The organism is Microbacterium sp. MF43 (assembly GCF_012847295.1).
In the GTDB taxonomy this organism is placed as follows: domain Bacteria; phylum Actinomycetota; class Actinomycetes; order Actinomycetales; family Microbacteriaceae; genus Microbacterium.
Genome location: NZ_JABBDY010000003.1, coordinates 682,170 through 739,840, shown reverse-complemented (window position 1 = coordinate 739,840; position 57,671 = coordinate 682,170). Strand labels below are relative to the sequence as shown.

General features: G+C 70.6%; 24 protein-coding genes (2 of these 24 cut by a window edge). 15 read left to right on the top strand and 9 right to left on the bottom strand.

The window, feature by feature from the left end; genetic code table 11:
- Window positions 1-32,767, top strand: partial view of a hypothetical protein gene (locus HF323_RS11810; protein WP_169582750.1) — the 3' portion only. Its footprint begins 4,685 nt before the window's first position; 32,767 of the gene's 37,452 nt are visible here — the last part of the coding sequence; the start codon falls outside the window, past its left edge; the stop codon is at window positions 32,765-32,767.
- 18 nt (window positions 32,768-32,785) lie between these two features.
- On the opposite strand, the gene HF323_RS11805 is transcribed toward HF323_RS11810, so the two are convergent.
- Both HF323_RS11805 and glgP read right to left on the bottom strand, forming a co-directional pair.
- Window positions 32,786-33,517, bottom strand: coding sequence for a glutamine amidotransferase (locus HF323_RS11805; RefSeq protein WP_169582749.1), 732 nt, complete (start codon window positions 33,515-33,517; stop codon window positions 32,786-32,788).
- A gap of 177 nt (window positions 33,518-33,694) precedes the next feature.
- Window positions 33,695-36,247 (bottom strand): alpha-glucan family phosphorylase, encoded by a 2,553-nt coding sequence (glgP, locus tag HF323_RS11800; protein ID WP_169582748.1) that lies wholly within the window; start codon window positions 36,245-36,247, stop codon window positions 33,695-33,697.
- Window positions 36,248-36,402: 155 nt separating this feature from the next.
- On the opposite strand from glgP, the gene HF323_RS11795 reads away from it, so the two are divergent.
- The 3 genes from HF323_RS11795 to HF323_RS11785 all read left to right on the top strand — a co-directional run bounded on the left by HF323_RS11795 (window position 36,403) and on the right by HF323_RS11785 (window position 37,854).
- Window positions 36,403-36,636 (top strand): response regulator, encoded by a 234-nt coding sequence (locus tag HF323_RS11795; RefSeq protein WP_169582747.1) that lies wholly within the window; start codon window positions 36,403-36,405, stop codon window positions 36,634-36,636.
- Complete coding sequence (locus HF323_RS11790) at window positions 36,623-37,270, top strand: CYTH domain-containing protein (RefSeq protein WP_169582746.1); 648 nt, start codon at window positions 36,623-36,625, stop codon at window positions 37,268-37,270. The genes HF323_RS11795 and HF323_RS11790 overlap by 14 nt, the downstream gene beginning before the upstream one ends.
- An 86-nt stretch (window positions 37,271-37,356) precedes the next feature.
- Window positions 37,357-37,854, top strand: a complete 498-nt coding sequence (locus HF323_RS11785) for a PaaI family thioesterase (RefSeq protein ID WP_169582745.1) — start codon at window positions 37,357-37,359, stop codon at window positions 37,852-37,854.
- A 63-nt stretch (window positions 37,855-37,917) separates the two neighbouring features.
- On the opposite strand, the gene lpdA is transcribed toward HF323_RS11785, so the two are convergent.
- Complete coding sequence (gene lpdA / locus HF323_RS11780; protein ID WP_169582744.1) at window positions 37,918-39,315, bottom strand: dihydrolipoyl dehydrogenase; 1,398 nt, start codon at window positions 39,313-39,315, stop codon at window positions 37,918-37,920.
- A 9-nt stretch (window positions 39,316-39,324) separates the two neighbouring features.
- A complete protein-coding gene (locus HF323_RS11775; protein WP_169582857.1) occupies window positions 39,325-39,963 on the bottom strand; it encodes a copper resistance CopC family protein in 639 nt (212 codons plus the stop codon).
- 105 nt (window positions 39,964-40,068) lie between these two features.
- Between HF323_RS11775 and HF323_RS11770 the strand changes: the two genes are divergently transcribed.
- Window positions 40,069-40,470: a hypothetical protein gene (locus HF323_RS11770; protein ID WP_169582743.1), complete on the top strand. Its 402-nt coding sequence runs from the start codon at window positions 40,069-40,071 to the stop codon at window positions 40,468-40,470.
- Between the two features lie 35 nt (window positions 40,471-40,505).
- Here HF323_RS11770 and HF323_RS11765 read toward each other — a convergent pair whose 3' ends face one another.
- Entirely contained in the window at window positions 40,506-40,856 is a 351-nt protein-coding gene (locus tag HF323_RS11765; RefSeq protein WP_169582742.1) for a hypothetical protein, read from the bottom strand.
- A 170-nt stretch (window positions 40,857-41,026) separates the two neighbouring features.
- Between HF323_RS11765 and HF323_RS11760 the strand changes: the two genes are divergently transcribed.
- The 3 genes from HF323_RS11760 to HF323_RS11750 all read left to right on the top strand — a co-directional run bounded on the left by HF323_RS11760 (window position 41,027) and on the right by HF323_RS11750 (window position 42,879).
- A complete protein-coding gene (locus HF323_RS11760; protein WP_169582741.1) occupies window positions 41,027-41,536 on the top strand; it encodes an FHA domain-containing protein in 510 nt (169 codons plus the stop codon).
- Window positions 41,536-42,228, top strand: coding sequence for a MerR family transcriptional regulator (locus tag HF323_RS11755; RefSeq protein ID WP_169582740.1), 693 nt, complete (start codon window positions 41,536-41,538; stop codon window positions 42,226-42,228). Before HF323_RS11760 ends, HF323_RS11755 begins: the two co-directional genes overlap by 1 nt.
- Window positions 42,229-42,333: 105 nt before the next feature.
- Complete coding sequence (locus HF323_RS11750) at window positions 42,334-42,879, top strand: MerR family transcriptional regulator (protein WP_169582739.1); 546 nt, start codon at window positions 42,334-42,336, stop codon at window positions 42,877-42,879.
- 22 nt (window positions 42,880-42,901) lie between these two features.
- Here the strand turns inward: HF323_RS11750 and HF323_RS11745 are convergent, their stop codons facing one another.
- Complete coding sequence (locus HF323_RS11745) at window positions 42,902-44,116, bottom strand: PLP-dependent aspartate aminotransferase family protein (protein WP_169582738.1); 1,215 nt, start codon at window positions 44,114-44,116, stop codon at window positions 42,902-42,904.
- Window positions 44,117-44,218: 102 nt separating this feature from the next.
- On the opposite strand from HF323_RS11745, the gene HF323_RS11740 reads away from it, so the two are divergent.
- A complete protein-coding gene (locus tag HF323_RS11740) occupies window positions 44,219-44,716 on the top strand; it encodes an Lrp/AsnC family transcriptional regulator (RefSeq protein ID WP_169582737.1) in 498 nt (165 codons plus the stop codon).
- 4 nt (window positions 44,717-44,720) lie between these two features.
- Here HF323_RS11740 and HF323_RS11735 read toward each other — a convergent pair whose 3' ends face one another.
- On the bottom strand, window positions 44,721-45,530 hold the full coding sequence (locus HF323_RS11735; protein ID WP_056119365.1) for a ParA family protein: 810 nt from the start codon (window positions 45,528-45,530) through the stop codon (window positions 44,721-44,723).
- 73 nt (window positions 45,531-45,603) lie between these two features.
- Here HF323_RS11735 and HF323_RS11730 point away from each other — a divergent pair, with 73 nt between their 5' ends.
- The 3 genes from HF323_RS11730 to HF323_RS11720 are packed head-to-tail and all read left to right on the top strand — an operon-like array spanning window position 45,604 to window position 51,134.
- Window positions 45,604-49,011, top strand: coding sequence for a pyruvate carboxylase (locus HF323_RS11730; RefSeq protein ID WP_169582736.1), 3,408 nt, complete (start codon window positions 45,604-45,606; stop codon window positions 49,009-49,011).
- Window positions 49,012-49,067: 56 nt separating this feature from the next.
- On the top strand, window positions 49,068-50,639 hold the full coding sequence (locus HF323_RS11725; protein WP_169582735.1) for a MinD/ParA family protein: 1,572 nt from the start codon (window positions 49,068-49,070) through the stop codon (window positions 50,637-50,639).
- 6 nt (window positions 50,640-50,645) lie between these two features.
- Window positions 50,646-51,134, top strand: a complete 489-nt coding sequence (locus HF323_RS11720) for a peptide deformylase (protein WP_169582734.1) — start codon at window positions 50,646-50,648, stop codon at window positions 51,132-51,134.
- Window positions 51,135-51,355: 221 nt separating this feature from the next.
- Here HF323_RS11720 and HF323_RS11715 read toward each other — a convergent pair whose 3' ends face one another.
- The gene (locus HF323_RS11715; protein ID WP_169582733.1) at window positions 51,356-53,182 is read right to left on the bottom strand and encodes an AMP-dependent synthetase/ligase; all 1,827 of its coding nucleotides are present in this window, start codon (window positions 53,180-53,182) and stop codon (window positions 51,356-51,358) included.
- A gap of 152 nt (window positions 53,183-53,334) precedes the next feature.
- On the opposite strand from HF323_RS11715, the gene HF323_RS11710 reads away from it, so the two are divergent.
- From HF323_RS11710 to HF323_RS11700, 3 genes are read left to right on the top strand one after another with little or no spacing between them, the layout of a single operon-like run.
- Window positions 53,335-54,270 carry an ROK family glucokinase gene (locus tag HF323_RS11710; RefSeq protein WP_169582732.1) on the top strand — a complete coding sequence of 312 codons (936 nt, stop codon included), beginning with the start codon at window positions 53,335-53,337 and terminating at the stop codon, window positions 54,268-54,270.
- A gap of 3 nt (window positions 54,271-54,273) precedes the next feature.
- On the top strand, window positions 54,274-54,960 hold the full coding sequence (locus HF323_RS11705) for a lysophospholipid acyltransferase family protein (protein ID WP_169582731.1): 687 nt from the start codon (window positions 54,274-54,276) through the stop codon (window positions 54,958-54,960).
- 50 nt (window positions 54,961-55,010) lie between these two features.
- On the top strand, window positions 55,011-56,348 hold the full coding sequence (locus tag HF323_RS11700) for a 3-deoxy-7-phosphoheptulonate synthase class II (protein WP_169582730.1): 1,338 nt from the start codon (window positions 55,011-55,013) through the stop codon (window positions 56,346-56,348).
- Between the two features lie 17 nt (window positions 56,349-56,365).
- Here the strand turns inward: HF323_RS11700 and pknB are convergent, their stop codons facing one another.
- On the bottom strand, window positions 56,366-57,671 hold the 3' portion of the coding sequence (gene pknB / locus HF323_RS11695) for a Stk1 family PASTA domain-containing Ser/Thr kinase (RefSeq protein WP_169582729.1). It continues 635 nt past the right edge of the window; 1,306 of the gene's 1,941 nt are visible here — the last part of the coding sequence; its start codon lies beyond the right edge, outside the window; the stop codon is at window positions 56,366-56,368.

Below are 57,671 nucleotides of genomic sequence, written 5' to 3'. Positions count from 1 at the left end.
GGGCGGCACGCTGCGCGTCCGCGTCAACGGCTTCACCGGCCCCGTCGACGAGACCGTCGCGCTGGCGGACGGCTCGGGGGACGTCGTCATCGCCTTCGCGGCGGGCGAGGAAGGCTCATTCGAAGGCACCGGCCTGACCCTCGTCATCCTGGGCCAGTCGATGACGGCCGACCTCGTCTTCACCAGCACGTCGACCGGCTACACGGTGGAGGTGTCGAACCTCGACCTCGCCTTCGGTGACGGCACCGCGACGGTTGCCCGCTTCACGGGCGGCGGCGACCTGACGATGGACGCCGGCGAGCTCACCGCAGAGCTCGACGGCACCCTGCGCATCACGGTGCCCGGACTCGGCTTCACCGGCGCCCTGACGCTCGACCTGAGCACCGTGGCGGGCGACGAGCACGTCACCGTGACCGGGTCCACCGTCAGCCTCACCCTCGCCGGCCAGACCATCGTGTTCACCTCCTTCGAGGTCGCGCGCACCACCACCGGCGGTGTGAGCCGCACGGTGATCACGGTCGATGGCGGATCGTTCAGCATCACATCGGGGGCGACATCCCTCCTCGCGGTCAGCGCCCTCACCGGCTCGCTCACGATCACCTCCGCAGGCCTCGCGGGCCGCCTGAGCGCAGGGCTCTCGACCGCCGTGCCGGGCTTCACCTTCGCCACGACCGTCGGGCTGGCGGTCAACACCGGCAGCGCGGCCGTCGGCGACCTGCCCGCCGGCCCCTATCTGCGGGTCGAGGCGGTCGGCACGACCATCACCGTCGGAGGCCAGGCGCTCACCGGCGACGTCGTCTTCGAGCGCGGCGTCGACGCCGACGGCGCGACGATCCTCCGCGCCGGCATCGCCCAGGGCTCCCTCGTGTTCGCCGCGGGAACGACCACGGTGTTCTCGGTGAGCGGCGCGACCGGAGCGCTGGTGGTGACGTCCACCGGCATCGCGGCCTCGCTCGCCGGCACCATCACCGTCGCCCTGCCGCAGATCTCCTTCACCGGCGCGCTGGCGGTGCGCCTGAACACGACCGGGGAGTCGGTCGACAGCACCGTGCGCGTCGGCACCGCCGACATCGCACTGGTGCTGCCGACCGGCGACGGGAGCTACCTGCAGCTGACCGGGACCGACGTCGTGCTCACCGTCGCGGGCCAGCGCCTCACCGGCACGTTCACCATCGAGAAGAATGCCGGCACGGTGACGATCGCGATCGCGGGCGGCTCGCTGCGCTTCGGCGACGGCGTCGTCACGGTCACGGGCATCACTGCCTCGCTCACCGTCGGGGCGACCGGCGTCTGGGGCAGCTTCAGCGGCGCGCCGACGCTCGCGATCCCCGGAGTGACGCTGACCGCCGCGTCACTCACGGTCGAGATCAACACGGATGCCTCGGCCCACGACTCCCTCGCCGCCCACAGCTTCCGCATCGGCGCCACGAGCCTCACCGTCGCCGTCGCGGGCGTCGCGATCAGCGGCACCATCTGGTTCGCCCGCACGGTCGTATCGGGCGTCGCGAGCTACCGCCTCGACGTCTCGGCCGGTCGCGTGACCTTCGGCCCCGTCGCGACGCCGTACGTCGACGTCACCGGCGTCACCGGCTCGTTCCTCCTCGGTCCGACCGGGGTCGCGGGCAGCGTCACTGCGAGCGCCGCCCTCGCCGTTCCCGATCTCGTGTCGATCACCACCGACGTCGCGCTCCTCATCAACACGACGCCCAGCGCCGTCACGGTGAACGCCACCGCGCTGCCGGCCGGTCCGTACCTGCGGGTGCAGGTCGACGACCTCACGGCGCAGATCGCCGGCGGCCGACTCGAGGGCTCGTTCGCCTTCACTCGCTCGGTCGATGCGACCGGCGCGGCCGAGATCGTCGTCGCGATGACCGGTGTCGACGTCTACCTGAGCACCTCCGATGCCGACCCGTCGCTCTTCGACGGCGAGGGCGCGTTCCTCATCCGCTCGACCGGCGTGGCGGGCTTCCTCTCGGGCTCGGCGTCGCTGGGCGGCGGCACCGTCTCGGCCGAGGGCAGCGTGCTCCTCGAGGTCAACACGACGCCCGCCGCGATCGACACGTCAGTGCTCGTCGGAGGCAAGAGCCTCGTCTTCAAGCTCAGCGCCCCGGCGCCCGGCGGCACGATCTTCCGCCTGTCGGTGTCGAACCTCACCCTCACGATCGGCGACTTCGTCACGATCGAAGGCAACCTGACCTTCAGCGACACCGTCATCGACGGGCGCGTCGTGCGGGTCGTCGCCGCCACCGGGCTCACGATCTTCCTCGGGCGGGGCCCGGCGTTCCTCGAGTCGGGCGCGCTCAACCCGCTCGCGATGGGCGTGCTGCTGTCCGACGCCACGATCGGACTCATCGAGACCGAGGCGGGTCACGCCCTCGTCGCGACCGGCGCCGTGAGCCTCGTCGGGGTTCCGGGCGTCACCATCAGCGGCACGACGAGCGTGCGGGTCAACGACACGAGCCTCGCGTGGTCGACGACGATCGAGATCCCGGGGAGCACCGAGCCCGGTGTCGTGGTGGACTTCGCCGACGGGGGCCCGGTCACGCAGTTCACCGTGACGGACGCGACGCTCGCCTTCGGGGGCCAGTCGCTCAGCGGCACCTTCGGGTTCGACCGCAGCGGCGGCGACCTCACGCTGTCGGTCGACGACGGCGAGCTCGCCTTCGGCGACGCCGTCCAGTTCGGCGAGATCACGGGCGACCTGGTGGTCCGCGCCGACGGCGTCGCCGGCGCGCTGAGCGCCACCGTCACGATCGCGGCGCTCGGCGTCGACGAGGTGCTGGCCGCCGTCGAGATCAACACGGCGCCCGCCGCCGTGACGGTCGATGCGACGACGCTCCCCGCCGGGCCGTACCTGCGCGCTTCGCTCTCCGGTCTCGACCTCGACGTGCTCGGCCAGAGCATCCGCGCCGACATCGCCGTCGAGCGGCTCACGTCGGGCGGCGCGACGACCACGATCGTCGGCCTCGCGGACGTCGCGTTCTTCTTCGGCGACGACGGCGGCACCGAAGGCGACCTGACCGACGACCTCGGCGTGCGGCTCACCGGCGGCTCGGGCATCCTGGTCGTCACGGCGACCGGTCTCGCCGGCCGCATCACGGGCAACGTCACGGTACGCCTGGGTGCCGATGCGCAGCTGAACGGCGCGCTCGCGCTGACCCTCAACACCACGGCGACGCGAGTGCAGGCATCCGTCACCGTCGGCACCACCGCGCAGACGCTCGATGTCGCGGCCGGGCCGTACCTGCGCTTCGAGGGCACCGGGCTCGAGCTCGTCGTGCTCGAGCAGACCCTGCGCGCGAACGTCGCGATCGAGCGGGTCACCCCGCTCACCGAGGCGGGGATTCCGGATGCCTCGAAGACCGTCCTGCGCATCGCGGCGACCGACGTCGAGCTGAGCCTCGGCGGGGGAGCGCTCGCGCTCACCGGCGGCACCGCACTCATCCTGCTCACCTCGGCCGCCGGCGGTTCGGCGTTCGCCGGGCGCATCAGCGGCACGCTCGCCCTCGACGTGCCGGGCGTGGTCTTCTCGGGCGGGCTCGCCGTGGAGTTCTCCACCGCCGTGGGGGCCGTCGACGAGGAGTTCCAGGTCGACGGCGAAACGGTGACCCTGCAGCTGCCGCCGGGCGGCGTGAACGGCTACTTCCGCCTCGCCGGCACCGGGATCGTCCTGACGATCGGCGGCCAGTCGCTCACCACCGACCTCGACGTGACCGACAGCGCCGGCGCGCTCACCCTCGTCCTGCGCAACACGCGGCTCGTCCTCGGCGGCTCGACGCCGCTCGTGACGCTCGAGCAGCCTGCGAGCGGCACCGGATCGACCGCGACGATCGTCCTGGCGCCCACCGGCACCTTCGGCGCCATCACCGTCGGCGTGACCTTCGAGGTGTCCGACATCTCGGTGAGCGGCACCGTGACCATCGCCTTCAACACCACGGGCGCCGCGCAGACCGTCGCAGGATGGACCGACCCGCTCCCGGCCGGGCTCGTGCGCGTCGGCGGCGAGAACCTCGTCATCACCGTGTTCGGCCAGAGCCTGACCGGCGACGCGACCTTCGAGCAGGTCACCACGGCCGCCGGGGCCACCGTCACGCGCGTCGGTCTCTCCGACGTCGCGCTGACCCTCGGTCCGCTCACGGCGTCGCACGGCACGGGCCTCCTCGTCATCACCGAGGCCGGAGTGGCGGGATCGCTCGCGGTGCAGATCGCCGTCGCCGGCGGATCGGCCTTCTCGCTCAGCGGGGCGTTCGAACTCGAGGTCAACACGACCGGAGACCGCGTGACCGAGACGCTCGCGGTGGGCGGCGGGACGGTCTCGCTCGACGTCGCCGCCGGGCCGTTCGTCCGGGTCGCCGGGACCGGCATCGTGCTCACCGTGCTCAGCCAGCAGATCCGCGCCGACGTCGCGTTCGAGCGGGCCACCTCGTACGGCGCCGACGGCGTCGCGGGCGGCTCCGATGACTCGACGCTCACCCGCATCGCGCTGGCGAACGTGGAGGTCGCGATCGCAGCCGGAACCGCGCGGCTGTCGCTCACCGGCGGCGAGGCCGTCTTCGTGCTGCCGAGCACCGGCGGGCTGGCGGGCCGCATCTCGGGCACCGTCGCACTCTCGGGCGTGCCCGGCGTCACTCTCGGCGGCACGCTCGTGCTCGAGGTGAACACGACCGCCGCCCGCGTGAACGAGACCGTCCGCGTCGGCACCGGCACGGTGACGGTCGATGTGCCGGCAGGCGGAAGCGGCGGCTACCTCCGCATCGCCGGAACCGGGGTGCAGATCGGCGTGGCGGGACAGACCATCGCGGGCGACGTGGTCATCGTCAAGAGCACCTCCGAGCTGACGCTCACGATCGCGAACGGCGTCATCCGCTTCGGCACGCCCACCTCGCCGCTCGTCAGCGTGACCGCCATCACCGGCTCGTTCCGGCTCACGCCCACCGGCATGGCCGGTTCGGTGTCGGCCGCACTCGCCGTGACCGTGCCTGGGCTCGCCATCACCGGCGACGTCGCGGTGCAGGTCAACTCGGGCACGGCGACCGTCGTGCTCGACGAGGGCGAGACCACGGAGGTGTCGCTCGCACCGGGACTCAAGGTCGAGGTCACCGGAGCACAGCTCACCGTGGCAGGCCAGTCGCTCGGCGCCGCGCGCGTGCTCATCAGCCGCACGCCGGCCGGCGAGGTCGCGATCGCGGTCACCGACCTCACGCTCCAGCTCGGCACGTTCGTGAACGTCACGGCGACCCACCACTGGGCCGGCGCGCTGCTGGTCACCAGCGCCGGCATCGCGGCGAGCTTCTCGGGCAGCACGACCGGCGTCTTCACCCTGCCGGGACTCACCCTCGGCGGCGACGTCGAACTGGCGATCAACACCACGACCGCGGCGGTGCGCCGCACCGACCTCGGCATCGACGTGCCGGCCGGTCCGTTCCTGCATGTGGCGATCACCGGCGGCGTGCTCGGCGTGACGGGCGGCCCCTCCTTCTCGGGCAACTTCCTGCTCAGCCGCGTCGTCGCCAGCGGTGTGACCACGATCGCCTTCAGCGACGTCACCGTCTCACTCACCCCGGAGGGCGAGAGCTCGGCGGTCGGCATCACCGACGGGGTCGGCGCGTTCCTGCTCACCGCGAACGGCATCGTGGGCACGTTCTCCGGCGCGGTCGCGGTGGCCGGCGGCGGCCTCGACGCCGACGCCACCGTCGCGGTCCGCTACAACGGGACTCCCGACGCCATCGACCAGACCATCGTCGTGGGCGGCATCAGCGTCCCGCTGACCTTCGCCGCCGACGAGGTCGCGGGAAGCAGCCCGTTCATCGCGCTCACCGTGTCGGGCTCGATCAAGCTCGGGGACTTCGTCGAGATCATCGGCTCCCTCGAATTCAGCGGCGCCGAGATCTCGGTCTCCGGTCTCACGGTCTTCGTCGGCCAGGGACCCGGCTTCGTCGACGGCGACGCCCGGAACCCGTTCGCGGTCGGCCTGTTCCTCACGAACGTCACCGGCTTCGCAAAGGGCACGGCGGGAAGCCGCGTCGTGGCGATCTCCGGCACGGTCGAGCTCGTCGGCATCCCGGGCGTCACGCTCGGCGGCACGGCATGGATCTCCTACAACGAGACCACCACCGAGCAGGTGCTGGGCGCAGGTGACGACGCCGTCACCGTCGCCGAAGGCGCCGCCGGAGCGCCGCACATCCTGGTGATCGGCGACCTGGCGCTCGGCGTCGCCGGACAGGAGCTGACCGGAACGCTCGCGATCGAGACCCTCGCCGGGGGCGGCCTTCGCATCAAGTTCGGCTCTGCCGCGCGCGACGGCGGCGCACCGCTGACGCTCGACCTCGGCAACGGCGTGTCCGTCGCCACCATCGCGACCGGTGAGCTCGAACTCACGGCCGCCGGTCTCGCGGCGGTGCTCACCGCCACCCTGACACTCAACGCCGGCACCGCCTTCGATCTCGACGGCACCGTCGTGCTGCAGCTCAACACCGCGACCACCGCCCGCACCGTTCAGGGCGTCGTCCTTCCGCCGAGCTCGGTGCGCGTGCAGGTCGGATCCCTCGCAACCCCTGCGCAACTGAAGATCGGCGAGCAGACGCTCAACGGCGTGTTCGTCTTCTCGCAGGTGCGCGGGCCCGTCGCGCCGGGCGCCCCCGCGGGCACCCCGGCGCCGTCGACCACCGTGATCCTCGCCTCCGCGCTGACCCTGTCGCTCGGAACCGCCACCGCGGGAGTGCGTCTCACGGACGGTTCGGCCGTCTTCGTCATGACCGCCGACGGCATCGCCGGCCGCGTCGGCGGAACAGTGCGGTTCGTCGTTCCCGGCGACGTGGTGCAGTTCAGCGGCACCTTCACCGTCGCGGTCAACTCCGGACCGGACATCGACGAGACCCTCGAGCTCGACGGCACCACCATCGTGCTCGATCTGCCCGCCGGGCCGTACCTGCGGGTCGAGGGCACCGCGGTCGCCATCGTCGTGGCGGGCCAGCGGCTGTCGGGCGACTTCACATTCACGCAGTCGGGCGCCGGCACGACCGCCACCACCGAGATCACCGTGACGAGCGCCCGCGCCGCGTTCGGAGACGGCACGACGGAATTCGTCGCGCTCACCGGCGGCACGGGATCGTTCACGCTGAGCGGGACCGGCGTCGAGGGCACGATCGCCGGCACCGTCACGCTGACACTGCCGGGCGTGCTCGTCGACGGGGACTTCTCCGTCACCCTCGACACCACCGACCCCGCGAACTCCTCGCTCGCGGTCACCGGCGAGAACATCACGATCACCATCGGCGGCTTCGAGCTGACCGACGGCGAGGTCGCCTTCTCGCAGCGCAGCGTCGGCGGGGTCCGCATCGTCGAGGTCGCCGTGGCTGCGACCGCGGACTTCGGCGGCCCGATCGGCGAGATCGGACTCTCGGGCGCTCTGCAGATCGGACCCGCCGGGCTGGCCGGCGTCCTGTCGATCGACGGCGCGACGCTCTCCCTCGGCGGCGGCGTGACGGTCGCGGCGACCGCACTGCGCTTCGAGCTCAACCGCTCGACGCAGGCGGTCGTGCTCGCCGACGGCACCACCCGGCTCGAAGCCGGTCCCTACTTGCGGCTCGCCGGCGAGGGCATCGCGATCGTCATCGGCGACGTGACCCTCACCGCCTCGCTCCTGTTCCAGCAGGCGACGACATCGACGGGCGCGACCCGCACGGTCGTCGCCGTCTCGGGCGGCGCGGTGAAACTCGGCGACGACGACCCCATCCTCACCGGCGTGGACGGCCTCATCGTGCTGACCTCCGCCGGGATGGCGATGCAGATCGCCGGCACCCTCGATCTCGGCGCACTCCTCCCCGACGGAGTGACGATCGCCGGCTCGTTCGCCGTGTCGATGAACCAGTCGGCGAGCCGCATCACCGAGTCCGTCAGCGTCGGCGGACGGAGCGTCTCCCTCGACCTGGAGGGCAGCCTCGGCATCCGTGTCTCGGGCACCGGCGTGACGCTCGCGATCGCCGGGCAGTCGCTCTCGGGCGACTTCGCGTTCCAGCGTTCGGGGGCGACGACCAAGATCCTGCTCGCGAACGTGTCGCTGCGGATCGGCGACGGCGGCTCCGACATCCTGACGCTCACGGGCGGATCCGGCGAGTTCACCCTGGCCGCCGCGGGGATGTCAGGAACGGTCTCGGGCACGGTGTCGCTCACCGTCCCGGGCGTCACCGCCTCGGCGGCGATGGTGCTCACCGTCAACACCGCGACGTCGACCTTCTCGCTCGGCGTCACGGGGCTGGTCCTCGACATCGCCGGTCAGCAGCTGCGCGGTGACTTCACCTTCGCCCAGGCGGGTGCGGGAACGGCGCGGGTCATCTCGGTGTCGGCGGAGAACGTGCGCCTGTTCCTCGGCGACCCGAAGGGCGCGGGCGATGCCGACGACGTGGGACTGCGCCTCACCAACGGCCACGGTGCCTTCCTGCTCACCTCGGCGGGCATGGCCGTCGACATCACCGCCAGCGTCAGCCTCGTGGGCCTCGGAGCCGTCCCCTTCACGCTCGGGCCCGACCTGGCCATCCAGCTGCAGATCAACACGGCACCCACGGCGGTCAAGACCACGGTCGGGTCGATCGCGCTGGATCTGCCGGCCGGACGCTTCGTGCGCGTCGAGATCACCGGAGAGATCTCGGTCTTCGCCCAGACGATCTCGGGCACCTTCGCCTTCGAACAGGTGCAGGGCGCCGGCCCCGACCGCCGCGCCGGCACCGCCGACGACGTCAAGGTGCTGCGGATCGCGGCGACGAACGTCGCCCTCTTCGTCGGCGACGACGGCGGCACGCCCGGGGCTGCCGCCGCCGACGTCGCCGATGACACGGGCATCCGCCTCTCCGGCGGCACCGCGCTGCTGCTCCTCACCAGCGAGGGCTTCGGCGGGTCGATCTCCGCTCTCGCGTCCATCCGCCTCGGCGCAGCCATCCAGGCGAGCGCCACCGTGCGCGTCGACATCAGCAACATGCGGCGCACCGTCGGCGGCAAGGTCGTGCCGGTCGCGGTGGACGAGGAGTTCATCGTCGGCGGCGAGACCCTGCGGCTCACGCTTCCGGCCGGGCCCTACCTGAAGGTCGGGGTGACCGGGCTCTCCCTCGTCATCGCCGGTCAGCAGCTGACGGCGGACGTGTCGTACGAGAAGGTCACGTCGGTCGGCGCGGACGGCGCCTTCGGCGGGTCGGGCGCCGACCTCGACGTCACCACGCAGAAGATCCGGTTCGCGAACGTCGGCCTGCGTCTGGGCAGCCCTGACCGCGATGTCGTGATCGTGCGCGACGGCTCGGGTGCCTTCGACATCGTGGCCAAGACGAGCACGGCCGCCGGCGGCATCGCGGGACGCATCCAGGCGACCGTCGAGCTTCTGATCCCTGGCGTCTCGTTCTCTGGCACGCTCGAGGTGCAGGTCAACACGCTCGCCGCGGCGTACGACCTCGACGGCACGATCATCCAGACTGGCATCGCCGTCGCGGGCCTCGACGTCTCGCTCGAGGTCATGGGGCAGCGCCTCACCGGCGACTTCGCCTTCGCCAAGAACAGCTCGACCGGCGCGATCACGCTGGGACTCAAGGACGTCGAGCTGGCGCTCGGGGACGGCTCGCAGACCTACGTCACCGTGACGATCTCGTCGGGCGCGCTGCTGGTGACCCGCAGCGGGATCGCCGGCGCCATCGCCGCATCCCTCGTGCTCAACCCCGCCGTGCTGCCGGGCGTCACGATCGATGCCGACGTCATCGTCAAGATCAACAACACGACGGCCGACGTGAGCACGACCGTGCAGGTCGGACCGTCGCTCGTCCCGCTCGTGGTCGCCAAGAACACGCTCGTCGTCCAGGTCGGACGCACCGGCGACGCCGCCGAGGTCACGATCCTCGGCCAGACGCTGCGGGGCGTGGCGCTGTTCGAGCAGAAGAAGACGGCGACCGGCACGAAGATCGTGCGCATCGCGTTCACCGAGGTCGAGCTCTTCATCGGCGACGACCGCGGCGACGGCGTCGATGCGGCCGACGACGCGACGCCCAACGACGTCGGGCTGCGGCTCGTCAACGGCGGCGGCGCCTTCCTCATCACGCCCAACGGCATGGCCGGCGAGATCTTCGGCGCCGTGAGCCTGCGCGGACTGCCGCTCACGATCACCGCCGAGCTGTCGCTCCAGCTCAACTCGATCGTCGTCGGCGGTCAGGGCGTCATCGTCAACGAGGTGTTCCAGTTCGCCGGTGTCAACGTGCTCACCACCACCGACGGCACGGCGTCTCGCGCCGAGGTGCAGCGGATCATCGTCGACGCACCCAGTGGCACCTTCACCCTTGCGATCGACGCCGACCTCGACGGCTCGATCGAACTCGCCGAGATCAGCGCCTCGATCGCCGTGGGCGCCGATGCGACGACTGTGCAGACGGCCGTGGACGCACTGCTCGGCGCCGGCGTCGCCACGGTGAGCGAGAACGCCGACGGCTACACCGTCACCTGGGCAGCCGACGGCAACCGGCCGGTCTTCCAGGCGAACGTCCGCGTGCTGTCGCTGCCCAAGGGACCCTTCATCCGCGTCGCCGCGAAGAACATCCAGATCGGCATCGGCGGGTCCGGCGGCATCTCGATCCGCGCGGACTTCGCCTTCGAGCGGATCGGGACCGCACCCAACCAGGTCACCAAGATCGCGCTCGCCAACGTCTCGCTCGACTCCAGCCAGAGCATCGGCGGCACCAACCCCGGAATCGTCGGCGGGTCCGGCTTCCTGGTGGTCTTCTCTCCCGGCGCCACCACGTCGACCAGCCCTTCGGCCACCACCACCACGGGTGGAGTCGCCGGAATCATCACGGGCCGCGCGCAGACGGCATCCGGATCCTTCGCGCTCAACGCCTCGGTCGGGTTCACCATCAACACCACCGGCGCCGACGTCACCCAGTCGATCATCGTGGGCGACGAGACGCTCACGATCGACCTCGAAGAGGCGCCGCGCTTCCAGTTCATCGTCCAGGACCTCAGCTTCAACTTCGGCGGCGTCCTCGCCATCAAGGCCGGGCAGTTCGCGATCAGCTCCGACGCGTTCACCGGCACGGGCCTGGAGATCTTCATCGGCTCGGGCGTGAACGACGACGGCACGATCCGCTCCGATGCGATGGGCGTGCTCATCAAGAACGCGTCCGTCGCGTTCAAGAAGGGCGCGACCGCAGCCGACGGCTGGGCGATGCGCGTGACCGGAACCATCGCGCTGCTGGGCCTCGACGGGCTCGGGATCAGCGGCACGGTGTCGTTCCAGGTGAACACCTCCAGCACGCTCTCGTTCACGCTCGCCGACATGGGCACCATGACCGGAGCGGTGGCACCGGGGGCCTTCAGCTTCCTCGCGTCGAACGTCGTCATCACCGCGGGCGACGTCGTCACCCTCGGCGGCTCGCTCCGCCTCGGCCGCTCGCCCGACGGCACGCTCGACCTCTCGCTGTGGAACGCCACCGCGCTCGTCAAGAGCGGCGGCACCAACATCGTGAGCCTGGCGGGCTTCGCGACCTTCACCATCTCGCCGCTCACCGGCTTCCAGCTCGGCAGCTTCCGCGTCTCGAGCTTCGCGCTCTTCCCGACCGCACCGCCCACGCCGCCGACGCCCGAAGACCTGCCGGTCATCGTCTCGGCCGACCTGGCCACGCCCGTGCGCAACTCCGTCTACTCCGGTACGAGCCTCACGACCCTCGAAGTCACGTTCCGCACCACCGACGGCGCCATCAACGCGGGCACCGTCACCGACATCGGCCACGAGATCGAGGTCACCGTCGCCGGGGCATCCGGAACCTGGACCGTCAACCCGGTCCCGACCGCCGTCGCGGGCAAGGCCAACACGTGGCTGTACACGATCAGCGGCCCGGCACTGCCGAGCACGGCCATCGTCACCGTGAAGTTCCTGGCGGGCAGCGTGACGGCGACATACGACGGAAGCCTCATCGCCCCGCTCGTCGGGGAGCAGGAGACGTTCTACGTCTTCGTTCCGGCGGCCCCCGGGCAGAAGCCCGGGCCCGTCGCCTCGCTCGCCGTCGCCTCGGTCAGCCAGACCCAGCTCAACGCCCAGGGTTACATCGACGTGACGTACACGTCGCTTCCGGCGACAGCGGGCGGAACCGCCGATCCGATCATCAAGTCGATCATCGAGTCGAACCCGCTCGCGCCGTTCACGATCTCCGGTCTCGTCGGCGACCTCGCCCTCAACGGCAGCACGCCGATCCTGGTCGGTGCGCCGCTGCTGATCGCGGGAGCCGCCGCGAACGCCACGAGCGTGACCTACCGCTACTTCCTGCGCGACAAGAACCCCGGCAACACGCTCGGCCTCTTCACCGGATCGGGCAACATCACGATCACGATGACGGCCGGCCGCATCGCCAGCGGCTCGAGCAGCGCGCCCGTGTACAACACGTCGCAGTCCCTCACGCTCGCCGTGACGGCGGGCACCGTGGGGGAGAGGGCCGAGAACGCGCCCATCGCGCTCGGACCGCTCACGCTTCAGGGCCCCACCGTCGGGCTCGGCGGCTTCGGCTTCGCCGACGGCAAGGTGCTCGTCTCGGTGATCCTCGGCGTGCAGCGCGCCTCGCTCGCCTTCGGCGGCAACCCGACGACCGGCGCGCCGTCCACCGCGCAGACGCAGTCGGGCGTCACCGTCGACCTGATCGGCGTCATGGGCTCGTTCGAGCTCGCGGTCGACGTGTTCGGACTGCTCGGCGGAGACGTCGACATCCGCCTCACCGGAAAGTGGGGACTCCAGGTCTCGGCCCTCGACGCGCAGATCCCGAACGTCGCCCGCCTGCAGGCGACCGGCGTGAAGGTCAACTACGACCCCAAGGGCGCCGCCGACCAGGAGATCGTGCGGATCAACACGGCGACGATCACCTTCCCGACGTTCGGCATCACCGGCTCGCTGCGCCCGTACAACCCGGCGACGCGGTCGAACATCGACACGCCGCCTGCCGGGGTCGACGTCATCCCCGGCCTCATCGTCTACGGCGACGGCTTCAAGCTCGGCACCGCCGAGCTGGCCTACGGCCTGCCGCCGACCACCGGCACGCCCGACCCCGGCAACGCGCTCACGCCGACCGCGGCCGACCGCAAGATCACCTTCGGCGGCATCCTCGAGCTCGACGACATCCGCGTCGGCGTCTCGGGTCTCGAGGTGCGCTTCCCCGCGAACGGCGTGAGCGGCAGCGCCGGCTTCACCGGAGTCATCTACATCGCGACCGGCGGCGCCAAACTCTTCCCGGGCCGTCCGTTCGGAGCGACGCTCACCGACCGGCTCACCGCCGACGACAGACGTTCGGACGGCACCCCCGACGATGAGGCGTTCCGCATCGCGCTCACCTTCACCGACGGCGAGGTCGACGCGTTCCAGCTCACCGTCGACACCCTCGAGATCCGCCTCGGCACGTACGTGACCCTCACGGCGCGCGACTTCCGGCTCAACACCGGCGCGACCGGCAGCGAGACCATGGCGTCGTTCGGCGCGGTCGGCGCGAAGGTCAAGATCGGGTCGTTCGAGGTCGGCGGCGAGGGCCGCAACTTCGCGATCCTCGGCGACGGCTCGTTCAAGGCGCTCACCGGCTTCGGGGTGTTCCTGTCGGTCGGCTCGGCGACCGGTGACTCGTTCAAGTGGCCGAGCTTCCTGCCGGTGCGCATCGACGCCATCGGCATCCAGTGGGCCGACGTCGAGAACGCGCCCGGCGACTTCGTCCTGATCCTCTCGGCGAGCGTCACGGGCATCCAGGGACTCTCCGGCCTCCAGATCAGCGGCGCCATCCAGGGCATCCGGATCCAGCCCTCCCTGCTGATCGAGGGCAAGTTCCCGATCATCGGCATCGACTCGATCGGCGTCACCGTAAAGGGCAAGATGTTCGGCGGCGACGTGTCGGCCGGGCTCGTGGGCGGCATCCTGAAGCTCGACTCGAACTACTCGATCATCGGCGTCTTCGACACCACCACGCCCGTGCACCAGCGCGTGTTCTACCTGGGGCTCGAGGGCACGATCTCGATCGCGGGCCTGGCAGGGTTCGGCATCCGTCTCGGACTCTCCGAACTCGGCCCGCTGCAGGTCTACCTGAGCGTCAACGTGCCCGGCGGCATCCTGCTCGAGCCGACCTCCGGACTCACGATCAACGACTTCGCGGGCGGGGTGGAGTTCTTCAAGACCCTCCCGTCGATCGAAGATCCGCTCGCACTGCGGTCGTCGGCGTTCCAGTTGCCCACCGTGCTGAACGCGGACGAATGGATGGCGTCGCTGCAGCAGCAGGTCGCCGCCCAGGCGAAGCGGCTGTCGACGACGCCGGGCGAGAGCGGGTTCCTCGCCGCCTTCACATCGCCGATGGTGATCACCGGCTCGGCGAAGATCTTCTCGATCTACACGTCGCAGGCGGTCTTCAACGGCCAGGTGATCATCAAGATCTCCACCGACGGCAAGATCCTCATCGTCGGCAAGCTGAACTTCGCGCAGGACAACATCTCGATCAGCGGGCGCCTGTACGCCGACCTCTCGAAGGTGTCGACGGGCAACGTCGTGATCCTGTTCCTCGCCGACTTCCCCGACCAGATCCGCCTGCTGACCCTCTACGGCAAGCTCAAGATGGGCTTCCGCAACTCGTCCGGCCAGGAGGTCACGTTCACCGTTCCCACCGGGCTCGACCCGATCGGCACCGGCACGGCGCCGACGGTCGGCCTCGGCTCGCCGACCGGCAACGGCGGCAGCGTCGACGTCGGCGTGGTCAACGGTGCGAGCGGCTCGGTCAAGTACATCGACGTGACCTACACGCCGCCGGCCGGTGCGACCCTCGACCTGTCGGGCATCCTCGACGACGGGCAGGAGTTCACGCTCTGGTACGGCACGACGCAGCGCTCCACCGTCACCGGCAAGCCGGTGCCCATCGTCGCCGTGACGACGGCGAGCGGCATCGTGTTCGTCGAGCTCCTCACCGACGCCACCGGCGCGTACTACATCCTCAACGGCGCGCGGGTCGACGTCGTCAAGGTCGCCGACCTCGAGCCCGGCACGAACCTGCTGGAGGCCGCCGTCCGCATCACCGGCACGACGCGCTTCCGCTACGCGATCGGCACGGCCGCCCTGGGAATGGGCCGCTGGGAGCTGAGGTTCGCCGCCGGCGCGATCGAGAACGCCGATCTCACGACGTCGGCCGGCACGACGCAGGGCGCGGGCAGCGCGGCCACGACGCTCGCCTTCACGGTCGTCGGCGCCACGGCGACCGTGACGAACCCGATGCCCGGCGCGAAGGTCGACATCAACGTCGTCAACGGGCGCGCGTGGATCGAGGTGACCTTCACCAACCCGGCGCTGTTCCGGATCGACCCCGCGTCGATCACCGACCTGGGCGCGGAGTTCCAGCTGACCGGCGCCGGCCTCGGCACCGTCGCCATCGACGGCACGCAGGCCCCGCAGCTCGTCACGACGACCGCGACGACCGCGACGTACCGGTACTGGCTCACCGGACGCTTCGCCACCACGGGCGCGGTCAACCTCACCTTCCTCACCGGGAGCTGGTCGTACCTCCTCACGCTGAGCGGCCCGGTGACGCTGACCGACCTGCCGCAGCGACCGACCGCCTCCAACGGGCAGCCCGCCCCGCTTCCGGTCCGCACCACCATCGGGGTGCGCTTCCCGCTCGCGGGGGAGCTCGGAGTCCCCGCCGGCTTCGAGGTCGACCCCGACTCGATCATCACGCGCCTCAACGGCCTCGCGTTCACCGGGGTGGGCTGGCAGGTCGCCGTCGATCCGACCGTCGCCGTCACCGCCACCGGTGCGCCGGGCGAGTTCCGCATCCCCGTCATCGTCACGACGTTCGGCACGGCGGGCGACCTGAGCGCCGCGCTGACCGGTGCCACCGTCGGCTACCGAGGCACCGTCACGGGCGGCTCGCAGCCCGGCCAGACGCTCACGATCTCGCCGACCGCGTTCATCGACATCGACTTCGACGCCGTGGTGAACGGCCGCACCCTCGACCTCGCCTCGATCCTCGACCTCGCCGCAGAGTTCGACCTCTACGGCGAGGGACTCGGAACGATCGTGCTCGACGCTGCCCGCGCGCCGGTGCAGGTCGCGACCGTGACGCCCGGCACGATCCGCATCCGCTACTGGCTCACGGGGGAGTACGACGCCGGACACGGCATCACCCTCACCCGAATCGCCGGCGCATGGTCGTACGCCGCCGCCGTCACACCCACCGCGGCCACCGTGACACGCGGCGGCGCCGACCTGGTGTGGACCACCGATCTCGTCGTGACCTTCCCGACGGCGGATGTCGCCGGGCTCCCCGTCGACTACGCGCTGGACGCGGCATCCGTCCTCGCCCGCCTCGGCGCCATCAGCTTCACGGCCGCCGCGGGATGGACCATCGACCGCGACCCGAGCCGCACGGTGCGCCAGGGCGCGACGGCGCTGCAGTTCCTCATCCCCGTGATCATCGAGCGGGCCGACGCGTCGGTGACGTCGTCGGCGGTCACCGTGTCGGCGACGTCGGCGAGCTACGCCGCGACGGCTGCGCCGGCTCCGGATGCCCCCACCGCCGCCCCGGTTCGCGACTACATCGACGTGCCGTTCGTCTCGCCGACCGGCCTGCTCATCGACCCCGCGACGCTCACCGACGGCGGCGCCGAGTTCACTCTCACGGTCATGCGGGGCGGTGTGGCGGTCGCCCTGACGATCGTCGCGACGACGCTCCTGCAGATCGTCGACGGCGTGGTGTGGGTGAGGTACCAGCTGTCGGCTCCGCTCCAGGCAGGCGATGTCGTCACGGTCACCCTCGACCCGACGGCGTGGTCGTACACGCTGCCGGACGGCACCACGCCGTACACGGGCGCCGCGCCGACGACCGGCACGCAGCCGGGCGTCGCCGCGCCGGTGACGCTCCCGAGCCGCACGATGACCTACCTCGACGTGACCTTCACCCCGCCCGTGACGGTCGGCGGCCAGGCGTGGACGATCGTGCCCGGCTCGGTCGACGGCAACGAGTTCACCATCAGCGGCCCCGGCGGGAACGGCGTCCAGATCGTCGGCGTCATCCCGCTCGGCGGCAACGTCTACCGCTACCTGCTCAACGGAGCCTTCATCGCGGGACGCGTCGACATCGTCTTCGACCTCACGGCATTCGACATCAGCCCGGCACGTGCGCCCCCGGCGGGGACCACCGTCACCCAGTCCTTCTTCGTGGTCGGCGCGACCGCGGACGCCGTCCGCACCGGCGACGACCCCGCCACCCCGGCGGTCGATCAGGTGCCGCTCCCGCTCTCGGGATCGTCCATCGGCCGCGACCTCCTCAACGCGCTGAAGTACCTCGAGATCCGCTTCCTCGGATCGTCGGGCTTCGGCATCGACCACTCCACGATCAACGGCGACGAGATCGAGTTCCGCGACGCGGCCGGCAACCTCATCGCCCTCTCGGCCCCCGTGCGGGTCGGCACGAGCGACGTCTACCGGTACTCCTTCACCGCCACGCTCACCGCCGGCGCCTACACCGTCACCTTCCTCGCCGGCCGGTTCGCCGACCTGGGTGGACGCCTCAACGCCGCCGAGACCGAGAGCTTCACCCTCACGGCGCCGACCTCCGGCCTGGCGGACCCGACGCCCGGCTCCGTCGTCGACGTGAAGGATCTCGCCGGTCGCGGCTGGGTCGACATCACGTTCGGCCTGCTCGACGGCGTCGCGATCGACCGCGCCAGCATCACCGACCTCGGCGCGGAGCTGACGATCACCGCCGGCGGAGTCGAGCTCATCGTCATCGGATCCCCGATGCTCGTGAGCGGCACGACCTACCGCTACTTCTTCACGGGGCACTTCTCGGGCGACCTCGTCATCACGTTCCTCGACGGCAGCTGGCAGAACACGGCCGGCACCGCGTTCGCCGCCGCCAGCCACGCCGGTGCCGCGACGCCCGAGTCGAACCTGACCGCCGGGGCGATCCTGCCGCGGATCTGGTTCGGTGTGCGGCTCACGCCCACGGCTGGAACGACCGTCGACGTCACGAAGCTCGGCAGCGACGACCTCACGTTCTCGGGCGGGGGGACGCAGGGCCTCGCGTTCGCGGCAGTCCACTACGCGGGCGGGCTCGCCGTGTACTCCTACACGCTCAGCGGCGCCCTGAGCGCCGGCACCGTCACGGTCACCTTCAACGCCGGCGCGTGGGCGGACTCGGCCGGCAACCTCTCCGCCGGCGGCAGCGACACCTTCCGCACGATCGAGCAGGGCACGTCGTTCTACATCGAGCTGTCCGGCGGCATCATGCTGCAGGCGGGCGATTTCCTCGACGAACCGCTCATGCACATCAAGGCCGCGGTCGTGCTCGAGATCGACTACGAGCGGCTCCTGTTCATCCTGACGTTCGCCGGGCAGATCGACGTCTACGGCCTCGGCACGCTCGGCGCGACATCCGGGCGCTTCGTCCTCCTCGTCGGCGACGAGGAGACCAACCCGATGCATCCCGTGCCGCAGTTCTGGGGCGTCGCGACCATCGAGACCAACTTCGAAGCGCTCGAGCAGTTCGGCATCCACCTCGACGGCTCGGCCCAGCTGCGCATCAACCTCACCAACGAGGTCAAGACCGAGGTGGTCACCCTCCCGGGCGTCGGCCCCGGCGGCTCCGACCTCACCGAGACGTTCGTGCTGCAGCCCTTCAGCTTCGGCTTCCAGATCCTCGGCCAGCTGATCGTGGCGCCGGGCGGAACCGAGCTCATGCGGGTGCAGGGAGGCCTGTACCTCAACATCTCGATGAACCCGCCGACGCCGTCGATGGACCTCTTCCTCACCGGCACGCTCTCGTTCGGATCGGGTGCGGCGCGACTGGAGTACGGCTCGGTCACCGGCGTGCTGATGATCTCGACGCGCACCGACAACGGCGCGATCCCCGGCGTCGCCGGCAGCATCCGCGTCGCGAAGGGCGTCAACATCGGCCTGCCGAACGTGGGATCGCTGTTCTCGGCCACCGGATCGGTCAGCGTCATCTTCAACACCACGCTGGCCGATCAGACGTTCGTCGTGCCCAACGCCTTCCTGCCGCTGCTGCTGCCGGGCCAGGCGCCGGTGTTCTACATCCCGAAGTCTCCTCCCGGCATCGACGGCCAGCCCGACCCGACGGCCCCCGCGGGCGGCGCGATCTACATCGTCGCCAGCATCCAGGCCGAACTCACGATCGGCGGGGCGTTCACGCTCACGGGCTTCGTCGGCATCACGGCGGCGATCGACCCGAACGGGACCGCCTACCTGAAGGTGGACGGCATGGTGGGCACGACCATCCCGTACCTGGGGTCCCTGACGGGCGCGCTCAACCTCGCCGTGTACGTCGGAGCGCAGACCGGTGTCGTCGGCCGTGTGCAGCTGACGCTGGGGGTCAACTCGATCCCGGGCCTCACGCTCAACGGGCAGTTCCTGCTCGAGATCAACACGTTCGCGAGCGCACGTCAGATCCGCACCTTCGTCGTCGAGTCGCAGACCGTCAACGGCGTCACGGTGTTCGGCGGGTTCCAGCGGTCGGGCGGACAGCTCGTCGTGGCGAACCAGACGATCAACGTCGTCTCGGGCTTCCGCCTCGAGATGTACGGCTCGCTCAAGGTCATGAACGTGCTCGACATCAACGGGCATCTGGTGCTGACAGTCGGCGCGAACGAGATCAGCCTGCTCGTCAACGGCGCCGCGTCGCTCGACGTCTTCGGCAGCGTGGTGCTGCGCGACAGCGGCTTCCGCATCAACAGCAAGGGCCTCGTCGCCCGCCTCGACCTCTCGCTCGGCGCCGGGTTCGGCGGGTCGGTCGGACTGGGCTTCTCGGTGAGCGCCGTGCTCGCGATCAACACGACGGGAGCCGCCGCGACGTTCGGCTCCACCCAGGTCGCCCCCGGGTTCCTGCTGCGGCTGGACGGCTCGATCGACTTCCTCGGCTTCGCCCGCGGCAGCGGCTTCGCCGAGATCCGCATCGCGGCGGGAGCGTTCGAGATGCGGTTCGGCGTCGCGTTCGACCTGGCCGGCCTGCGGTTCACCGCCAACGGCGTGGCCGGCATCTACAGCGACGGCTTCGTCATGTCGGTGGCGGTGAGCGCGTCGGCGGATGCCTTCGTCTTCAGCCTCTCGGCCAACGGAACGCTCCGCATCAACACGACCGGAGTGGTGCGCGCCGGGGTCGACCCGGGCTTCAAGCTCTCGCTGACCGGCTCTGTGACGCTGCTGCGGCTGTTCAGCTTCAGCGCCGGGTTCACGATCGAGGTGGGCAAGACGAGCTCGACCGACTCGACGTTCGCTGCGGGCGACTGGTACCTCGACGCGTACGCCGGCCTGTCGTTCTTCGGCTTCGGGCTCTCGGGCACGATCTTCCTCAACTCCGACGGCAACTTCAGCCTGACCCTCTCCGGCCGCATGCAGCTCGGCGGCTCGTTCATGGGCATCCGCGGCGACTTCCACCTCGAGATCTCGTTCCTCACCCACGAGCAGAACGGCATCGTCTGGTACACGCTGTTCATCGGCGGCGGCGCGAGCGTCGAGGTGTACTTCGACTTCAAGCTGTTCGAGATCAGCCTCGGCGTGGGCCTCGACCTCTCCGTGAGCGCCGACTCCCGCGACGCCGACTCGAACGGCGACGTGCCGCTGCGCTTCCGCATCACCGTCCGCTTCAAGGTGCTGGGCACGTGGTACTCGCGCAGCGACACCTTCACGATCGGCTCCGTCCGCTTCCCCGTCGTGCCCTACCTGGCAGGCAACGGGACGACCTACTCCGGCACCGACGCGTACAAGAGCCTGCGCGAGTGGCGCGCGACCGATCGCGACCTGTGGGTCAACGTCGGCGGCTCGGCTCAGCGTCTCGCGCGGAACGTGTCGGTGAACACGATCAACGAGACGGTGTTCATCGAGCAGATCGGCGGCCTGAACGCCGGGCTGGCGACGATCCGGATCACCGCGTTCGGTCACACCCGCACCTACGCCAACGTCCAGCGCATCCATGCCTACTTCGGCGACGGCGTCGACAACGTGGTGATCGATCCGAGCGTGCAGGTGCCCGTCACGATCGACGGCGGCTCGGGCGACGACACGATCGTCCTGAAGGGCTCCGGGTCGGGCAGCGTCCTGAGCGGTGGGACGCAGAACGACACCATCACCGTCGAGGGCTCCGCATCGGCGACCGTCAACGGCGGCGACGGCAACGACCTCCTGCGCCACACCGGCACGGGCGCTGTGACCCTGCGCGGCGACGGCGGCAACGACATCCTGCTCGGCAACACGATCGCCGACGTGCTCGAGGGCGGAGCCGACAACGATGTGCTCTCGGGCCTCGCGCGCAGCTACGACGGCGGCGACGGAGACGACATCATCACCGCCACGGCGGCGGTCTTCACATCGCCCGACACCCACGTGGTCACGGGCGGCAACGGCACCGATCGTCTGATCCTCGTGCTCACCGGCGGCTCCGACCGGCTCACCGTCGCCAACCCGTCCACCGGCGTGCTGCTCCACACCCTGGGCGACCTCAGCCGCACCACGTCGGGCATCGAGAACCTCGTGATCGACGCGGGGGCCGGCGCAGACCAGATCACGCTCGCCGACGTCACCGGCAACGGCTCCGGCCTCGCGACCGTCGAGATCGCCGTCGGCGCCGGCAGCACCGACATCGTCACGATCATCGGATCGGCGACCGGCGGCGACAGCTTCGCGATCGCCACCGACGGCGCGCGGACGCGCATCATCCGGTCGACGGCCTCGTCGTACACGGTCTGGATCGACGGTGCCGTCCGCGGCCAGGGCGACTCGCTCATCGTCGACGGGCGCGGCGGCGACGACACGATCGACGCCTCGGGCGTCTCGGCGGACCGCCTGGCGTTGACCCTCATCGGCGACGCCGGCAACGACCGGCTCATCGGCTCGCCCTTCGCCGACCTGCTCGACTCCGGCCTCGGCGACGACACCGTGACGGGTGGGCTCGGCCTCGACGCCTTCGCCGACGAGGGCGGGTCCGACACCCTCGTGGAGTCGTTCGCGAGCGGCGACTTCGGCCTCTACCGCAACCTGTTCGTGCACGGGCTCGCCGTCGGCACCGACTTCGGCGTCGGCTCCGTGGCAGAGAACCTCCTCGGCATCTTCGAGACGGCGCGGCTCACCTCGACGGGCCCGGGCGCCACGACCGTCCTGGTGGGCGACGCGGACGGCACCGTGCTCATCGCGGGCGTCTCGCGCGCGGCCGACCCGTGGACCGGCACCGCGTACATCGACGCCGGCGCCGGTGACGACGTCGTGCGCGTCGAGCTGACCCGCTCCACCGGAATCGCGGTGCACGTCACCGACGGCGCAGGGTCCGACCGCCTCGAGGTGTGGGGATCGACCGCGCCGGACGACCTCATCGTCGACACCGTCGCCGCCCCGCCGTCCGGAACCCAGGCGAACCGGGTCCGTCGCGTGTCGTTCGACACGGCCGGTGCGATGACGACCCTGGGCACGATCACCCACGGCGGCGTCGAGCTCGTCGAGATCCGCACGCTCACCGGCGGCGACCGCATCGCCGTCCGCGCCATCGCGGTGCAGCACCGGATCTACACCGGCGAGCACACCGACCGGATCGCCGTCGGCTCGCAGGCCGCAGGAACGGGCACGACGAACACGGCGTGGACGAACAGCGGGGGCACGGTCAACGCGATCAGCGCACCGCTCGTGATCGTCGGCGGCACCGGACCCGGTGCACTCACCGGCGCCGACCTGCTCTCTGTGGACGACAGCGGCGACACGTCGCCCAACGTCGGCAACCTGACGTCGAACACGCTCACGGGGCTCGGCATGAGCCACGGCATCACCTACTCCGAGCTCGAGCAGCTCACGATCGACCTGGGCTCCGGCGGCGACACCTTCACCGTCCACTCGACGCACACGGGCACGACCGCCATCACCGGGAACGACGGAGCGGACACCGTCATCGTCCGGACGGTCGCGGGCTTCACCTCGATCGACACCGGCGCCGGGAACGACGTCGTGCGCGTGAGCTCGACGCTCACCGGCATCGGCGGCGTACTCACCGGCATCGCAGCACCGCTGACGCTCACCGGCGGCGACGGCATCGACGCGCTGTATCTCGACGACGCGGCCGCCCTGCTCGACCGCCTCGGGGTCGTGACGTCGGGCTGGATCGCCGGTCTGGGGATGACCGGTGGCGCCCCGCGCCCCAGCCTCGTCCAGGTCGTGACCGTGAGCGGTGCGGTCGGCGGCCGATTCACGCTCACCGTCGCTGGCGTCGGCACGACCGGGCAGCTGGCATTCGACGCCACCGCCGCGCAGGTGCAGGCGGCTCTCGCCGCCCTCGTCGGCTCGGCCAACGTCGTCGTGACCAAGGCCGGCACCCGCTGGACCATCGCATGGACCGGCGCACTCGCCGGACCCGCGGGCGCCGCACGCCTCCTCACCATCGGCGCGGTCGCCGGACACGCCCTCGTCGCCGCGCCCGGCAAGGTCGTCGTCACCGCGGTCGAGCGGATGACCGACGGGCGGGTCGACTACGCCACCTTCGAGTCGCTCGACATCGCGCTCGGCGCAGGCTCGGACGTGGTCAATGTCGACTCCACCCACGCGGGCACGACGACCGTGCACGGCGGCGCGGGCGCCGACCGCGTCTTCGTCGAGGCGATCAGCGGCGCGACGACCATCCACGGCGACAGCGGCGACGACTGGCTGGTGGTCAACGCGGCGCCGGGGCCCGTCGGCGTGAACCCGATGGCGGGCAAGGTCCTGGCTCTGGACGGCGGAGCGAACTCCGACTACTTCCTGGTGGACCTGTTCGGTGCGGGCAACAGCCGCATCAACACGTTCGACGTCGCGGACGGCGGCACCAACGTGCTGATCGTCAACGGCTCCGCCCTCAACGACACGTTCCTGTTCCGTCGCAATGCCACGCGCTCGCTCATCGGACTGCTCTCGGGCGGCGTGCCCGGAGCCGGACCGTTCACGACGGTCGAGAAGGTCACGTACGGCCAGGAGATGACCGGCGGCGTCGTGGTGAACGGCCGCGCCGGAGACGACACCTTCGCGTTCGACGACACCGGGTCCGTCCTGACCGTCAACGGCGACTCGGGCAACGACCGGTTCCGGTTCGGCCAGCTGTACACCGCGTACATCGCAGACCCCGAGTTCGCGGCATCCGGATTCTTCGCCTCCACCCGCGGACTGCTCACGCGCGGCGTCTCGTTCACCGCGTCCGTCTATGGCGGCACCGGCGACGATGTCTTCGAGGTGTTCCGCAACGTCGCCACCCTCAACCTGTACGGCGATGCGGGCGACGACACCTTCGTGATCCGCTCGTTCGCGGGGGAGTCCGAGGTCACCGCCCTCAACGCGGGCGAGGGACGCAACTTCATCGAGTACGCGTCGAACGCACCCGTCAACATCGACGGCGGCTCGGGATACGACCTCGTCGTCATCATCGGGACGGAGCTGCACGACACCTTCGTCATCACCGCGAGCGGCGTCTACGGCGCGGGCCGCGTCATCCGCTACATCAACGTCGAGAAGGTGTCGATCTACGGCATGGCCGGCAACGACGTCTTCCATGTGCTCTCGACGAACCCCGCGGTCGAGCTCTCGATCTTCGGTGGTCTCGGCTCCGACCGCGTCGAGGTCGGCAGCGCCGCTCCCGCGGTCCAGGCCAATGACCTCCTCGGCCACACCGGCCTGGTGCGGCATTCGGTCGAGAGCACCGTCGCCAACAGCGCCTGGGCGCTGCTGCGCGTGGACGGCATCGCCACCGAGATCATGGACAACGACGAGCCGACGGTGGTCGTCGCCCCTGTCGGGGGATCGCTCACGCTCACCGAGGGCGGCGGCAACGGCACGCTGACGGTGCGGCTGACGAAGGCGCCGACCACAGAGGTGAAGGTCACGCTCGTCGGACCGGCGATCGACCCCGCGTCCACCAGCCGCGCCCGTGCGATCGAGCTCTCGATCGACGGCGGCGCCACCTGGCAGACCTCGGTCACCCTGGTGTTCGCCGCCGGCGACACCGGCCAGCGCTCGGTGCTCGTGCGGGCGATCCAGGACCTCGCCGCCGAGGGAGCGTGGTTCTCGCCCGTCGACGCGATCGTGACCGGCGGAGCCTACGCCGGCGCGCTCGTCGCGACGACGTTCGTCCGGGTGCTCGACGACGACGCTCCCGAGGTGCCGGTGGTCATCCCCGACGGCGGCGTGCGGGTCATCGAGCCCGCCGCGGGCGCCGGCGGATCGAACGCGTCCTACGAGGTGCGCATCACGTCGGTTCCGCGAGGACCGGTGACCGTGGCCCTCACCGCGCCGACCGGACTTCAGCTGTCGCTCGACGGCGTCACGTGGACCACCACCCTTACGCTGACCTTCGCCGCCGTCGGCACACGCCTCGTGCAGGTGCGGGCGATCGACGACACCGTGGTCGAGGGCCAGCACGTGCAGGCGATCACCGCCGTCGTGACCTCCAGCGACCGTCTCTCGGGCACGGTGGCCGGGGCGGGCGGCCTGCCGGGCGAGTTCTCGTTCACCGGCATGACCGCCGTCGCCGGCTCGCTGAAGGGCCACCTGATCCGCATCACCAGCGGGGCGGGCGCCGGCCAGGTGCGCCGGATCTGGGACAACACCGCCTCGACCATCGAGATCGAGGGCGAATGGGACGTCGCGCCCGGCACCGGCGCCGCGTTCGTCATCACCGGCTACACCGCCCCCATCACGACCGCCGAGCTGGTCGGGACCGTCACGGCCATCTCGGGCGACCACCGCACGGTCACGCTCAGCGGCGTCGTGCTCCCGACCACCGGCGGGGGACTGGCCGGAGCGCTCCTGCGTCTCGTGGACGCGAACGGCACGGCGAGCTACCGCACGATCGCCGGCAACACGGCCACCACGATCACCGTCGTCGACCCGTGGGGGGCCGGCACCTTCGTCCTCGGCGCCAGCCGTGTGTACGTCGCCGAGCTCGCCGGTGTCGTGGTCGACCGCGTGAGCGTCCTCGTGCATGACGGCGACTCGGCGGGCGTCGTGATCACGCCCGTCGGCGGCGACATCCGCCTCGTCGAGGGCGCGACGGGCTCGCAGTTCGGGGCCACCGGCTCCTACACGGTCCGCCTGACGAAGGCTCCCGTCGCCGGCGAGACGGTCACGGTGCGCCTCGACGCGATCGCGACCTTCACGCTCGACATCGGCGGACCGGACTGCCGCCTGCCGAACGGCTGCCGCACCGCGCAGCTGGAGTTCTGGAACGGCTCCGCATGGGTGAGCGCCCTCGCGCTGACCTTCACCGCGGCGAACTGGTCCGCCGAGCGCACGGTCATCGTCCGCGCGATCGACGACAGCGTCATCGACGGCGACGACGTCCAGGAGTTCGCCGACTCGGCACGCCGGCTCCACCTCATCCAGGGTCCGCTGTACGTCTCGGGCGGCGACGACCCGAACCCGCCGGTCCAGCTCGAACTGGACGACTACCTGCCGATCGTGCTGCCCGGCGAGTCCTCGGGAGGACCGCTGCCCGTCACCGGCAGCACCGCCGACGCGATCGAGACGGCTCAGGTCGACACGCTGGTCGTGCACAACGAGGACAGCCCCGCGAACGACACCGGCGTGCTCACGCGCGACCGCATCACCGGGCTCGGCATGGCGGGCGACTACTCTCTCGCCGGGCGCCCCGTCCTCGGCGGCATCCGGTACACGCAGTTCGAGGACCTCACGATCCTGCTCGGCTACGGCGACGACCAGTTCACGATCGAGAACACCCACGCCGGCACGACGACCGTCGACGCCGGCCCCGGTGACGATCGCCTCACGATCCGCACGATCGACGGACACACCCGCGTCATCGGCGGTCCGACGAGCGCCGCCACACCGCTGCTCGGAAGCACCGACGACGACACCTTCTTCGTGGGCACCGCCTCGGGCATCCTCGACCTGCTCGCGGCGCTGCTGGTGCTCGAGGGTGGCGTCGGGCGCGACGTGGCGAATCTCGACGACTCCGGCGACGCGAACAGCAACCTCGGCTGGCTCACCCAGGACGCGCTCACCGGCCTCGACATGGCGCCCCGCGCAGGACTCGACGAGCTGGGACGCCCGCTCGACCGCCTGTACGCCGTCACTCCGCGCGGAGGATCGTTCACGATCCTGCTGTCGCAGGTCCAGGGCGGGGTGGCGACCGGCATCGGCGCCGTCACCTTCGCCGCGGGCACCTCGGCCGAAGCCGTCCGCTTCGCGCTCCAATCGCTGCTCTTCCCGCGCACCCCGGGCGCCGACCCCGGCGTCTCGATGAGCTGCGGCGAGGAGGGCGCGACGCAGTGCGCAGCCAGCGTCTACGTGTGGCTCGTCGGAGGCACCTACCTCATCGGCTTCCGAGGCGAGGTCAACGCCGACACGACGCAGCCGGTCACGGTCGGACTGTCGGCGCTGGGCGCGACGGTGACGGATGCCGCCGCCGACGTCGCGGCGCGGGCCGGCATCCGCTATCACGGCCTCGAGGTGCTGAACCTCTCGCTGGGCTCGGGGCACGACGTCCTCAACGTGCGCGGCACGCTGCCGATCACGAACGTCTCGTTCGGTGCGGGCGACGACCGCGTCTACCTCTCCTCGCGGGCCGACGTCGGCATCGACGCCAGGCCGCACTTCCTCGCGGGCGACCTCGACGCGGTGCAGGGAACGCTCAACCTCGCGCTCGGCACCGGCCGCCACACGCTCCTCGTCAGCGACGAGGGCGCGCGCGTCGGCGACGTCGGTGTGCTCATCACCGACGTCGCGAACGCCGCACGGGTGCGCGACGCGAACCTCGCGGCCGACGGCGAGATCTTCGTGGTGGGCCTCGCGTCGGCCGGCATCTCGTGGAACGCCGCCGCGACAGGGACCTTCGCCGACGGCATCCGGATCTGGACCAGCGGCCGCGCGGACACCATCACGATCGACGGCACGCACACGCGCGCCGGAGTCCGCACGACCACCTGGCTGAACACGGGCCTGGGCGACGACACGATCACCGTGGACCTGCAGGCGAGCGAGGACGGATTCTTCGTCCTCAACACGCAGGGTCCGAACGACAACGTCCTCGGCCTGGGGGCCGCGCTCGACGACGGCGACGAGCCGGTGCGTGCCGACGTGGTGGTCGAGATCCGCGTGAACGGCGTGCTGGTGCCCGCGCTGCGCTGGGTCTCGTCCACGATCCTCGACACCGTGGGACTGTTCGACTCCCTGCGCCCCGGCGACATCGTGACGGCGACCCTGCACCTTGCCTCGTGGGCGGTCCAGACCGGCGGCTCGTTCGACCTCGGTGCGACCGGAGACCTGGTCGGGTACCGAGTGTGGGTCAACGGGCGGCTGCTCGAGGCATCCGAGATCTCCCGCACCGGCTCGGTGCTGACCTTCGACGCAGCCCTCCAGCGCGACGGGACCGCCGCGCACGTCGTGGTCGAAGTGACCCGCACCGCGACCGAGACCTTCACGATGCCCGCCACCGGCGCGATCCTCCCGGCGGGAACCACCGACGACGACGTGGTCAACGGCCACGCCTCGACCCTTCCGCTCGTGATCTTCGGCGGCATCGGCGCGGACCGTCTGCACGGCGGCACCGGCGGGGACATCGTGTTCGGCGACCGCGGCCTCGTCCAGTGGGTCGACGGCACCGGGGCGGTCGTGGCGCAGTCGGGCAACGGCGGCGTGGACGACTTCACCGACGGCCTGGTTCGTCCCCTCGGCCTGGTCATCACGGTCGACCCCACGATCGGCGGCGCAGATGTGATCACCACCGGCATCGGTGCAGACATCGTGCTCGGCGGGGCCGGTGGCGAAACCATCACCGCGAACCGCGGTGAGACCCCGGGCTCGCCCGACCGCACCGGCATCGTCTTCGGCGACCACGGGCTCATCGACTGGGTGAGCCTGGACGGCGATCCCGCCGACCTCGACCGGGTGTGGTCGATCGACCCGGCCTTCGGCGGGGCGGACACGATCACGACGGGCACCGCCGACGACCTCGTGGTCGGCGGCGCCGGCGGCGACACGATCGCCGCATCCGATGGGCGCAACATCGTGCTCGGCGACAACGGCCGTTTCACCGCGTCGCCGACGCCGACCGTGGCGACGCCCGCGTGGGGCACGCTCCCGCTGACGGCGGGCTTCGTGACCACGACCGACGCGGGCATCGGCGGCGACGACGTCCTCACCACGGGCGCCGGAATCGACCTCGTGCTCGGCGGTGCCGGTGGCGACACCATCGCGCTGGGCGCCGGGGCCGACATCGCGCTCGGCGACCACGGGCGCCTCGACCTCGCGCACCTCGGCGGCGCGCTCAACGTCGTCAAGGTCGCCGTGAGCGACAACGCCGTCGGGGGCGCCGATACGGTGCGCGGTCAGGCGGGTCAGGATCTCCTCGTGGGCGGCGCCGGCGCGGACCGCGTCGACGGCGGCACCGAGAGCGACCTGGTCTTCGGCGACAACGTCTCGCTGGATCGCACGTCGAGCTTCGGGAACCACACCAGCCAGCGGTTCCGGGTGCTCTCGGGCTCCGCGATCTACAGCGTCGCGCTCGGCACCGCCGGGAACGTGCTCGTCACCGTCACGTGGCACAGCAACCCGACGGGGCCGACGGCCTGGAGCGACTTCCGGATCACGCTGCTCGATCACGCGGCATCCACCACCGGCAGCGTCTTCGGAGACGACTACCTCGCCGGCGGCGCGCACGACGACATGATCTTCGGTCAGCTCGGCGACGACGTCATCCAGGGCGACGGTTCGATCGACGAGACCGCGGGCGCCTCCCGCAACGCCGCCGGCGACCTGGTGCTCGACCCGTCCGTCGAGTCCGCGAGCGATGGCGATGACTACATCGAAGGCGGCGGCGGCACCGACGTGGTCTTCGGAAACCTCGGCCGCGACGACATCATCGGCGGCAGCTCGGACTTCTTCGGCCTCGGCGGCAAGGACCTGCGTCCGGACGCCAAGGACTACCTCTTCGGCGGCGCCGGAACCGCTGTCGTGCGCAACGACGCGACGTCGCTCCACGGCCGCGACTCCGACACGATCGTCGGCGACAACGGACGCATCCTGCGCCTCGTGGGCACGAACAGCGGCGCCGGCGGCGGGTTCCTCACCTTCACCTACGACACCTACGGCGAGAGCGTCCGTCTCCTGCCGCGAGCCGTCGAGCTGCTCGACTACACGCCCGGCGGACCCGACCGCGTGCCGGCCGCGCTGACCGGCGACATCATCGGCAACGACGAGATCCACGGCGAGTCCGGCGACGACACGGTGTACGCCGGGGCCGGACGCGACGTGGTGTTCGGCGACGCCGGAGACGACGACCTCATCGGCGGATGGGGCCACGACTGGATCTCGGGCGGCACGGGCATCGACGGCATCCTCGGCGACGACGGGCGCATCTTCACCAGCCGCAACGGCTCCACCGAGGTCCTCAACGGGGTCACGACGCCGAACGTCCAGGTCGAGATCACGACCCCCGGCCGCGTGCAAGTGGCGACCCTCTTCACGGCGGGCAGGCTCACCAAGAGCGTCGACCTCACGCCGTTCGCCGTGAACGGGGTGTTCGACGACACGCTGTACCGCGCGTTGTACGCCAACGACGTGCTCTTCGGCGGCTGGGACGGCGACTTCATCCACGGCGGCTCGGGCGACGACGCCGTCTCGGGCGCCGAGGCTCTCGCGGTCGGGTACTACGACGCGAGCGGCGGACGCAGCGACTTCGCGCGGCCGTTCAACGACGGCACGCTGCTCGGCTTCGACACGACGGCGGGAGAATTCGCGCTCTACGACGAGTACGCACCGATGCGCCGCATCGTCCTGAGCGGCGGCGACTGGTTCCTGAACTTCAGCTCCACCGAGGGCTGGCTCGACACGGTGGCCGCGACGACCCGCACCGACGGCGACGATGTGCTCTTCGGCGATCACGGCAACGACTGGATCGTGGGCGGCACCGGCCGCGACACACTGTGGGGCGGCTGGGGCAACGACCTGCTCAACGCCGACGACGTGCTCACGACGGCAGGGGGCGAGAACACCTCGCCCGACACGAATGTCTCGTACGAGGACCGCGCGTTCGGCGGCGCGGGGCTCGACGTGCTGATCGGCAACACCGGCGGCGACCGACTGATCGACTGGGTGGGGGAGTTCAACAGCTTCCTCGTGCCGTTCGCACCGTTCGGCCTCGGCACCGTGAGCCGCCAGGTCGCCCCCGGGCTCTACGACTTCCTCTACCGGCTGTCGGCCGCCCAGGGCGCGGACTTCACGATCGCGCAGGACGCGGGCGAGATGACCGGTCCGCGCAACGGCGAGCCGTACGGTGAGATCGGTCTCGTCACGCAGAAGGACCCGTACTGGCAGGACCAGACCGGCGGCCCCCGCGACCCGCAGCCCGGCAACGTGCCCGGCGGCAAGCGCGACGTGCTGCGCTCCGCGGCCTTCAGCACCAGCGCCACAGACGGGTTCTTCGCCGACTCGGGTGTCTTCGCCGTGGAGAGCGGGACGCTGACCGTCACGGCGACGGCGACCGGCGGTGACGCCACGGCGGTCTACTACATCGACCAGTACCTGCCGATCTACTTCGAGGTCCACGCGCAGGTGTATCTCACCAAGCCCACCGCCGGGTGGAAGGCGAACGCCTTCGTCATCTTCGACTACTTCTCGCCCACCGACTTCAAGTTCGCCGGCGTCGACCAGTCGACGAACAAGCTCGTGATGGGGCGGCGCACGGCCACCGGCTGGTGGACCGACGTGCAGGCGAGCGTCCCGGGCGGCGTGAAGTACAACAAGTGGTACTCCATGCTGGTGGCGGTCAACGGCACCACCGTCACGGTGCTCCTCGACGGCGTGGCAGCCTTCACCCACACCTTCGCCCCGCGTCTTGTCGACGGCGCACCCGTCGGATTGAACAAGGGCTTCGTGGGAATGGGCTCCGACGGCGCCCGCGGCAAGTTCGACAACATCTCGGTGCAGGTGCTGCCGCCGGCGATCACACTGGACCGTACCGACGAGTTCACCGGACCAGGCATGGTGACCGGCGAGCGCGGCACTTGGACCACCGCGTCCGGTGCGACGACCGGAACCGCGACGGGCGGCACGGCGGCAGTCGCCTTGGCGTCACTGGGCGCTGTCCTCGACGCGAACTCCTACCTCGAGCTCACGACGGTCGCCTCCCTCACCGCGGGATCGCGGGCCGGAATCGTCTACGACTACTACAGCGCGACCGACTACAAGTTCATCGTGCTCGATCACGCCGCCCAGGCCGTCATCTTCGGTCACGTCGCCGGCGGCCAGACGACCGTCGACGAGCGCGTCGCACGTACGCTCACCGCGGGCACCGCCTACACCCTCGTCGTCACGATCAAGGGCGCCTCGGTCTCGCTCACGGTCAACGGGGCGTTCGTGCTGTCCCGCGCGTACAACGCCGCGCTGGCCGACGGTCGGTTCGGGCTCGTCGTGGCCGCGGGAAGCGCGAGGTTCGAGTCTCTCCGGGTGCGCACCGACGGCTACAGTCCGCCGGCCGCCGCCTCGACGCTGCTCGGCCCCACCGGTACGACCACCACGACGGGCGCCACCACCACGACGGGCACGACCACCACGACGGGCGCGACCACCACGACGGGCGCGACCACCACGACGGGCGCGACCGCCCCGACGTCGCTGACCAGCACGACGTCGGTGACCAGCACCTCGACCGCGTCCTCCCCGACGACGGCGACCGTGACGTCGATGGACTCCGCGCCGGCTCCCGCGCCCGCGCCGGGGATCACCGCGACGACCGAGGCGGCCCGGCCGGGGCGCCCCTGAGCCGGAGCTCGTCGGGCGCTACGCCGCGTACCGCTCCACGAATGTGCGCAGCATGCGGCGGGGATGGGAGACGGCGGCTCGCCGCACTGCGGTGAGGGTCAGCTCGAGCTCGTCGGCGGCGAAGTAGCCGTAGCCGGCATAGGCGTGGATGCGGGTCGTGATGCCGTCGACGTCGAGCTCGGGGTGGAACTGCGTGGCGTACACGTTCTGCCGCACCCGGAACATCTGCACCGGGCACCCCGGCGATGAGGCGAGCAGGGTCGCCGATGCGGGAAGCTGCGAGATCGCCTCCTTGTGCCCGACGAAGGCGTGGAAGGTGCGCGGCAGGCCTTCGAGGAGGGGATCGGATGCCCCGTCCTCCGTGAGCGTCACCGGGACGACGCTGATCGGCTCTGAGTACGTGCGGTCGATCGCCGCGCCCTGGTGCACGCCGAGCGTGCCGACGCCGTAGCAGGCGCCGAGGAAGGGGAAGTCCCGCGCGACGACCTCGTCGAGGAGCGTCTGGAACTCCGCCTCGACGCGGTGCTGCACGGCCGACTTCTTCTCGTCGGGGTCGGACGCGTTGAACGGCCCCCCGCCCACGAAGATGCCCGAGAGCTCGTCGAGATCGAAGCGGGGCATGGGTCCGGCCTCGAGACGCACGCGGACGAGGTCTCGCTCATCGAGTCCGGTGAAGCGAAGGAAGAGCGCGTACTCCTCGTCGGCGGGCACGTCTTCGGCGCGCGTGGCGAGGAGGACGAACGGCTTCACGCTCCCACGATATTCGCTCCCGCCACCCCGCTCCGACGCCCCGGTCGTCGAGCGAGCGGAGCGAGTCGAAACGGGTCAGCAACGCCATCGTCCGAAGGTATGCGCGGACCGATCCTCGCCGAGACCCGTTTGCTCTCGTCGCTTCGCTCCTCGCTCAACGACCGGGGAGCGAGCAGGTCAGGAGGCGTAGGTGACCAGGCCGAGCTCCACCGGCGAGACGAGCAGCGGATGAGCCGGCACCACGCGCACCGTGTAGCCAAAGGTCCCCGTCACCGTGAGCGGCAGCGTGCCGGTGAAGAACGTGACGCCGTCCGCGGTCTGCTCGGCCGGAGCGAGGCGGTGCACGGAGTGGTCGCGCGCGAGCGCGTCGTCCTCATCGGTGCGCCCATAGGCGAGCTCCACCGCCACATCGTCGAGCGCCAGCCCGTCGAGTCGCACGGCCGCGCTCACCTCGAGGGCGTCACCGGCCTGCGCCTGCGCGGGGATGCCGGACGAGTCCACACCGGCGATCGAGACGCGCGCCCAGGCATCCGCCACCCGCGCCTTGAACTCCGCGAGCGAGCGCGCCTCGGCGAACCCGTCGGCGCGGAGCGCGGCGTCGTGGGCCGCCGCGGGCACGTACAGGCGCTGGACGTAGTCGCGCACCATGCGGTCGCTCGTGGCCTTCGTGCCGAGGTCGGTCATGGTGTGGCGCACCATGCCGAGCCACGCTGTCGGAATGCCGCCCTCGCGCTCGTAGAACCGCGGCACGAGCTGGTGCTCGATGAGGTCGTACAGAGCGGATGCCTCGGCATCATCGCGCTCTTCGTCGTTCGACGCGGTGTCGGCGGTCGGGATCGCCCAGCCGTTCTGACCGTCGAACCACTCGTCCCACCAGCCGTCGAGGATGGACAGGTTGAGCGCGCCGTTGAGCGCCGCCTTCATGCCGCTCGTGCCGCACGCCTCGAGGGGGCGCAGCGGGTTGTTGAGCCACACGTCGCAGCCGGGGTAGAGGTCCTTGGCGAGGCCGATGTCGTAGTCCGGGAGGAACACGATGCGTCCGCGCACCTTCGGGTCGCGGCTGAAGCGCACCAGCTGCTGGATGAGGATCTTGCCGGAGTCGTCGGCGGGGTGCGACTTGCCCCCGATCACGATCTGAACCGGGCGTTCCGGGTCGGTCAGGAGCCGGGTGAGGCGCTCCGGGTCGCGGAGCATCAGCGTGAGCCGCTTGTACGTGGGCACGCGGCGCGCGAAGCCGATCGTGAGCACCTCGGGATCGAGCAGGTCGTCGATCCACGCGGGGGTGTGGCCGTTGGACACGGATGCCGCGACCCGCCGTCGCGCCTCGGCGACGAGCTCGCCCTTCATCTGCTGGCGGACGCCCCACAGCTCGGCATCCGTGACCGCCTCGCGGTCGTTCCAGTCGTGCGTGTCGGTATGGGCGTCGCCCCAGACGCGCTCGCTGAGCGCCTTGAGGGCGGGGTGCACCCACGTCGGGGCGTGGACGCCGTTGGTGATCGAGGTGATGGGCACCTCGTCGACGTCGACGTCGGGCCACAGCATCCCGAACATCCCGCGACTCACCTCACCGTGCAGCTGGGAGACACCGTTGGCGTGCTGGCCCAGATGCAGGCCGAGGACGGCCATGTTGAAGACGCCCTGGTCGCCGCCGTCCCACGTCTCGAGGCCGAGCGCGATGGCGCGGCCGGCGTCGAGGCCCGCGAAGAGACCGTTCGCAAGGTAATCGGCGATGAGGTCGCGCGGGAAGCGGTCGATGCCGGCGGGCACGGGGGTGTGCGTCGTGAAGACCGTGCCGGCACGCACCTGGGCGAGCGCCACGTCGAACGTGAGGCCGTCGTGGGTGATGAGCTCCGACATCCGCTCCAGGCCCTGGAATCCGGCATGGCCCTCGTTGGTGTGGTACACGTCCGGAGCGGGCCGTCCGGTGATCTGGCACCACCGGCGCAGCGCGCGCACGCCGCCGACGCCGAGCAGGAGCTCCTGCAGCAAGCGGTGCTCGCCGCCGCCGCCGTAGAGGCGGTCGGTGACCTTGCGCATCTCCTCGGAGTTCGAGGGCGTCTCGGAGTCGAGGAGGAGAAGGGGGATGCGTCCGATGTCGGCCACCCAGATGCGGGCGTAGAGCACGCGGTCGCCCGGGAGGTCGAGCGAGATCTCGGCCGGCGCCCCGTCCGCATCGCGCAGCAGCGTGAGACCGAGGCCGTACGGGTCGAGCAGCGGATAGCTCTCGCGCTGCCAGCCGTCGTCGCCGATCGACTGGCGGAAATAACCGGCGCGGTAGAAGAGGCCGACGCCGGTGAGCGGCACGCCGAGGTCGGACGCGCTCTTCAAGTGGTCGCCCGCGAGGATGCCGAGACCGCCGGAGTACTGGGGGAGTGACCCGTCCACGCCGAACTCGGGCGAGAAGTAGGCGATGTGGGCGGGCTTGTCGCCCTCGAGTCGCTGGAACCAGCGGTCGCCGTCGAGGTAGGCGGTGAGGCGCTCGTCCTCCTCGCGGACCCGCTGCACGAAGGCATCGTCGCGCGCGAGCTCGTCCAGGCGATCCTGACCGACGGCGCCGAGCATGCGGGCGGGGTTCTCGCCGATGCGCTCCCACAGCGACGGATCCATCGACGCGAAGAGCGCGTGCGTCGCCCGGCTCCACGACCAGCGCCAGTTGGCGGCGAGGCGATCGAGAGGAGCGAGGGAGTCGGCGAGGACAGGGCGGACGGTGAACGTTCGGATGGCCTTCACGCAGCGATTCTAGGGGCACCGGCTGGAAACGCTTGCATAACGTCCGGCGGCCGACGAGTGCGCGAAGAGGACGGCGGGGGCCGCACAGCGAACCAGAGCGACACGGCAAATGCAACCGCAGGGCTCCTGCCGATGCGCGGGTCTACGCTGGGCGCATGGCAATCGCACGACTCCATGGGGGCCCGCTCGACGGTCAGCTCCTGCCGCTGGAAGACCCGCAGCTCGACCGTCTCATCGTCCCGTACAGCGAGACCCAGGTCGTCTACGAGCGGAAGGGCGACCCTGAGAAGACCGGCGAAGGCGACGGCCCCACCGAGGCCGAGTTCTGGTTCGTCGAGTCGCAGGACGACATCGATCCCAGCGCGAGCCCCGCGAGTGAGCTCCGCTGATCCCGGGTCCGGCGGAGCGCCGGCACGTTCCGTCGAGGTGGAGCTGAAGTTCGACGTCGAGCCGGGTGCAGCCGTGCCCGACTGGTCCGCCCTGCCGAGCGTCGCCTCGGTGAGCGCGGGGGAGGAGCGGTCGCTGGACGCGACGTACCTCGACACCGACGATGCCGCGCTCGCCCGCCACGGCTATGCCCTGCGCCGCCGGACGGGCGGTCCCGACGAGGGCTGGCACATCAAGGGTCCTCGCGGTGCCGACGGCGGCCGAGTCGAGCTGCACTGGCCACTCGGCGAGGCGGCTACGGTGCCGGACGCCACGCGCGCAGAGCTCGCCGCCGTCGCCGGCGACGCCGAGCTGACGCCGCTCGCCCGCATCCGCAACCATCGGATCGCCTACTCGCTCCTCTCGGCGGGTGGCGGCGTCGTGGCGGAGTTCGCCGACGACCACGTCTCCACGCGCGACGAGCGCAGCGGCACCGAACGCGAGTGGCACGAGTGGGAGGTCGAGCTGGGTCCGGCCGCGCCGGCCGACCCCGCGTGGCGTCAGTCGTTCTTCGCTGCCGTCGAGCGGGCGGCGCTGGCCGCCGGTGGCCGGGCCGCGGCATCCGATTCCAAACTCGCCCGCGCGCTCGGTCACTGAGGCCGTCTTCGGGACCGCGCGAAGCCCGCGAAGCGGGGTCGCCATCGGAGAGGTACGGCGGTTTCGCCGGGACTAGGCTTCGGGACATGAGCAGCGACGCGCCCCGCAGCCGGACCGTCGAGTGGGAGGACCCGGCGCCGCCGCTGGCCGCCTCCCGGGCCATGGACGGGCTCACCTACCTGCGTGCGCTCATCGCCGGGGAGCTTCCGCCCCCGCCGATCGCGCGCCTTCTCGACTTCACGCTGGTGTCGGCCGAGCCCGGCGAGGCGGTCTTCGAGTGCGAGCCCCGCGAGTTCCACTACAACGTGCTCGGCGTGGTCCACGGCGGGGTCGCGTGCACGCTCCTCGACACGGTGGTCGGGTGCGCCGCGCACACGACGCTTCCGGCGGGGGTCGGGTACACGTCGATCGACCTCACCGTGTCGTACCTGCGGCCCATCCTCTCGACGACCGGCATGCTTCGCGCGCGGGGCCGGGTCGTGAAGGGCGGGTCGCGGGTGATCTTCGCCGAGGGAGTGCTGGAGGATGCCTCGGGCACCGCGCTCGCGACGGCGACCAGCTCGCTTCTCGTGCTGCGGCCCTGAACGGCGAAGGCCCCGGAGTGATCCAGGGCCTTCGCGTCGTCGGGTCGCTCGACCCGGGTCGCGTCAGAGGTTGATCATGTGGCCGGCGAGGCCGTGGAAGGCCTCCTGGACGGCCTCGGACAGCGTCGGGTGGGTGTGGACGTTGCGCGCGGCCTCGAGCGCGGTGAGGTCCCACTTCTGCGCGAGCGTGAGCTCGGGGAGCAGCTCGGACACGTCGGGGCCGATCAGGTGTCCGCCGAGCAGTTCGAGGTGCTCGCCGTCGGCGATGAGCTTGACGAAGCCGATCGCCTCGCCCAGGCCGTTGGCCTTGCCGTTCGCCGAGAACGGGAACTTCGCGACCTTGACGTCGTAGCCGGCGTCCCGGGCCTGCTGCTCGGTGAGACCGAACGAGGCGACCTGCGGCGAGCAGAAGGTCGCGCGGGGCATCATGCGGTAGTCGCCGAGGGTCATCGTCTCGGCCTTGCCGATCGTCTCGGCAGCCACGACGCCCTGCGCCTCGGCCACGTGGGCCAGCTGCAGCTTCGCGGTGACGTCGCCGATCGCGTAGATGTGGGGCACGTTGGTGCGCATGTTGTCGTCGATGTCGATCGCGCCGCGGTCGGTGAGCTTCACCCCGGTGCTCTCGAGGCCGAAGCCCTCGACATTGGGGGCGAAGCCGATCGACATCATGACCTTGTCGGCGTCGATCGAGCCGGCGGTGCCGTCCTTCGCCGTGTACGTGACGGTGACCCTGTCGCCGTGGTCGGTGACCGTCTCGACCTTCGTCGAGGTGAGGATGTCGACGCCGTAGCCCTTGTACTGCTTGGCGATCTCCTTCGACACGTCGGCGTCCTCGTTGGGGAGGGCGCGGTCGAGGAACTCGATGATGGTGACCTTGACACCGTAGTTGACCATCACGAAGGCGAACTCCATGCCGATCGCGCCGGCGCCGACGATGACGATCGACGAAGGCAGGTCGCGGGCGAGGATCTGCTCCTCGTACGTGACGATGTTGCCGCCGATCTGCACGCCGGGGAGCAGGCGCACCTTCGAGCCGGTCGAGATGATCGCGTTGTCGAACGTGACCTCCTCGGTGGCTCCGTCGGCCTTGGTCACGGTGATCGCGTTCGGACCCGTGAAGGAGCCGCGGCCCTCGTACTCGGTGACCTTGTTCTTCTTCATCAGGTAGTGGATGCCCTTGACGTGCGTGTCGGCCACCTTGCGGCTGCGGTCCCACGCCACCCCGAAGTCGAACTGCACGTCGCCCGAGATGCCGAACAGCTCCGCCTTGTGGTGGAACTGGTGGGCCAGGTCGGCGTTCTTGAGCAGAGCCTTCGAGGGGATGCAGCCCACGTTCAGGCAGACACCGCCCCAGTACTTCTCTTCGATGATCGCGACGGAGAGGCCGAGCTGAGCGCTGCGGACGGCCGCGACGTACCCGCCGGGGCCGGCGCCGAGGATGACGACGTCGTAGTGAGGCATGGTTCCAGCCTAGTGCTCGTCGCCGGGCGCCGATCCGGGCTGCGGTTCGCCGCCGGGCGTCCGCTCCCGCCGGGCGCGGACGGTGAAGAGGGCGACGAGGCCGCCGCCGACCGCGGCGAGCAGCAGGCCCCCGAGCACCCAGGGCCACACGTCGTCGAAGCTCGACGCCTCGTCGGCCGGGGGCGCGGTCGGCTCGGGCGAACCGGACGGCTCCGGCTCGGTCGTGGCGGTCGCCGAAGGCTCGCCGCCGCTGCCGCTCACCTCGAACGTGAACTCGCCCGAAATGGGATGTCCGTCGCTCGAGACCACCTTCCACAGCACGGTGACGGCACCGGATGCCTCGCCCGTGAGCGCCTGCGTCAGGGTGTTGTCCTCGGCGACGGGGTCGGCGTCGACGAGCGATGCGCCCGAGGCATCCGTCACCTCGACCTCCGAGGCGCCCGGGTCGGTCGCGATCCTCCCGCTGAAGGTGAGGGTCAGCTCGTCGGGCAGGGTCCCGACGGTGGAGTCCTCGGCCGGATCGCTGCCCAGCAGCTCGTCGTGAGCTGCGGCGGGGGAGCCGGGCAGCAGCAGGGCGGCCGTCGCCAGGAGGGTCGCGATAAGCGCGGTCCAGCGGGCGGCGGGGCGTGTGTGAATTCCTCGTGACATCACCCGATCGAGCCTATCCGCCCCCTTCGATCCGGGCCTCGCGAGGTCTAGCATGGCGCCACGCGGGTGCCCCTGCCCGCCGACGAAGCGTCAGCGAGGTGAGAGATGGACTCCACGATGATGGACGCCATGTCGAAGGACATGATGTCGATGCCGGGCATGGACACGATGGACATGTCGGTGCTGCAGGCCTGTATGGACGCCTGCTCGGCGTGCGAGCAGGCCTGCACGGTGTGCTCCACGCAGATGATGTCGTGCGCCCCCGCGTGCATGAACTGCGCCGACATGTGCAACACGATGATGCGCGCCATGATGCGCATGCAGGGCATGACCCCGGCAACGATGATGTCGATGCTCGACGCCTGCATCGCGATGTGCCAGCTGTGCATGGACGAGTGCATGGAACATGCCGACCACAGCGAGGTCTGCAAGATGTGCGCTCAGGCCTGCAAGGCGTGCATGGACGCGTGCATGGACGTCAGGAGCATGATCATGAAGGCCGCCTGAGCGGCCTTCGCCCGTTCGCGTCGGGCCTCCGGGGATCAGCGGCGCAGAACGTTGAAGCGCTCGCGTCCCGCAGCGAGGACGTGATAGCGCCCGTGCAGCGCGACCGGGGCGCCTGGCGAGAGCACGAGCGAGGCTCCCGCGCCGTTCCACAGCGCGACCGGCTCGCCGCCCTCGAGCGTCCGCACGAGGATGACGCCGGAAGCAGCGTCGGCGTGCTCGACGATCGCGTCCGACCACTCCGAGGGCGTCGCCGAGGCGAGCCGCGACTGGATGAGGTGCAGCGCGTGGCCGGGGGCGAACGAGGAGCAGGCCGAGCCGTAGTCGCACATGCACGTCGCACGCTCACGCACCTCGAGGGGCGGGAGGGGACGATGCTGGCTCGACACGGCGGGGCTCCTTCTCGTAGGTTCGATCTTCAACCCACGTTAGGTCGGCCGTCGTCCCCCCGGCATCCCGGCCGACACGCGGCGAAACATACGGATCGGGGTGTCGGGTCCGATTCACCGCCTTCGCGGCGCGGGTGATCGGATAGGCTGACACGCAGAGGAGGACCACCGTGGAGGAACACCGCCGACCCGATGAGGGCGACATCCGCAGGGCTTCCGGCTCAGCGGGAAACCCGAGCACCCCCGATCGCGGCACCGACACGACGCAGACCTTCGGTCACGATTCGGACCTGTCGTTCGTACCGTTCGGCAGCGACCTCGCCGACGCCGAGCTCGAGGCGATCGATGCGCTGCCCAGCGGCGCGGCGCTCCTTCTCGTGCGCTCCGGTCCGACGGCGGGAGCCCGCTACCTCCTCGACACCGACGTGACGACCGTGGGTCGTCACCCCGAGGCCGACATCTTCTTCGACGACGTCACCGTCTCGCGTCGTCACGCCGAGATCACCCGCACGGGCGCGACCTTCGAACTCGTCGACCAGCGCTCGCTCAACGGCACCTACGTCAACGGAGAGCGTGTCGACCGCGCCATCCTGCGCAACGGCGCCGAGGTGCGCGTGGGCAAGTTCCGGCTCAACTTCTTCGTCTCGCCCGCTGACCTGTCTCAGGCCGCGGACGCCTGATGCCGGCCGCTTCCGCCCGCGAACGCCCGTCGTCCGCGGGGCTTCTGAGCATCGGGCAGGTGCTCGCCCGGCTGTCGCCCGAATTCCCCTCGCTCACGTCCAGCAAGCTGAGGTTCCTCGAGGTGCAGGGAATCGTGACGCCCACGCGCACCGAGTCCGGCTACCGCAAGTTCTCGCAGGCGGACCTCGAACGGCTGAGGCTCGCGCTCACGCTGCAGCGCGACCATTACCTGCCGCTCGTCGTGATCCGCGAATATCTCGACGACGTCGACTCCGGCCGCCAGCCGGCGACCCCGACGTCCGTTCCGCCGCCCTCGATCGTGCCCGCGCCGCGGCGCTACCGGCGTGACGAGCTGCTCGCCGCGGCCGGTGCCGCGCCGCAGCTGCTCAACGACGCCATCAGCACCGGGGTGATGGCCGGATCCGACGCCTACACCGAGCAGTCCGTCGCGCTCCTCCGCGCGCTCGTCGCGCTCGACCGGCACGGCATCGAGCCGCGCCACGTGCGCGCTCTGCGGCAGAACGCCGAGCGCGACGTCGCGCTGGTGGAGCAGGCTCTCGCGCCGCTGCTGCGGAGGACGGATGCCTCGTCCCGTGGCCGCGCGAGCGAGTTGGCGCCCGAGCTCGCCAAGCGCCTCGACGACGTCCGCTCGATCTTCGTCCGCAGCGCGCTGGACAAGCTGCTGTCCTGACGACGGCGATTCGCGCGACACGCCGGGGGCGTTGTCGCGGATGTCATTGCTGGACCGGGGTGGCTGATCTAGCGTGGAGGTATCCGATTCCGGAGGGGGGCGAGCATGACTGCTCGAGAAGCGGCCGAGGGCGAACCGTTCGTCGCTGAACTCCTCTTCACCGACGGCCTTCCGGCGATGGATGACGAGGTGGGCTACCGCGGCGCGGTCGCCGCTCGCGCCGCCGGCATCACGTATCGCCAGCTCGACTACTGGGCCCGCACCGAACTCGTCGAGCCCACGGTGCGGGGCGCGAGTGGCTCGGGATCGCAGCGCCTCTACGGCTTCCGCGACATCCTCGTGCTCAAGCTCGTCAAGCGTCTCCTCGACACCGGCATCTCGTTGCAGCAGATCCGCACCGCGGTCGAGCAGCTTCGTGCCGCCGGCATCCGCGACCTCGCCGGCACGACGCTCATGAGCGACGGCGCGTCCGTCTATCTCTGCACATCGAACGACGAGGTCATCGACCTCGTCAGCCGCGGACAGGGCGTGTTCGGCATCGCGGTCGGCAAGGTGCTGCGCGAGGTCGAGTCCGAGCTCGTCGACTTCGACGCGCAGGCGCCCGAGACCATGGACGAGCTGGCCGCGCGGCGCGCGGCGCGCTCCGCCTGACGCGCCGCGCGCTCCCTGCTGCTCAGACCGTCATCGCCTCGACCGGCTGACGGCTTGCTCCGATCGCGTCCAGAGCCTGCCCCAGGTCGCCGATGAGGTCGGTGGCATCTTCCAGCCCGATTGACAGCCTCACGAGGGCATCCGACGGCTTCGCCTCACTCTGGACCGGGCGATGGGTCAGCGCGGCCGGGTGCTGGATGAGCGAGTCGACGCTCCCGAGCGAGACGGCGTGGGTGAACAGCTCCACCGATGCGGTCAGTGCGCTCGCAGCCTCGAAACCGCCGACGAGCTCGATCGCGATCATGGCGCCCGGTCCCGACTGCTGCCTCCCGACGAGACCCTGCGGGTCGCACTCGGGGAAGTCGGGGAAGTGCACGCGTGTGATCTCGTCCCGCGTCCTCAGCCAGCGAGCGACGGCGCGAGCGGTCTCCTGCTGTGCGCGCACGCGCACGGGCAGGGTCGTCAGGCCGCGATGCAGGAGGTACGCCGCGAGGGGGTGCATGATCGCGCCGGTGATGGCCCTCGTGCGCCGCAGGGCGGCGGCCGTAGCCGCATCGCAGGCCACGACGCCCCCGACGACATCGCCGTGCCCGCCGAGATACTTCGTCGCGCTGTGCAGCGACAGCGAGGCTCCCAGGTCGAGCGGATGCTGCAGCACCGGCGTCGCGAACGTGTTGTCAACGAGCACCGGCACGGTGCCCGCCGCCGCCACGACGGCGCGGATGTCGACCAGCTCGAGCGTCGGGTTCGCGGGGGACTCCAGGATCACCAGGGCGGTGTCGTCGCGCAGCGCGGTGGCGACGGCATCCTGCGCGCAGTACGTCACCTCGACGCCGAGCAGTCCCGAGGCGAGCAGGTGATCGGTGCCGCCGTAGAGGGGCCGCACTGCGACGATATGGCGCTTGCCCTGCTCGTGGGACAGCGCCAGGAGCACGGCCGTCACCGCCGCCATCCCGGACGAGAAGGCCACGGCCTCCTCCGCGTGCTCGAGCCGGGCGAGCGCGTCCTCGAAGCGCGCCACCGTCGGGTTCCACAGTCGCGCGTAGACGTGCGAGCCACCCTCCAGCGGCTGGCCGCCGGTGGCGAGAACCTCGTACGACAGGCCGCCGACGTCGATCCCGGGAAGGGGATTGGTCGACGACAGGTCGAGGGGGAGTGCGTGCACGCCCAGGCCGGCGAGGTCGTCGCGGCCGGCGTGGACGGCAAGGGTATCGGGGTGCAGCGTCTTCGGTGCCATGGTGAGATCTTCGGTGATTTCGCAGGACTCGGCAAGCCAGCTTGCTGCTGTGGGGCTCAGAAGTCAGTATGAGTTGCAGAATCCACAAGAAGGGAGACGCGGATGCCGCAGCCGCCGAAGAATCCGCAGGTCGGGGCCGTCGGCCTCGACGCCACCGACCGGGCGATCCTCGCCGCCCTCATCGAGGACGGGCGGATGACGAACGCCTCGCTCGCCGCACGCGTCGGCCTGGCCGAGTCGACGTGCGCCTACCGGGTCAGGGCGCTGCGCGAGTCGGGGATCATCTCGAGCATCAGCGCGCGCGTCGACCTCGGGGCGGTCGGGCGTCCCATCCAGGCGGTCATCCAGGTCCAGTTGGCGAGCCACAGCCGAGAGCACATCGACGCGCTGTTCGAACGACTGGTGGGTATCCCCGGGGCGCTGTCGGTGGCGCACGTCGCGGGTGACAACGACTTCCACGTGCACGTGGCCGTGGCCAGTCCGGAGCGGTTGCGCGACCTCATCCTCGAGCACATCACGAGTCATGCTGCCGTCACGAAGACCGAGACACAGCTCATCTTCGAGGCGCGGCAGGGCGGAGGCGTGCTCGGCCCGCTCTAGCCGGTCAGGCGCGGGCTTCGCCGGGCACCGGGATGCGGCCGGTGCGCATCACCCGGTCGAGCAGCGAGTCGAAGTCGGCCGCGAGCTCCTGAGCGGAGTCGCCCGGCCAGATGTGGAGCGGCTTCGCGGCCCCCTGCGCCTGCTGGAGCGACGTGCGCTCGGGCAGCTGCGGCGAGAGCACGAGCGGGCCGAACATGTCGCGGAGCTCCTTGATGCGGAACTGGTGCTCGATCGACTGCGGGCGGACGCGGTTGACGACGATGCCGAGAGGCTGCAGGCGCGGTGAGAGACCGCGGCGGATCTCCTCGATCGCGCGCAGGGCGCGGTCGGCGGCGGCGACCGAGAACAGCCCCGGCTCGGTGATGACGATCACGCGGTCACTCGCGGCCCACGCCGTGCGGGTCAGGGCGTTGAGCGACGGCGCGCAGTCGATCAGGACGAGGTCGTAGTCGGCCTCGATGGTGGCCAGGGCCTCCTCGAGCTTCCACACGTCGCGGACGCTCGGGTGCGGGCCGTCGAAGTTGATCGCGGACGGACTGCCGATCATGACATCGATCGTGCCCGGGTGGACCTTCGCCCAGCCGCTGGAGGTGATGGCCTGCCGGACCGTCTTCTCCTTGGGATTGGCCAGGACGTCGGCGACGTTGAGTCGTCCGGCCACCTGGATGTCCATGCCCGTCGACACGTCGGACTGCGGGTCGAGGTCGACGACGAGCGTGCGGACACCGCGGGCGAAAGCCGCGGAAGCGAGTCCGAGAGTCACGGTCGTCTTGCCGACACCACCCTTGAGCGAGCTGACGGAAAGGACGTGCACAAGGCACCACGTTACCGTCCCCTAGGCTGAGAGGACACTCAGGCCCGCCCGCACCGCTGCACCCGGAGGTCGAATGTTCCGCAAGATCCTCGTCGCGAACCGAGGCGAAATCGCCATCCGAGCCTTCCGCGCGGCCTATGAGCTGGGCGCGCGCACCGTGGCGGTGTTCCCCTTCGAGGACCGTGGGTCACTCCACCGCCAGAAGGCCGACGAGTCTTATGAGATCGGCGAGAAGGGGCATCCGGTCCGCGCCTACCTCGACGTCGACGAGATCATCCGCGTCGCGAAGGAGTCCGGCGCCGACGCGATCTACCCCGGCTACGGCTTCCTCTCCGAGAACCCCGAGCTCGCCGAGAAGGCGGCCGCGAACGACATCGTCTTCATCGGTCCCCCCGCTTCGGTCCTCGAGATGGCGGGCAACAAGGTCACCGCCAAGCACCACGCGATCGCCGCGGGTGTCCCCGTGCTGCGCTCGACGGAGGCATCCGACGACGTCGACGCGCTCGTCGCGCAGGCCGACGAGATCGGCTTCCCCATCTTCGTGAAGGCCGTCGCCGGCGGCGGCGGCCGCGGCATGCGGCGCGTCGAGCAGCGCGCGGAGCTCGCCCCCGCTCTCGCGGAGGCGATGCGCGAGGCGGGGAGCGCCTTCGGAGACCCCCGCGTCTTCCTCGAGCAGGCGGTGCAGCGGCCGCGGCATGTCGAGGTGCAGATCCTGGCCGACAAGACCGGCGAGACGGTCCACCTCTTCGAACGGGACTGCTCGGTGCAGCGCCGTCACCAGAAGGTGATCGAGATCGCGCCGGCTCCCAACCTCGATCCGGCCGTGCGGGACTCCCTCCACGCGTACGCGGTCGCCTTCGCCCGCTCCATCGGCTACGAGAACGCCGGCACCGTGGAGTTCCTGCTCGAGACCGCGGGCCCGCGCACCGGCGAGGTCGTGTTCATCGAGATGAACCCGCGCATCCAGGTCGAGCACACGGTGACCGAAGAGGTGACCGATGTCGACCTCGTGCAGTCGCAGATGCGCATCGCGGCGGGGGAGAGCCTGGCCGACCTCGGGCTGCTCCAGGACCAGATCCAGCTGCGGGGCGCCGCGCTGCAGTGCCGCATCACCACCGAGGACCCGGCGCAGGGCTTCCGCCCCGACACCGGGCGCATCACGACTTACCGTTCGCCTGGCGGCGCCGGCATCCGCCTCGATGGCGGCACCACGGCGGCAGGGTCGCAGATCAGCCCCCACTTCGACTCGATGCTCGCCAAACTGACGTGCCGGGCGCGCGACTTCCCGGCGGCCGTCACGCGCGCGCGACGCGCGCTGGCGGAGTTCCGCATCCGCGGCGTCTCCACCAACATCCCGTTCCTGCGGGCGGTGCTCGACGACGAGTCGTTCGTGAGCGGCGACATCAGCACATCGTTCATCGACGAGCGGCCGCAGCTGCTCACCAGCAACCCGTCGCGCGACCGCGCCACGAAGCTTCTCGCCTGGCTCGCCGATGTGACCGTGAACCGGCCGTACGGTGAGAAGCCGCTGTCGGTGTCTCCCGGCAGCAAGCTCCCCGAGCTCGATCTCGCCGCTCCGGCGCCGGCCGGATCGCTCGAGCGCCTGCGGTCCCTCGGGCCCGAGGGCTTCGCCCGCGCGCTGCGCGAGCAGACCGCGCTGGCGGTCACCGAGACGACGTTCCGCGACGCGCACCAGTCGCTGCTGGCGACCCGCGTCCGCACCCGCGACCTCGTGCGCGTGGGCCCGCACGTGGCCCGCATGACACCGCAGCTCCTCTCGGTCGAGGCCTGGGGCGGAGCGACCTACGACGTCGCGCTCCGCTTCCTGGCGGAGGATCCGTGGGAGCGTCTCGTCGCGCTGCGCGAGGCGATGCCCAACATCCCCATCCAGATGCTGCTGCGCGGCCGCAACACGGTCGGCTACACCCCGCGTCCGACCGAGGTGACCGACGCGTTCGTCACGGAGGCCGCGGCCACGGGCGTCGACATCTTCCGGATCTTCGACGCGCTCAACGACGTGTCGCAGATGCGCCCCGCGATAGACGCCGTGCGCGCGACGGGCACGGCGGTCGCCGAGGTCGCGCTCTGCTACACCGCCGACCTGCTCGACCCCGCCGAGCGGCTCTACACGCTGGACTACTACCTCGGTCTCGCCGAGCAGATCGCTGACGCGGGCGCGCACGTCCTCGCCATCAAGGACATGGCCGGCCTGCTGCGTCCCGCGGCCGCCGCCAAGCTCGTCACGGCGCTGCGCGAGCGCTTCGACCTGCCGGTGCACCTGCACACGCATGACACCGCGGGCGGTCAGCTCGCGACGCTGCTCGCTGCGAGCGCCGCGGGTGTGGACGCGGTGGATGCCGCGGCCGCCCCGATGTCGGGAACGACGAGCCAGCCCTCCCTGTCGGCGCTCGTCGCTGCGCTGGCCCACACCGATCGCGACACCGGTCTCGATCTGCAGGCCGTGAGCGACCTCGAGCCCTACTGGGAAGCCGTGCGGCACCTCTACCGCCCGTTCGAGTCGGGGCTGCCCGCGCCGACCGGCCGGGTGTACCACCACGAGATCCCCGGTGGTCAGCTCTCGAACCTGCGGCAGCAGGCGATCGCACTGGGCCTCGCCGACGACTTCGAGCTGATCGAGGACATGTACGCCGCGGCCGACCGTCTGCTCGGCCGCATCCCGAAGGTGACGCCGTCGTCGAAAGTCGTCGGCGACTTGGCGCTGGCCCTCGTCGCGGTGCGCGCCGATCCAGCCGACTTCGAGCAGAACCCGCAGAACTACGACATCCCCGACTCCGTCGTGGGCTTCATGGCCGGCGAGCTCGGCGACCTGCCGGGTGGCTGGCCCGAGCCCTTCCGCACGAAGGTGCTCGCGGGCCGCACGGTGTCGATCGACGTCCCACCGCTGACGGACGACGAACGCACCAGCCTGGCGGGTGACGCTGTCGAGCGTCGTCGGACCCTCAACCGCCTGCTCTTCCCCGGCCCGGCGAAGGAGTTCGAGAAGAACCGCGCCGCCTACGGCGACCTGTCCTCGCTCGGCACCCCGGACTACCTCTACGGGCTGAAGCCCGGCGAGGAGCACGTCGCCGAGATCGACCCGGGTGTGCAGCTGTATGTGGGGCTCGAAGCGATCGGCGAAGCGGATGACAAGGGCATCCGCACCGTGATGACCACACTCAACGGCCAGCTGCGACCGGTGTTCGTGCGCGACCGCAGCATCAAGGTCGACATCAAGCAGGCCGAACGCGCCGACACGTCGAAGCCGGGCCAGGTCGCCGCGCCCTTCTCCGGCGTGGTGACGCTGAAGGCCGCTGTCGGAGACACCGTGAGCGCGGGTCAGCCGGTCGCGTCGATCGAGGCGATGAAGATGGAGGCGGCGATCACCGCCCCCGTCGACGGCGTCGTCGAGCGCCTCGCGATCAGCGAGACGCAGCAGGTCGATGCGGGGGACCTTTTGGTCGTGATCCGTCCCGCGCAGTAGCCTGGAAGGCGGCACCCGCCCGAAATCGCCTCCGCTCTGTCTTGGAGAACTCCGCAGTGACGCCTGATCGACCCGACCACACGCCCGAAGAGTCCGAGAACGGCGTGCTGTCCGACACGGGCAGCATCGAGACCGCCGGCATCGGGATCCTCGGCGGTTCGACCGCGCAGGTGAACGTCGCGCTGCCGTCGGGCGAGAGCGACGACGACTTCGGGGACGACGACGTGATCGGCGACGAGGTGCCCTTCGTCGTGGAGATCCCGGCCGAGACGGCAGAAGCCGAGATCGTCGACCTTCCGGCCGACGCCGACGAGTGGACGATCGAGGGGTCCGTCGACGACTGGAAGCCGATGGAGGACATCACCGACGCCGAGCTCGTCCACGACGACGCGTTCGATGCGGCCCCGGAGCCGACGTTCGAGAGGACGGATGCCTCGGCATCCGTCGCCGCCGAGCCGTCGTTCGATGAGCTCGTGGTTCAGGCCACGGTGGCCGCGACCGAGCCGGAACCCGCGGCCACCTCTCCGGCCCCCGCTCCCGCCGCCACAGCGGCCGCGCCGGCTCCGGCCGCCGCGAGGAGCCCGCAGCCCGAGGCCATCGAGCGAACCCAGATCGCCGAGCGGGCCTACACCCGTCGCGACGTCAACCTTTCCTCCAAGCGCCTCGGCGAGTTCGAGGCGGATCGCGAGACGGCGGATCTGCTGACCGCCGATCGGCTGCTCGACCCGCATCACGTGGTCAAGTCCGAGCCCGAGGGCTACTGGCAGCACCTCGTGTACTCGATCTCGGGCCGACGCATCAACCTCGGCGACGGCAAGCGCGCCCGCGCACGCAAGGAGCTCGACCGCCGGATCGCCGCTCCCCTCAGCGGCGGTGCGCGATTCGTGCCGGTCCTGTCGCGCAAGGGAGGCGTGGGCAAGACGACCGTGACCACGCTGCTGGGCATGGCTCTCGCCGATGCGCGGGACGACCGCGTGATCGCCGTCGACGCGAATCCCGACCGTGGCACGCTCGCCGAGCGCATCACGCGCACCAGCGGCAAGACCGTGCGCGACCTCGTGCGTGCGCGCGGCGACGTCGTCGGCTTCAACGACCTGTCCGGCATCGTCGCGCGCGACGAGACGCGGCTCGATGTGGTCGCCTCCGACACCGACCCGCACGTATCCGAAGCCTTCAACGACAGCGACTACCGTGACGTCGCCGGCCTCGCGGCTCACTATTACTCGATCGTGCTCACCGACACCGGCACGGGCATCGTCCACTCGGTGATGGGGGCGACGCTCGAGCTCGCCGACCAGCTGATCATCGTCGCGGGGCTGAGCGTCGACGAGGCGCGCCTCGCATCCGAGACGCTCACCTGGCTCGAGACCAACGGCTACGCAGAGAAGGTGCGCAGCGCCGTGGTCGTGCTCAACAACTCGCGCCCCGGCAACCCGCTGGTGCAGCTGGAGGAGCTCGAGGCTCACTTCCGCACACGGGTGCGCGCAGTCGTGCGGGTGCCGTACGACGCCCACATCGCCGCGGGGAGCGCGATCGTGTTCCGCGACCTCGAGCCGGCGACGCGCCAGGCGGCGCGCGATCTGGCGGCCACCGTGGTCGAGGGCCTTCGCTCCCTCGCCGTGGCGTAGCGCGAGATGGCCGTTCGTTCCATCCGGGTCTTCGGCGACCCCGTGCTCACCGCGCCCAGCGCTCCGATCGGCGAGATCGACGAGGGTGTGCGCGCCCTCGTGCAGGACCTCCTCGACACGGTGAAGCTGCCCGGACGTGCCGGGCTCGCGGCACCGCAGATCGGCGTCGGGCTCCGGGCCTTCAGCTACAACGTCGACGGTGAGGTCGGCTACGTGCTCAACCCTGTGCTCGAGGTCTCGGGAGAGCCCGAGGCGATCGGGGAGGGATGCCTCTCCGTGCCCGGGCTGTGGCACGATGCGGTTCGCCACCCGTGGGCACGCGTCACCGGCATCGACCTCGACGGCAACGAGGTCGTGCTCGAGGGCGAGGGTCTCCTGGCGCAGGCCCTGCAGCACGAGACCGATCACCTCGACGGCATGCTCTACCTCAAGCGACTCACGCCCGAGGAGCGCCGCGTCGCCATGCGCGAGATCCGCGAGTCCGACTGGTTCTGACGCGTCTCGTCGCGCTGCGCTCGCTCGACGACCGGGGTGGGATGCGGTGCGTCTCGCTGCGCTCGCTCGACGACCGCGGGCGGACTTCCGGCCGTTGAGCGAGCGAGCGCAGCGAGCGAGACGAAACGCCCCGGGCCGACGTCGTCCGTCAGTCCGAGGCGTTTCGGTTCGCTCTGCCCGCTCGACGACCGGGGGTCGGCCGAGGCATCCGCCGCCGTCTCTTACGAGAGCGAGACGTTCGAGGTGTTGACCGGAACGCTGTAGAGCTCTTCGATGTCGGCGGCGAAGTCGTCGACGATGACATTGCGCTTGATGCTCATCTTGGGCGTGAGGTGGCCGCTCGCCTCGGTCCACTCCGTCGGGAGGATCGCGAACTTGCGGATCGACTCGGCGCGGGAGACGTGCTTGTTCGCCTCGTCGATCGCCCGCTGCACCTCGGCGCGCACGGCTTCGTTCTGAGCGGCGTCGGCGATCGGCATGTCGCCCGGCAGCCCGTTGTTGGCCAGCCACGTCGGGAGCATCTCGGGGTCGAGGGTGATCAGGGCCGAGATGAACGGCTTCTGGTCGCCCACGACGACGACCTGCCCCACGATCGGGTTCGCGCGGATGGGGTCCTCGAGAACCGCAGGAGCGACATTCTTGCCCCCCGCCGTGACGATGATCTCCTTCTTGCGGCCCGTGATGGTGAGGAAGCCCTCCTGGTCGAACGAGCCGATGTCGCCGGTCTTGAACCAGTCGCCGTCGAAGGCGGCAGCTGTCGCCTCGGCATTGCGCCAGTACTCCTTGAACACGTTGATGCCGCGCACCTGGATCTCGCCGTCGTCGTCGAGGCGGATGCCGACGCCCGGCAGCACCGGGCCGACCGTTCCGATCTTCGACTTGGTCGCCAGGTTGACCGTCGCAGGCGCCGTCGTCTCGGTGAGACCGTAGCCCTCCAGGATCGTGACGCCCAGGCTGTGGAAGAAGTGCCCGAGGCGGGGCCCGAGCGGGGCCGAGCCCGACACGGCGTATTCGACGTTGCCGCCCATCGCCGCGCGCAGCTTGCTGTAGACGAGCCGATCGAACAGGGCGAACTTGATCTTCGTGAGGAAGGGCACCTTCTTGCCCTCCTGCAGGAGGCGGGAGTGCTCGACCGCGGTGTGGGCCGCGGCGCGGAAGATCTTGCCCTTGCCGCCGGCCTCGGCCTTCTGCTCGGCCGAGTTGTACACCTTCTCGAACACACGCGGGACGGCCAGCAGGTAGGTCGGCTTGAACGACCCGAGCGCCGGAAGGAGCTGCTTCGTGTCGGGCTGGTGACCCGTCTTCACACCCGCGTGGATGTTCAGCACGGAGATGAACCGGGCGAAGATGTGCGCGGTCGTGATGAAGAGCAGCGTGGACGCGCCGGGCTTCGCGACGACCTCGGCGAGTGCCTTCGCCGAGTTTCTGGTGAGCTCGACGAAGTTGCTGTGGGTCAGCACGCAGCCCTTCGGGCGACCGGTCGAGCCGGACGTGTAGATCAGCGTGGCGATGTCGGCACCGACCGCGATGTTGCGGCGTCGCTCGATCTCGTCGTCGGTGACGTCCTTGCCGGCGGCGACGAGCTTGTCGAGGTCGCCGCGCTGCATCTCCCACGTCGAACGGATGAGGGGGACGTCGGCGCGGATCTCGTCGAGGCGCGCAGAGTGGTCGGCCGACTCGCTGATGCACGCCACTGCGCCGGAATCCGTCAGGATCCAGCTGATCTGCGACGGGGAGCTGGTCTCGTAGACCGGCACCATGACGGCGCCGGCGTAGAACAGCGCGAAGTCGACGAGCGTCCAGTCGTACGTGGTGCGCGCGATGAACGCGACCTTGTCGCCGGGCTCGATGCCCGACGCGACGAAGCCCTTGGCGAGCGCGATCACCTGCTTCTGGAAGTCGGCCGCGGTGATGTCGCGCCAGCCGTCTCCTTCGGGCACGGCGAACAGAGCCAGCTGGGGAGTGGCCTTCACCCGCTCGGCGAGCAGGTCCGTCACGTTCGCCTGGGGATCGGCGGGGACGATGGCGGGGACTTCGAATTGAACCACGGCAGCTCCTTCGGTACCGGATGGATGAATCTCGGGTCGATCTCCTCCGAGTCTAATCCGCTGAAGGCAACGTGCCGGCAGAGGGCAGGGACGGCGACGCGCAGATAGACTGCATGGCGCCGTCGCGACCGCGGCGGCCGGAGAGGAGCGCGGTGCTCAAGGTCGGGATCGATATCGGCGGAACCAAGATCGCAGGAGGCGTCGTCGACCCCGACGGCCGCATTCTCGAGAAGCTGCGCGTCGACACTCCTGCTGACACGGCGCAGCTGGCCGCGGCCGTGATCGACATGGCTCGGCACTTCTCGGCCGAGCACGACATCGTCGCCGTCGGCGTCGCCGCCGCCGGATTCATCGATCGCGACCGCGCGACCGTCATCCACGCGCCGAACATCGCGTGGCGCAACGAGCCGCTCAAGGCCAGCCTCGAGGCAGGCATCGATGTCCCGATCGCCATCGAGAACGACGCGAACGCGGCGGGCTGGGCGGAGTTCCGCTTCGGCGCAGGGCGCGACGTCGACAACATGGTCATGCTGACGATGGGCACCGGTGTGGGCGGGGCGATCGTCCTCGACGGCGAGCTCTTCCGCGGTGGCCACGGCATCGCCGCCGAGCTCGGCCACACGCGGTTCATCCGCGACGGCCTCCGCTGCGGGTGCGGGCAGAACGGATGCCTCGAGCAGTACGCCTCGGGACGCGCCCTGCAGCGCGAGGCGAACGCGATCGCCGATGAGGGGGGCATCGGCAGCGCCCTCGCCGCTCTGCGCGACGAGAAGGGATCCATCAGCGGGCCCGCCGTCTCGCGCCTCGTGCTCGCCGGCGACCCCGGTGCGACCGAGGCTCTCCGCCGTGTCGCGACCGCGCTCGGCGAGGCGTGCGGCGGCTTCCAGGCGGTTCTCGATCCCGAGCTCTTCGTGATCGGCGGGGGAGTGGCGCAGCTCGGCGAGGATCTGCTGGCACCTGTGCGCCTCGCGTACGAGACGTCGCTTCCCGGGTACGGCGACCGCCCGGTGGCGGAGTTCGCGATCGCTCAGCTCGTCAACGACGCCGGCCTCATCGGCGCAGCCGACTTGGCGGGCGCGGAGGGCTGAGCGATGTTCTACTGGCTGATGAAGTACGTGGTGATCGGACCGATCGTGAAGGCGATCTTCCGGCCCTGGATCGTCGGCCGCCGCAACATCCCCATCGAGGGCGGTGCGATCCTGGCGAGCAATCACCTGTCCTTCGTCGACTCGATCATCCTGCCGCTCATGATCGATCGCCCCGTGGCCTTCCTGGCCAAGAGCGACTACTTCACCGGCAAGGGCCTCAAGGGCTGGGCGACGCGGATGTTCTTCAAGGGGACGGGCCAGCTGCCGATCGACCGCTCCGGCGGCAAGGCGTCCGAGGCATCCCTCAACACCGGCCTCCAGGTGCTGGGCAACGGCGAGCTCCTCGGGATCTACCCCGAGGGCACGCGCAGCCCGGACGGCAAGCTCTACCGGGGCCGCACGGGCATCGCGCGGATGGCGCTCGAGGCCCATGTCCCCGTCGTCCCCGTCGTCATGGTCGACACCGACACGATGATGCCGATCGGCCAGCGCCTTCCGAACGTCGTGCGCGTCGGCGTCGTGATCGGCGAGCCCCTGGACTTCTCGCGGTTCGCGGGCATGGAGGGCGACAGGTACATCCTGCGCTCCATCACCGACGAGATCATGGTCGCCCTGCAGCGGCTCGGAGAGCAGGAGTACGAAGACGTTTACGCGTCGACCGTCAAGGACCGTCTGGTGACCAAGCGCTGAGCGCACGTCACACGGCCGGGACGGCGTCGGCCCGCGACTAGAATCGAGGGATGCTTCAGCAGCTCGACAGCCTCGACCACTGGCGGACCCTGCCCATCAAGCAGCAGCCCTCGTGGCGCGACGCAGACGCGGTGGCTGCGGCATCCGCCGAACTCGCGACCCTGCCCCCGCTGGTGTTCGCGGGCGAGGTCGACAATCTGCGCGAGCGGCTCGCGCGCGCCGCGTCGGGACAGGCCTTCCTGCTGCAGGGGGGCGACTGCGCCGAGACCTTCGCCGGCGCCACCGCCGAGCAGATCCGCAACCGCATCAAGACGGTCCTGCAGATGGCGGTCGTGCTGACCTACGGCGCATCGATGCCGGTCGTGAAGATGGGCCGCATGGCGGGCCAGTTCGCCAAGCCCCGCTCGAGCGACACCGAGACGCGCGGCGACGTGACGCTGCCGGCGTACCGCGGCGACATCGTCAACGGCTACGACTTCACCGAGGGTTCGCGTCAGGCCGACCCGCAGCGGCTGCTGAAGGGGTACCACACCGCCGCGTCGACCATCAACCTGATCCGCGCGTTCACGCAGGGTGGTTTCGCCGACCTCCGCGAGGTGCATTCGTGGAACAAGGGCTTCGCGCAGAACCCGGCGAACCAGGCGTACGAGCGCATGGCGACCGAGATCGACCGTGCGATCCGCTTCATGGAGGCCGCGGGCGCCGACTTCGACGAGCTGAAGCGCGTCGAGTTCTACACCGGTCACGAGGGTCTGCTCATGGACTACGAGCGCCCCATGACGCGCATCGACTCGCGCACGAACCTGCCGTACAACACCTCGGCGCACTTCCTGTGGATCGGCGAGCGCACGCGCGAGCTCGACGGCGCGCACGTGGACTACTTCTCGAAGATCCGCAACCCGATCGGCGTGAAGCTCGGCCCGACGACGACGGCAGAGACGGCGCTCGCGCTCATCGACAAGCTCGACCCGAACCGCGAGCCCGGGCGGCTCACGTTCATCACGCGCATGGGCGCCGGTAAGATCCGCGACGCGCTGCCCCCGCTGCTGGAGGCCGTCCAGGACTCCGGCGCGACGCCGCTGTGGGTGACCGACCCGATGCACGGCAACGGCATCACGACCCCGACGGGCTACAAGACCCGGCGCTTCGACGACGTCGTCGACGAGGTGCGCGGGTTCTTCGAGGCGCATCGCGCAGTGGGCACGTTCCCCGGCGGCATCCACGTGGAGCTCACCGGCGACGACGTCACCGAGTGCCTGGGCGGTTCGGAGGAGATCGACGAGGCCGCCCTCGCGACCCGCTACGAGAGCCTGTGCGACCCCCGCCTGAACCACATGCAGAGCCTCGAGCTCGCTTTCCTCGTGGCCGAGGAGCTCGAGAAGCGCTGAGCACGCCCGTCAGCGGGTCAGCCGCTGACGGTGATCTCGATGTAGATGCGGGTGCCCTTCTCGAGCATGGCGCCGGCCTCGGGATCCGATGAGGAGACCTCGGTGACCTCGTCGGGGAACGGAGCCCACAGCGCCGAGTAGTCGACCTGGAATCCCGCACCCTCGAGAGCTCCGATGGCCTCGTCGCGCGACATGCCTACGACATCGGGCACCTCGAAGAGCGGGGGACCGGTCGACACGATGAGGGTGATCTCGTCACCGGGGCGCCACCACCCGCCGCCCTCGCGCTCGCTCGTGCCGATCACGAGCCCTTCGGCGATCTCGTCGCTGGCCTGCTCGATGACGTCCTCGGAGACCTCGAGCTGCGCGTCGGTCAGGGTGGCGCGCGCGGCGCCTTGATCCTGGCCGCGAACCCCCGGCAGCGGTCCGAGCGAGACCCACAGCGTCGCGGAGTCGCCCTGATGCACGGTGCAGCCCTCACCGCACGGCACGTCCTCGCTGCCGTCGCGGGGGTGGATCATGACGCCGACGATCCCGTTCGCGGGCGTTTCGGTGTAGAAGCCCCGCTCGCCGTCGACCGTGATCTCCTCCGCCGAGAGGATCCCGGCGACCTCGGTCTTGTCCTTGCCGAGCATCGATTCGAGCGTGGCCTCGGCCGGGCCGAGCGAGATGAGCACGACGATCTCGGCGTCCTTGTCGACGCGCGTGCCGCTGGGAGGATCGGTGCCGATGGCCAGGCCTGGTTCGATCTCGAGACTGTTCTCGCCGCGTTCGACGGCGACGAGGGAGTCCTCGGCGAGACGCTGCTGCGCCTCGGCGAAGGTCATGCCCGAGACATCCGTCACCGCGACCAGCGAACCCGGACCGGAGCCGAACCACCAGCCCAGACCCCCGGCGAGAGCGGCCAGCAGAATGACGAGCGCGACGATCCAGCCGCCCTTCGCGCGCCGGCGCTTGGCCGCACTCCGCAGGCGGGTCGCGTTGTCGACCTCCTCGACGGGGAGGGTCGGGTCGGTGATGACCGCCGCGGGCATGACCGCGGTGAGCTCGCCGGACGGGATGCCGTCGTCATGCGCGCCCGGCGCCGCGGTGCGCGTCACCACGGGGGTGATCGCGAGTTCCCGCTCGATCTCGCGCAGGCGGTCGAGCATCTCGCGTGCATCGGACGGGCGGTCGTCGGGATTCTTCTCGGTCGCCCACAGCACGAGCTCGTCGAGCGGCTCGGGAACTCCCGGGTTCCTCACGCTGGGCCGCGGCACCGAGTCGGTGGCGTGCTGGAACGCGATCTGCATCGGCTGCTCGCCCTTGTAGGGCTGCTCGCCG

What these genes read in the sequence shown, in the direction of transcription:
- HF323_RS11795 (WP_169582747.1), top strand. Translation starts at nt 36,403, where the DNA reads ATGGCAATCGCACGACTCCATGGGGGCCCGCTCGACGGTCAGCTCCTG.
- HF323_RS11785 (WP_169582745.1), top strand. Translation starts at nt 37,357, where the DNA reads ATGAGCAGCGACGCGCCCCGCAGCCGGACCGTCGAGTGGGAGGACCCG.
- lpdA (WP_169582744.1), bottom strand. Translation starts at nt 39,315, where the DNA reads ATGCCTCACTACGACGTCGTCATCCTCGGCGCCGGCCCCGGCGGGTAC.
- HF323_RS11775 (WP_169582857.1), bottom strand. Translation starts at nt 39,963, where the DNA reads ATGTCACGAGGAATTCACACACGCCCCGCCGCCCGCTGGACCGCGCTT.
- HF323_RS11770 (WP_169582743.1), top strand. Translation starts at nt 40,069, where the DNA reads ATGGACTCCACGATGATGGACGCCATGTCGAAGGACATGATGTCGATG.
- HF323_RS11755 (WP_169582740.1), top strand. Translation starts at nt 41,536, where the DNA reads ATGCCGGCCGCTTCCGCCCGCGAACGCCCGTCGTCCGCGGGGCTTCTG.
- HF323_RS11750 (WP_169582739.1), top strand. Translation starts at nt 42,334, where the DNA reads ATGACTGCTCGAGAAGCGGCCGAGGGCGAACCGTTCGTCGCTGAACTC.
- HF323_RS11745 (WP_169582738.1), bottom strand. Translation starts at nt 44,116, where the DNA reads ATGGCACCGAAGACGCTGCACCCCGATACCCTTGCCGTCCACGCCGGC.
- HF323_RS11740 (WP_169582737.1), top strand. Translation starts at nt 44,219, where the DNA reads ATGCCGCAGCCGCCGAAGAATCCGCAGGTCGGGGCCGTCGGCCTCGAC.
- HF323_RS11730 (WP_169582736.1), top strand. Translation starts at nt 45,604, where the DNA reads ATGTTCCGCAAGATCCTCGTCGCGAACCGAGGCGAAATCGCCATCCGA.
- HF323_RS11720 (WP_169582734.1), top strand. Translation starts at nt 50,646, where the DNA reads ATGGCCGTTCGTTCCATCCGGGTCTTCGGCGACCCCGTGCTCACCGCG.
- HF323_RS11705 (WP_169582731.1), top strand. Translation starts at nt 54,274, where the DNA reads ATGTTCTACTGGCTGATGAAGTACGTGGTGATCGGACCGATCGTGAAG.
- HF323_RS11700 (WP_169582730.1), top strand. Translation starts at nt 55,011, where the DNA reads ATGCTTCAGCAGCTCGACAGCCTCGACCACTGGCGGACCCTGCCCATC.